Source organism: Pseudoponticoccus marisrubri (genome assembly GCF_001482405.1).
GTDB classification, from domain to species: Bacteria; Pseudomonadota; Alphaproteobacteria; order Rhodobacterales; family Rhodobacteraceae; genus Pseudoponticoccus; species Pseudoponticoccus marisrubri.
Window position 1 is genome coordinate 280,179 of record NZ_LPXO01000003.1, and the last position, 55,772, is coordinate 335,950.

At 68.3% G+C, this 55,772-nt stretch carries 51 protein-coding genes and 2 pseudogenes (2 of these 53 cut by a window edge); 26 read left to right on the top strand and 27 right to left on the bottom strand.

What is annotated here, in order from left to right:
* Positions 1–794 carry the 5' portion of an AEC family transporter gene (locus tag AVJ23_RS07350; RefSeq protein WP_058861513.1) on the bottom strand. It extends 109 nt beyond the left edge of the window, so the window shows 794 of its 903 coding nt (coding positions 1–794); its start codon is at positions 792–794; its stop codon lies off the left edge, out of view.
* 126 nt (positions 795–920) lie between these two features.
* Between AVJ23_RS07350 and AVJ23_RS07355 the strand changes: the two genes are divergently transcribed.
* Entirely contained in the window at positions 921–1,526 is a 606-nt protein-coding gene (locus AVJ23_RS07355; protein ID WP_058861635.1) for a hypothetical protein, read from the top strand.
* Positions 1,527–1,670: 144 nt separating this feature from the next.
* Here AVJ23_RS07355 and AVJ23_RS23305 read toward each other — a convergent pair whose 3' ends face one another.
* From AVJ23_RS23305 to AVJ23_RS07375, 5 genes and pseudogenes are all read right to left on the bottom strand, one after another.
* Complete coding sequence (locus tag AVJ23_RS23305) at positions 1,671–2,180, bottom strand: fasciclin domain-containing protein (protein WP_240484560.1); 510 nt, start codon at positions 2,178–2,180, stop codon at positions 1,671–1,673.
* Between the two features lie 27 nt (positions 2,181–2,207).
* A pseudogene (locus AVJ23_RS23310) lies at positions 2,208–2,747 on the bottom strand (fasciclin domain-containing protein); the annotation flags it as partial.
* Between the two features lie 145 nt (positions 2,748–2,892).
* A complete protein-coding gene (locus tag AVJ23_RS07365) occupies positions 2,893–4,935 on the bottom strand; it encodes an ASKHA domain-containing protein (protein WP_058861515.1) in 2,043 nt (680 codons plus the stop codon).
* Positions 4,936–5,041: 106 nt separating this feature from the next.
* On the bottom strand, positions 5,042–5,683 hold the full coding sequence (locus tag AVJ23_RS07370) for a hypothetical protein (protein WP_157772638.1): 642 nt from the start codon (positions 5,681–5,683) through the stop codon (positions 5,042–5,044).
* A gap of 40 nt (positions 5,684–5,723) precedes the next feature.
* Complete coding sequence (locus tag AVJ23_RS07375; protein ID WP_058861517.1) at positions 5,724–6,872, bottom strand: CaiB/BaiF CoA transferase family protein; 1,149 nt, start codon at positions 6,870–6,872, stop codon at positions 5,724–5,726.
* A 182-nt stretch (positions 6,873–7,054) separates the two neighbouring features.
* Between AVJ23_RS07375 and AVJ23_RS07380 the strand changes: the two genes are divergently transcribed.
* The 6 genes and pseudogenes from AVJ23_RS07380 to AVJ23_RS07405 all read left to right on the top strand — a co-directional run bounded on the left by AVJ23_RS07380 (position 7,055) and on the right by AVJ23_RS07405 (position 14,730).
* A complete protein-coding gene (locus tag AVJ23_RS07380; protein WP_240484548.1) occupies positions 7,055–8,812 on the top strand; it encodes a sensor histidine kinase in 1,758 nt (585 codons plus the stop codon).
* Positions 8,809–10,035, top strand: a complete 1,227-nt coding sequence (locus tag AVJ23_RS07385) for a sigma-54-dependent transcriptional regulator (protein WP_058861518.1) — start codon at positions 8,809–8,811, stop codon at positions 10,033–10,035. The genes AVJ23_RS07380 and AVJ23_RS07385 overlap by 4 nt, the downstream gene beginning before the upstream one ends.
* Before the next feature lie 314 nt (positions 10,036–10,349).
* Complete coding sequence (locus AVJ23_RS07390; RefSeq protein WP_084794358.1) at positions 10,350–11,360, top strand: DctP family TRAP transporter solute-binding subunit; 1,011 nt, start codon at positions 10,350–10,352, stop codon at positions 11,358–11,360.
* A gap of 171 nt (positions 11,361–11,531) precedes the next feature.
* Complete coding sequence (locus AVJ23_RS07395) at positions 11,532–12,218, top strand: TRAP transporter small permease (protein ID WP_058861519.1); 687 nt, start codon at positions 11,532–11,534, stop codon at positions 12,216–12,218.
* 4 nt (positions 12,219–12,222) lie between these two features.
* Positions 12,223–13,752, top strand: a pseudogene (locus AVJ23_RS07400) (TRAP transporter large permease); the annotation flags it as partial.
* Positions 13,753–13,983: 231 nt separating this feature from the next.
* Entirely contained in the window at positions 13,984–14,730 is a 747-nt protein-coding gene (locus tag AVJ23_RS07405) for an RNA methyltransferase (protein WP_058861521.1), read from the top strand.
* 91 nt (positions 14,731–14,821) lie between these two features.
* Here AVJ23_RS07405 and AVJ23_RS07410 read toward each other — a convergent pair whose 3' ends face one another.
* Positions 14,822–15,127: an SH3 domain-containing protein gene (locus AVJ23_RS07410; protein ID WP_058861522.1), complete on the bottom strand. Its 306-nt coding sequence runs from the start codon at positions 15,125–15,127 to the stop codon at positions 14,822–14,824.
* A 227-nt stretch (positions 15,128–15,354) separates the two neighbouring features.
* On the opposite strand from AVJ23_RS07410, the gene ctaA reads away from it, so the two are divergent.
* Positions 15,355–16,503 carry a heme A synthase gene (ctaA, locus tag AVJ23_RS07415; RefSeq protein WP_058861523.1) on the top strand — a complete coding sequence of 383 codons (1,149 nt, stop codon included), beginning with the start codon at positions 15,355–15,357 and terminating at the stop codon, positions 16,501–16,503.
* A complete protein-coding gene (locus AVJ23_RS07420) occupies positions 16,500–17,975 on the top strand; it encodes a carboxypeptidase M32 (RefSeq protein WP_058861524.1) in 1,476 nt (491 codons plus the stop codon). Before ctaA ends, AVJ23_RS07420 begins: the two co-directional genes overlap by 4 nt.
* A 42-nt stretch (positions 17,976–18,017) precedes the next feature.
* On the opposite strand, the gene AVJ23_RS07425 is transcribed toward AVJ23_RS07420, so the two are convergent.
* Positions 18,018–18,428 (bottom strand): DoxX family protein, encoded by a 411-nt coding sequence (locus AVJ23_RS07425; RefSeq protein WP_058861525.1) that lies wholly within the window; start codon positions 18,426–18,428, stop codon positions 18,018–18,020.
* A 114-nt stretch (positions 18,429–18,542) separates the two neighbouring features.
* The gene (gene gyrA / locus AVJ23_RS07430; protein ID WP_058861526.1) at positions 18,543–21,272 is read right to left on the bottom strand and encodes a DNA gyrase subunit A; all 2,730 of its coding nucleotides are present in this window, start codon (positions 21,270–21,272) and stop codon (positions 18,543–18,545) included.
* 194 nt (positions 21,273–21,466) lie between these two features.
* Here gyrA and AVJ23_RS07435 point away from each other — a divergent pair, with 194 nt between their 5' ends.
* A complete protein-coding gene (locus AVJ23_RS07435; RefSeq protein ID WP_058861527.1) occupies positions 21,467–21,736 on the top strand; it encodes an usg protein in 270 nt (89 codons plus the stop codon).
* A gap of 87 nt (positions 21,737–21,823) precedes the next feature.
* On the opposite strand, the gene AVJ23_RS07440 is transcribed toward AVJ23_RS07435, so the two are convergent.
* The 3 genes from AVJ23_RS07440 to thpD form a co-directional block, all read right to left on the bottom strand.
* On the bottom strand, positions 21,824–22,378 hold the full coding sequence (locus AVJ23_RS07440; RefSeq protein ID WP_058861528.1) for a lipid-binding SYLF domain-containing protein: 555 nt from the start codon (positions 22,376–22,378) through the stop codon (positions 21,824–21,826).
* 131 nt (positions 22,379–22,509) lie between these two features.
* Positions 22,510–23,508 (bottom strand): porphobilinogen synthase, encoded by a 999-nt coding sequence (hemB, locus tag AVJ23_RS07445; RefSeq protein ID WP_058861529.1) that lies wholly within the window; start codon positions 23,506–23,508, stop codon positions 22,510–22,512.
* Between the two features lie 69 nt (positions 23,509–23,577).
* Complete coding sequence (thpD, locus tag AVJ23_RS07450; protein WP_058861530.1) at positions 23,578–24,513, bottom strand: ectoine hydroxylase; 936 nt, start codon at positions 24,511–24,513, stop codon at positions 23,578–23,580.
* A gap of 193 nt (positions 24,514–24,706) precedes the next feature.
* Here thpD and AVJ23_RS07455 point away from each other — a divergent pair, with 193 nt between their 5' ends.
* On the top strand, positions 24,707–25,228 hold the full coding sequence (locus AVJ23_RS07455; protein WP_058861531.1) for a hypothetical protein: 522 nt from the start codon (positions 24,707–24,709) through the stop codon (positions 25,226–25,228).
* A gap of 16 nt (positions 25,229–25,244) precedes the next feature.
* On the opposite strand, the gene AVJ23_RS07460 is transcribed toward AVJ23_RS07455, so the two are convergent.
* A complete protein-coding gene (locus AVJ23_RS07460) occupies positions 25,245–25,460 on the bottom strand; it encodes a hypervirulence associated TUDOR domain-containing protein (RefSeq protein WP_058861532.1) in 216 nt (71 codons plus the stop codon).
* Positions 25,461–25,575: 115 nt separating this feature from the next.
* On the opposite strand from AVJ23_RS07460, the gene mfd reads away from it, so the two are divergent.
* Positions 25,576–29,052 carry a transcription-repair coupling factor gene (mfd, locus tag AVJ23_RS07465; RefSeq protein ID WP_058861533.1) on the top strand — a complete coding sequence of 1,159 codons (3,477 nt, stop codon included), beginning with the start codon at positions 25,576–25,578 and terminating at the stop codon, positions 29,050–29,052.
* A gap of 125 nt (positions 29,053–29,177) precedes the next feature.
* On the opposite strand, the gene AVJ23_RS22785 is transcribed toward mfd, so the two are convergent.
* From AVJ23_RS22785 to AVJ23_RS07485, 5 genes are all read right to left on the bottom strand, one after another.
* Positions 29,178–29,333, bottom strand: a complete 156-nt coding sequence (locus tag AVJ23_RS22785) for a YjiS-like domain-containing protein (protein ID WP_157772639.1) — start codon at positions 29,331–29,333, stop codon at positions 29,178–29,180.
* Positions 29,334–29,597: 264 nt separating this feature from the next.
* A complete protein-coding gene (locus AVJ23_RS07470) occupies positions 29,598–30,650 on the bottom strand; it encodes a methyltetrahydrofolate cobalamin methyltransferase (RefSeq protein ID WP_058861534.1) in 1,053 nt (350 codons plus the stop codon).
* On the bottom strand, positions 30,647–31,309 hold the full coding sequence (locus tag AVJ23_RS07475) for an HAD family hydrolase (RefSeq protein WP_058861535.1): 663 nt from the start codon (positions 31,307–31,309) through the stop codon (positions 30,647–30,649). Before AVJ23_RS07475 ends, AVJ23_RS07470 begins: the two co-directional genes overlap by 4 nt.
* Positions 31,310–31,313: 4 nt before the next feature.
* A complete protein-coding gene (locus tag AVJ23_RS07480; protein ID WP_058861638.1) occupies positions 31,314–32,243 on the bottom strand; it encodes a methylenetetrahydrofolate reductase in 930 nt (309 codons plus the stop codon).
* Positions 32,244–32,270: 27 nt separating this feature from the next.
* Entirely contained in the window at positions 32,271–32,567 is a 297-nt protein-coding gene (locus tag AVJ23_RS07485; RefSeq protein ID WP_058861536.1) for a virulence factor, read from the bottom strand.
* 236 nt (positions 32,568–32,803) lie between these two features.
* Here AVJ23_RS07485 and AVJ23_RS07490 point away from each other — a divergent pair, with 236 nt between their 5' ends.
* The 7 genes from AVJ23_RS07490 to AVJ23_RS07520 all read left to right on the top strand — a co-directional run bounded on the left by AVJ23_RS07490 (position 32,804) and on the right by AVJ23_RS07520 (position 38,688).
* On the top strand, positions 32,804–33,511 hold the full coding sequence (locus tag AVJ23_RS07490; RefSeq protein ID WP_058861537.1) for a sulfotransferase family 2 domain-containing protein: 708 nt from the start codon (positions 32,804–32,806) through the stop codon (positions 33,509–33,511).
* A gap of 31 nt (positions 33,512–33,542) precedes the next feature.
* Positions 33,543–34,655, top strand: coding sequence for a Ppx/GppA phosphatase family protein (locus AVJ23_RS07495; RefSeq protein ID WP_058861538.1), 1,113 nt, complete (start codon positions 33,543–33,545; stop codon positions 34,653–34,655).
* Between the two features lie 42 nt (positions 34,656–34,697).
* On the top strand, positions 34,698–35,456 hold the full coding sequence (locus AVJ23_RS07500; RefSeq protein ID WP_058861539.1) for an RlmE family RNA methyltransferase: 759 nt from the start codon (positions 34,698–34,700) through the stop codon (positions 35,454–35,456).
* A 381-nt stretch (positions 35,457–35,837) separates the two neighbouring features.
* Positions 35,838–36,464 (top strand): SGNH/GDSL hydrolase family protein, encoded by a 627-nt coding sequence (locus tag AVJ23_RS07505; RefSeq protein WP_058861540.1) that lies wholly within the window; start codon positions 35,838–35,840, stop codon positions 36,462–36,464.
* On the top strand, positions 36,461–36,919 hold the full coding sequence (locus AVJ23_RS07510) for a lipocalin/fatty acid-binding family protein (RefSeq protein WP_240484550.1): 459 nt from the start codon (positions 36,461–36,463) through the stop codon (positions 36,917–36,919). The genes AVJ23_RS07505 and AVJ23_RS07510 overlap by 4 nt, the downstream gene beginning before the upstream one ends.
* Positions 36,916–37,257, top strand: coding sequence for a hypothetical protein (locus tag AVJ23_RS07515; RefSeq protein ID WP_058861541.1), 342 nt, complete (start codon positions 36,916–36,918; stop codon positions 37,255–37,257). Before AVJ23_RS07510 ends, AVJ23_RS07515 begins: the two co-directional genes overlap by 4 nt.
* A 162-nt stretch (positions 37,258–37,419) precedes the next feature.
* Positions 37,420–38,688: a glycerate kinase type-2 family protein gene (locus tag AVJ23_RS07520; protein WP_058861542.1), complete on the top strand. Its 1,269-nt coding sequence runs from the start codon at positions 37,420–37,422 to the stop codon at positions 38,686–38,688.
* Here AVJ23_RS07520 and AVJ23_RS07525 read toward each other — a convergent pair.
* Positions 38,679–39,428, bottom strand: coding sequence for a hypothetical protein (locus AVJ23_RS07525; RefSeq protein WP_058861543.1), 750 nt, complete (start codon positions 39,426–39,428; stop codon positions 38,679–38,681). The genes AVJ23_RS07520 and AVJ23_RS07525 overlap by 10 nt on opposite strands.
* 108 nt (positions 39,429–39,536) lie before the next feature.
* On the opposite strand from AVJ23_RS07525, the gene AVJ23_RS07530 reads away from it, so the two are divergent.
* Positions 39,537–40,412 carry a glycosyltransferase family protein gene (locus AVJ23_RS07530; protein WP_058861544.1) on the top strand — a complete coding sequence of 292 codons (876 nt, stop codon included), beginning with the start codon at positions 39,537–39,539 and terminating at the stop codon, positions 40,410–40,412.
* A 6-nt stretch (positions 40,413–40,418) separates the two neighbouring features.
* Here the strand turns inward: AVJ23_RS07530 and AVJ23_RS07535 are convergent, their stop codons facing one another.
* Both AVJ23_RS07535 and AVJ23_RS07540 read right to left on the bottom strand, forming a co-directional pair.
* Entirely contained in the window at positions 40,419–40,943 is a 525-nt protein-coding gene (locus tag AVJ23_RS07535) for a hypothetical protein (protein WP_058861545.1), read from the bottom strand.
* A 188-nt stretch (positions 40,944–41,131) separates the two neighbouring features.
* Positions 41,132–42,502 (bottom strand): M20/M25/M40 family metallo-hydrolase, encoded by a 1,371-nt coding sequence (locus tag AVJ23_RS07540; RefSeq protein WP_058861546.1) that lies wholly within the window; start codon positions 42,500–42,502, stop codon positions 41,132–41,134.
* A gap of 421 nt (positions 42,503–42,923) precedes the next feature.
* On the opposite strand from AVJ23_RS07540, the gene hemA reads away from it, so the two are divergent.
* The 3 genes from hemA to ispG all read left to right on the top strand — a co-directional run bounded on the left by hemA (position 42,924) and on the right by ispG (position 47,298).
* The gene (gene hemA, locus AVJ23_RS07545) at positions 42,924–44,153 is read left to right on the top strand and encodes a 5-aminolevulinate synthase (protein WP_058861547.1); all 1,230 of its coding nucleotides are present in this window, start codon (positions 42,924–42,926) and stop codon (positions 44,151–44,153) included.
* Between the two features lie 118 nt (positions 44,154–44,271).
* Entirely contained in the window at positions 44,272–46,074 is a 1,803-nt protein-coding gene (locus AVJ23_RS07550) for a RodZ domain-containing protein (protein ID WP_058861548.1), read from the top strand.
* 93 nt (positions 46,075–46,167) lie between these two features.
* Positions 46,168–47,298, top strand: coding sequence for a flavodoxin-dependent (E)-4-hydroxy-3-methylbut-2-enyl-diphosphate synthase (gene ispG, locus AVJ23_RS07555; RefSeq protein ID WP_058861549.1), 1,131 nt, complete (start codon positions 46,168–46,170; stop codon positions 47,296–47,298).
* A 65-nt stretch (positions 47,299–47,363) separates the two neighbouring features.
* On the opposite strand, the gene AVJ23_RS07560 is transcribed toward ispG, so the two are convergent.
* From AVJ23_RS07560 to AVJ23_RS07570, 3 genes are read right to left on the bottom strand one after another with little or no spacing between them, the layout of a single operon-like run.
* Positions 47,364–47,792, bottom strand: a complete 429-nt coding sequence (locus tag AVJ23_RS07560; RefSeq protein ID WP_058861550.1) for a hypothetical protein — start codon at positions 47,790–47,792, stop codon at positions 47,364–47,366.
* Positions 47,789–48,565 (bottom strand): DsbA family protein, encoded by a 777-nt coding sequence (locus tag AVJ23_RS07565; RefSeq protein ID WP_058861551.1) that lies wholly within the window; start codon positions 48,563–48,565, stop codon positions 47,789–47,791. The genes AVJ23_RS07560 and AVJ23_RS07565 overlap by 4 nt, the downstream gene beginning before the upstream one ends.
* Before the next feature lie 21 nt (positions 48,566–48,586).
* The gene (locus AVJ23_RS07570) at positions 48,587–49,909 is read right to left on the bottom strand and encodes a M48 family metalloprotease (RefSeq protein WP_058861552.1); all 1,323 of its coding nucleotides are present in this window, start codon (positions 49,907–49,909) and stop codon (positions 48,587–48,589) included.
* A gap of 56 nt (positions 49,910–49,965) precedes the next feature.
* Between AVJ23_RS07570 and AVJ23_RS07575 the strand changes: the two genes are divergently transcribed.
* Positions 49,966–51,117, top strand: coding sequence for a pyridoxal phosphate-dependent aminotransferase (locus tag AVJ23_RS07575; RefSeq protein WP_058861553.1), 1,152 nt, complete (start codon positions 49,966–49,968; stop codon positions 51,115–51,117).
* Positions 51,118–51,194: 77 nt separating this feature from the next.
* A complete protein-coding gene (locus AVJ23_RS07580) occupies positions 51,195–52,406 on the top strand; it encodes an N-acetylmuramoyl-L-alanine amidase (RefSeq protein ID WP_058861554.1) in 1,212 nt (403 codons plus the stop codon).
* 180 nt (positions 52,407–52,586) lie between these two features.
* Here the strand turns inward: AVJ23_RS07580 and AVJ23_RS07585 are convergent, their stop codons facing one another.
* The gene (locus AVJ23_RS07585) at positions 52,587–53,090 is read right to left on the bottom strand and encodes a hypothetical protein (RefSeq protein ID WP_058861555.1); all 504 of its coding nucleotides are present in this window, start codon (positions 53,088–53,090) and stop codon (positions 52,587–52,589) included.
* Between the two features lie 122 nt (positions 53,091–53,212).
* Between AVJ23_RS07585 and AVJ23_RS07590 the strand changes: the two genes are divergently transcribed.
* Positions 53,213–53,620, top strand: a complete 408-nt coding sequence (locus AVJ23_RS07590; RefSeq protein WP_058861556.1) for a SufE family protein — start codon at positions 53,213–53,215, stop codon at positions 53,618–53,620.
* A 3-nt stretch (positions 53,621–53,623) separates the two neighbouring features.
* Here the strand turns inward: AVJ23_RS07590 and AVJ23_RS07595 are convergent, their stop codons facing one another.
* Positions 53,624–55,048 carry a UdgX family uracil-DNA binding protein gene (locus AVJ23_RS07595; RefSeq protein ID WP_058861557.1) on the bottom strand — a complete coding sequence of 475 codons (1,425 nt, stop codon included), beginning with the start codon at positions 55,046–55,048 and terminating at the stop codon, positions 53,624–53,626.
* Positions 55,048–55,772, bottom strand: the 3' portion of a protein-coding gene (locus AVJ23_RS07600) for a putative DNA modification/repair radical SAM protein (protein ID WP_058861640.1). The gene runs 508 nt beyond the window's last position; 725 of the gene's 1,233 nt are visible here — the last part of the coding sequence; its start codon lies off the right edge, out of view — the gene reads right to left on this strand; it ends in the stop codon at positions 55,048–55,050. Before AVJ23_RS07600 ends, AVJ23_RS07595 begins: the two co-directional genes overlap by 1 nt.

A 55,772-nucleotide genomic window follows, 5' to 3' on the forward strand; every position in this document is an offset into this window, starting at 1 on the left:
GCGCCAGACGGGCCGGCGGCGGCAAGGATGAACAGCGTCTCCCACCCGGTGGGCGTGTCGGTCAGGTGCAGCCCGGCCCAGACCAGCGCGGGGAAGGCCAGCAGCTTGAGCGCCGAGATCGCGATCACCGGGCCCGAGGGCAGCAGCGCATGGCCCGACAGGATCACGCCCAGTGCGAAGAGCGTCAGAGGGGCGGCGCCGGCGCCGGCGAAATCCATCGCCGTCAGAACCGGGGCGGGCAGGGACAGCCCGGCAAGATTCAGCGCCGCGCCCAAGGCTATGGCGATCAGCACCGGGTTGCGCGCCACGCGGGCCAGTGCCGCGCGGCGGGATGCGCTGCGGCCGGCCATCAGGTCGGTGGTGACGATGAAGAAGCTGAACGTGACCGCCGAATCCCAAGACACCACGGCGGTGATCGGCAGCGCCGCCGCCTCGCCGTAGATCAGGTAGGAGATCGGCCAGATATAGAGCAGCGTGTTCACGAACATCGTCGCCATGGCCAGCAGCCAGGATTCGAGGTGGTCGCGGCCGAACCCCTTGCGCGCCACAAGGTAGGCCAGCGCGAACATCACCACCTGGCTGCCGGCATAGGCGGCGATCGGGGCGGGGCGGAAGCTGCTCCAGTCCTGGCCCGCGATCAGCGGCAGCAGCAGCGCCGGTTGCAGCACCAGGAAGGCCACCCGGTTCAGCGCCCCGGCCTCGTCATGGCGCACCTGCCCGGTCCGGCCCAGCGCAAAGCCCAGCGCGAGCATGGCGAAGACCGGCAGGATGTTATGCGTCAGCACGTGCAGCATGGATCTGGCCCTTGGTGGTTCGGGGCTGCTCAGACCACGCGACCCGCCCGGGTGCAAGCCCGCCGGGGAACGCGGATGCGCCCCGGGGGGTTGGCCTGCGAAGACACCGACACGGGGGATGATGCGATGTGGACATGGATGCAGGAGAACGCGGCCGTTCTGGGCGTGGTGCTGAACGCGGCGATGCTGCTGGTCTGGATGGCCTATCTGCAACTCATCTTCGCCAGCTTCCGCAAGGCGAACCGGGCGGTGATCCACATCGCCTCGGCGGTGGAACAGGAAAGCGACGCCCGCTGCCTCGTCACCAACATGGGTTCGGACACGGTCTATCTGCTGGGGATCAAGGTCGATCTGCGCCGCGACGGCAACACGCTGACCACCGTGGTCAGCGACCGGGTCGATGACGAGGCACCGCTCGGCGGGGACCTGCGCGCGCGCACCAACCAGGGCCCGCTTGAGGGGGGCGAGGTGTTGGATATCGGCAGCTTCCGCAAGATCTGCGAGCGGGCGGCCCGGCAGGCGGATGAGACCTTCGAGCCAAAGGATGGCGACAGTGTCGAGATCACGGTCGTCGTGGCCGCGCAGCAGGCCCACCGGCTGATGGGCGGCTACAAGCGGTTCGAGATCATGCAGGAGGGCGAGCAGCTGCGCTTTCGCTCGAACGACGTGCTGACCCGGCAGATCGGCTCAGCGATGCGGCGCCGCTCGCTGGCGCGCGCCATCGCGGCCTGACAGGCGCCGCTCGCGACAATACTGCGCGACACGACAAAGCCGCCCCGGGGGGGCGGGGCGGCTTTCACTCGTTACACGAAGCCCGGCACATACCAGTTCACGGGTTACCAGAACCGGGCCACTCGTTACCCAACCGGAACGGGCTCAGCGCGGCAGCAGCACGCCGTCGATCACGTGGATCACGCCGTTCGACTGCATCACGTCGGATTGCGTGACCTGCCAGGCATTACCGGTCTCGTCATAGATGAAGACCTCGCCGCCATTCACCACGCGCGCCGAGAGCGCGTCGCCCGAGGCCGTGGTCATGTGGTAGAACCCGTCCGACGAGCTGCGCTCGCGCCGGATGATGTCGGCGGCGGTCAGGCGGCCGGGCACCACATGGGCAGTCAGCACCTTGGTCAGCTGGTCCTTGTTCTCGGGCTGCAGCAGCGTGTCGACCGTGCCGGCGGGCAGGGCGTCAAACGCGGCGTTGACCGGGGCGAAGACGGTGAAGGGCCCCTCGCTCGACAGGGTCTCGACCAGCCCGGCGGCCTTCACGGCGGCGACCAGCGTGGTGTGATCCTCGGAATTCACGGCATTCTCGACGATGGTACGGTCGGGGAACATGGGCGCGCCGCCGACCATGGGCACATCCGCCGCCGCGTCTTCGGGCATGTCCTCCTTCACCGGGGCCGCGCCACGGGGCAGCAGCACGGTGTCGATCACGTGGATCACGCCGTTGGACTGCTCCACATCGGCGATGGTGACGGTGGCGCTGCGGTCGCGCTCATCGGTCAGGGTGATCATGTCGCCGTCCATCTGCGCCTGCAGGGTGCAGCCGCCCACGGTCTCGACCGGGTGGGTGCCGCCATCATCGGCGATCATCCCGGCAATCGCGTCGGACATGGCCTTGGCCGCGACCACGTGGCAGGTCAGCACGCGGGTCAGCTGATCCTTGTTCTCGGGCTGCAGCAGCGTCTCGACCGTGCCGGCGGGCAGGGCGTCGAAGGCGGCGTTGACCGGGGCGAAGACGGTGAAGGGCCCCTCGCTCGACAGGGTCTCGACCAGGCCGGCGGCCTTCACGGCGGCGACCAGCGTGGTATGATCGGCCGAGTTCACGGCGTTCTCGACAATGGTGCGGTCGGCGAACATCTCGGCGCCGCCGACCATCGGGTTGCCGCCGGCATGGCTCTCGGCCAGGGCGGGCAGGGCGAGCGCGCTGCACAGCGCGGTGGCGGTCATCAGTCGAAGCATGGGGTCCTCCCGGTCAGGTCTCAGGGCGGCGCGTCATGCGCCGCGGATACCCCTAGCCACGGAAGGATTGTCGTCGTGGTTTCACGCGACGCGGAAAAATCCCGGCGCGCGCGATCACGTGGACGTGAGCGGCTCAGCCGCGGCGGCGCCGGCGCCGGCCGCCCTCACCACCGCCGCTGCCGGTGTTGAACGAGACCACCGGCAGGCTCACCTGGCTGGCCAGTTCGGGGAACGGGTCGGTGGCGTGCGGGATGGCGTTGGCGGCCACGAAATGCTCCTGGAAGCGCGGCTCGATCGCCGTCTCAACTTTGGTGATGCGATGCACCATGCGCTCGATCTCGCGCCGCGCGGCCAGGCTGCAGAGCGCGATGCGCGCCCCGGTGCCGGCCGCGTTGCCGGCCGAGCTGACCTTGTCCAGCGCCACGTCCGGGATCATGCCCAGCACCATGGCGTGCAGCGCCGAGATATGCGCCCCGAAGGCCCCGGCCAGCACCACGCGGTCGACCCGGTCGACGCCGCGTTCGTCCATCAACAGCCGCGCCCCGGCATAAAGCGCCGACTTGGCCAGCTGGATGGCGCGGATGTCGCCCTGCGTGACGGTGATGCGCGGCCCGCCCTCGGCGCTGCCGTCATGGATCAGGTAGGCATGGGTGCGCCCGTCCGCCTCGCAGCGATCCGTGCCAGTCTGCGCGGCCGAGCCGATCAGCCCCGAAGGGTCCATCAGCCCGGCGATGCGCAGCTCGGCCACCGCCTCGATGATGCCCGAGCCGCAGATGCCAGTGATGCCGGTCTGCGCCACCTCCTGCCAGAAGCCGTCTTGGTCGGACCACAGGTCGCAGCCGATCACGCGGAAGCGCGGCTCTTTCGTGACCGGGTCGATGCGGATCGCCTCGATCGCGCCGGGTGCGGCGCGCTGCCCCGAGCTGATCTGCGCGCCCTCGAAGGCGGGCCCGGTGGGTGAGGAACAGGCCAGCACGCGCGTCGTATCGCCCAGCAGGATCTCGGCATTGGTGCCCACGTCGACCACCAGCACGAGGTCCTCGGACTTGCCCGGTTGTTCTGACAGGGCCACGGCGGCGGCATCGGCGCCCACATGCCCCGCGATGCAGGGCAGCACGTAGATCTGCGCGGCGCCGGGCAGGGCGGTCAGCCCCAGCTCGCGCGCCGACAGCGTTACCGCGTCCGAGGTTGCCAGCGCGAAGGGCGCCTGTCCCAGCTCCACCGGGTCGATGCCCAGCAGCAGGTGATGCATGACCGGGTTGCAGACAAAGACCGTCTCGAGGATCAGGCCCGCGTCGATCCCGGCCTCGGCCGCGATCTCGATCGTCAGCGTGTCCAGCGCCTCGCGCACGGCGCGGGTCATCTCAGTCGCGCCGCCGGGGTTCATCATCGCGTAGGAGACCCGGCTCATCAGGTCCTCGCCAAAGCGGATCTGCGGGTTCATGATGCCGGAGGATGCCATGACCGCGCCGGTGTCGAGATCGGTGAGATGCGCCGCGATCGTGGTGGAGCCCAGGTCGATGGCCAGCCCGTAGATCCCGGCCTCGTGCAGGCCGGGCCAGGCGGCGACAAGGCGCGGGATGGCGGAATTGTCGGATTTGTGCAAGGCCACGGTGATCCTCCAGTCACCTTTGCGCAGGATCGGTTGCAATCCGGCAAGTGTGGAAAACTCTGTGGATATCTCCTCGATGCCCCATTGCGCGCGCAGCGCCCGCGCGACGCGCTCGAGGTCGCCGGTGGGCTCGTGCATGTCGGGCTGATCCACCTCGACATAGTAGAGCCGCGTGGCCGGGTCCATCTGCAGGGTGCGCGCGGCTGCGGCCTTGCGCACCACCTGCCGGTGCACCTGGCTTTCGGGCGGCACGTCGATCACCACGTCGCGCTGCACCGTGGCCTGGCAGCCCAGCCGGCGGCCGGTCTTCAGACCGCGCTTGCTGTCATAGCGTTCCTCGACCGCGTTCCAGCCCGACAGCGCGTCCTCGGCCACCTGAACGCCATGCTTGGGGAAGTCGCCATAGGCTGGAGTGATCTGGCATTTCGAGCAGATGCCGCGGCCGCCGCAGACCGAGTCGAGGTCCACGCCCAGCTGCCGCGCGGCGGTCAGCACGGGGGTGCCCACCGGGAAGCGGCCGCGCTTGCCGGACGGGGTGAAGATCACGAGCGGGTCAGTGGTCATGCGGACTCCATCGTCTTGTCGTCGCGGACCATAGCGATTGTCGCGCCGGGGAAAAGGCGGGCTGCGTCATCATGGCCGCCGAAAGCGTCGCGCGGGGTGCGGCCGGTCAGCGCGTCCAGGGCAGGATGCCGGGCCCGGCCAGCCAGACCAGCAGCGGCACCGGCAGGGTGGCCAGCGCCAGCGTGGTCAGCGCGGCCCAGGTCCGGAACAGCCGGCTGACCCCGGCCAGCAGCGCGATGCCGCCGCCGCCGCCGATCAGCGCGTTGCCCGGCAGGTTGAGCAGCAGCGCCAGCCCGAGATGCCGCCCGCGATCCAGCACGGGGCGCAACGTGGCCGGCGCGTTCTGCGACAGGAAACGCAGGCGCAGGGCCTGCGGTTCATCCTCCAGCCGCAGAACCAGCGCGGCGGCGCGGTCACAGCGCAGGTCCTGCAGGCTGGCGGCGATCCACGCGGCGGGCAGGGCGCGCCCGACAAGGAAGGCCAGCGACAGCCCCGCCGCGGTGGCCGTCCAGACGAAGGGCGCGACCTCGGCCCCGCGCATCATCAGCAATGCCAGACCGATCTCGATGCCGGGCACGAAGGGCAGGGCCAGCAGCAGCGCGTAGCCGATCAGCAGAAGGCCCAGCACCAGCGCCGAGCCGCCGGCCTCGGGCGCCCGGGCCATCAGCGCGTCGCACAGCCGCAGCCCCGCCCAGGCGATCAGGCCGAGCAGGGCAAGTCGGGCAAGGCTGCGCAAGAGGGATCCCATGGGCCAGTCTCCCGCCGAACCGCCGCAAGGGCAAGCGCCATCAGCCCTCGTCGAGCCAGCGCAGGATCTCGCCGCGATTGCCGTCGAGGTCGGGCGCCGGCGCCCGGGTGGTGGGGTCGGGCATGTCGGTCATCTTGATCGGGTTGCCGGCGGCCTTGTAGGCGGCGCGCCCGTTGCGGTCGAGCACGTCCACCAGCATGTTGCGCGCCACGATCTGGGGATCCTTGAACACCTGGTCGACGCTCTGGATCGGGCCGGTGGGAATGCCCGCTGCCTTGAGCTTCTCGATCCAGAAGGCGCGCGTGTTGTCCAGCGTCACCGCCTCGATCAAGCGCTTGAGCAAGCGGGCATTCTCGCACCGGGCGGGGTTGGTGGCAAAGCGGGGATCGCCGGCCAGCGGCAGGTTCAGCGCGATGCAGAGCTTCTCGAACAGCCGGTCATTGCCAGCGGCGATCACGAACAGCCCGTCGCTGGCATGGAAGGTCTCGAACGGGGTGATCGAGGGGTGGCGCGCGCCCGAAGGCCCCGGCGCCTTGCCGGTGACCGAGGTCAGCGCGATGGCATGTTCGAGGATCGCCAGCTGGCTGTCCAGCATCGAGACGTCGATCTTGCGCCCGCGCCCGGTGCGCGTGCGATCCAGAAGCGCGGCGAGGATGCCCTGCGCAAGGAACATGCCCGCCACGATATCGCCGATCGAGGCGCCCACCCGCACCGGGTCGCGGTCCTTCTCGCCGGTGATCGACATGACCCCGCCGCGCGCCTGCACCACCATGTCATAGGCCGGCCGCTTGGCATCGGGCCCGGTATGGCCAAAGCCCGAGACCGCGCCGTAGACGAGATGCGGATAGGCCTCGTGCAGGATCTCCCAGCCATAGCCCAGCCGATCGAGCACGCCGGGGCGGTAGTTCTCGACAATGACATCGGCATTGGCCAGAAGCCGTTCGAAAACAAGGCGATCCTCGTCGTCCTTCAAGTCAAGCGCGATGGATTTCTTGCCGTGGTTGATGGCCGCGAAATATGCCGACTTGCCGTCCTTGAAGGGCGGGAAGGCGCGCGTGTCGTCGCCGCCGCCGGGCTGCTCCACCTTGATGACATCGGCCCCGAGATCGGCCAGCGTCATGGTGCAGAACGGGCCTGCCAGCACATGGGTCAGGTCGAGGATCGTGTAGCCGGTCAGGGGCGCGGTCATGTCTGGGCTCTCCGGTTGTCTTGCTGCTCGCGCCCAGAGAAGCGCGCCCGCGCCGCCACGGCAAGCGTCAAGCCGGCCTGACCCGCACCGCGGGCGGGGGAGCGCCGAAACACGCGCCGGATCGGACACGCCGCGTGCGGCGTCGCAAGCCCGGCAATTGCGCGCGCCGCCGGGGATCGGCTATGGATTTCGTCATGTTGCGCTGGCCGATCCGACGCGGCGTGATCGTCGCGCTCTATCTCTGCGCCGTGGCCGGGCTGGGCTGGGGCGTCTGGGCCTATGGATTCGCGCAGGCGCTGGTGCCGCTGGCAGCGCGCGGGCAGGCGGATCTTGCGCTGGCCTCGGACCGGCTGGTCACCGGCCTGCAGCGCTATCGCTCGGTCGCGGTGCTGCTGGCCGATCACCCGGTGCTGACCGCGCTGCATGGCGCCGCGGGCGATCCCGCCGCCGCCGATGCGCTGCTGCTGGAAAGCGCCGACAAGACCGGCGCGCTGACCGCGCTTTATGCCGACCGCTCGGGCCGCGTCATGGCCGCGGCCACGCCGGCCCGCCCCCGCGACCTGGCCGGCCAGCCCTGGTTCCAGCGAGCGCTGGACGGCGCGCTCGGCGTGGGCCACGCGGTAGAGCCGCTCTTCGGCCGGCGCGCCTTCTATTATGCCACGCCCTCTTTCGACGCCGCGGGGCAGGTGCAGGGCGTGCTGGTGATCTATGTCGACATCTACATGGTCGAGCGCGACTGGCGCGGTTCCCGCCCGGCGGTGTTCTTCACCGATGCGCAGAGCGAGGTCTTCGTCACCAACCGCTCGGAGCTTCTGTTCTGGCGCCGCGTGCCGGGCGGGGTGGCGGGCCCGGGCGGGCAGCTGCGCCCGGTGCGCATCCGCGAGGTGGCGGGGTTCGAGCTGTGGGAGCAGGAGCTGAGCCCCTATGTGCCCGGCACCGCGCTGCGGCTGGAACAGGCGCTGCCGGTGATCGGCATGAACGGCGTGGCGCTGAGCGATGCCGCGCCCGCCCAACGCATCGCCGCGCTGCAGGCCGCGGTGGTCATGGCGCTCTGTATCGTCTTCGGCTCGGTCCTGTTCCTCGTGACCGAGCGGCGCCGCGCGCTGGCCCGGGCCAATGTCCAGCTCGAGGGACGCGTGCGCGACCGCACCCGCGATCTCGAGACCGCCAACGCCGCGCTGCGCCGCGAGGTGGCCGAGCGGCAGGAGGCCGAGACCGCGCTGCGCCGCGCCCAGGAAGAGCTGGTGCAGGCCGGCAAGCTGAGCGCGCTGGGGCAGATGTCGGCCGGGATCAGCCACGAGCTGAACCAGCCGCTGATGGCGATCCGGCAATTCGCCGACAATGGCGCGGCGCTGCTGGACAAGGGCCGCGTGCCGGCGGCCGCTTCGAACCTCGTGCGGATCAGCGAGATGGCGGCGCGCGCGGCGCGGATCATCAAGAACCTGCGCGCCTTCGCCCGCAACGAGAACGAGCCCATGGGCCGCGTCGATCTCTGCGCGGTTCTGCGCACGGCGGTGGAGCTGACGGAATCGCGCCTGCGCAGCGAGCAGGTGGCGCTGGTGCTGGACCTGCCGCCGGGGCCGGTTCTGGTGCGCGGCGGCGAGGTGCGGCTGGGCCAGGTCTTCGTCAACCTGATCAACAACGCCGTCGACGCGATGGCGGGCCGGCCGGACAAGCGGCTGGACATCCGCGTGGCCCCGGCCGGCGCGGCGCGGGTCACCGTGCGCGACACCGGCCCCGGCATCGCCGATCCCGAAAAGGTGTTCGAGCCGTTCTACACCACCAAGCAGGTGGGCGGAGAGGGCATGGGGCTGGGCCTGTCGATCTCCTACGGGCTGGTGCAGAGCTTTGGCGGCCGCATCCACGGCGCGAACGTGCCGGGCGGCGGCGCCGAGTTCACGGTGGAACTGGACCCCTGGCAGGAGGAGGCGGCGGCATGATCCGGCAGGTGCTTCTGGTCGATGACGATGCCGCCGTGCGCGAGGCGCTGGCCCAGACGCTGGAGCTGGCCGAGTACGACCCGCTGCCCGCGGGCTCTTTCGTCGAGGCCAAGGACCATATCGGCCCCGGTTTCGAGGGCGTGATCCTCTCGGATATCCGCATGCCCGGGCGCGACGGGTTCCACCTGCTGGACCATGCCCGCGCGCAGGATCCCGACCTGCCGGTCATCCTGCTGACCGGCGAGGGCGACATTCCCATGGCCGTGCGTGCCATGACGCAGGGCGCCTTCGATTTCCTCGAGAAACCCTGCAGCCCGGCTGACCTGACCGCGGTCATTGCGCGCGCGCTCCGCACCCGGGCGCTTGTGCTGGAAAACCGCCGCCTGAAGGCCCAGCTCGAGGCGGGCGATCCGGCGGCGCGGCTGATCTTCGGCGTCTCGCCGCAGGCCGAAACGCTGCGCGCGCGGGTGCGGGCCGCGGCGCGCAGCGGCACACATGTTCTGGTGACCGGCGCGCCGGGCACGGGGATCTCGAAGGTGGCGGAAGTGGTGCATCTGGGCTCGACCCGCGCCAAGGGCCCGTTCGAGAAACGTGCCGCCGCGGGGCTGGATCGCGCGGCGCTGGACACGGTCTGGCGCGCCTGTACCGGCGGCACACTGTTTCTCGACGAGATCGACGCGCTCTCGGTGGACAGCCAGATGGCACTGGTGGACCGGCTGGACGGGGGCGAGGCGCGGTTGGTCGCGGGGGCGACGCGGGACCTTGCCAAGGGGGTGGAGGCGGGGCGCTTCTCGGCCGAGCTCTTCTACCGGCTCGAGGTCTGCCAGGTGCGCATCCCGGCGCTGGCCGAACGCCCCGAGGACATCCCCGTGCTCTTCCGTCACTACGTGGCGCAGGCGGCCGAACAGGCCGGGCTGACCGCCCCCGAGATCACCGAGGACGTCATCGCCGGGCTGATCGCGCGCGACTGGCCGGGCAATGCGCGCGCCCTGATGAGCGCGGCGATGCGCTTTGCGCTGGGGCTGGGAGAGAGCGCGCCGGCCGAAACCGGGACGGGTCTGGCCGAGCGCATGGCGCAGGTCGAACGCTCGCTGCTGGTCGAGGCGCTGCGCAAGGCCGACGGTCAGGCGCGCCAGGCCGCCGAGGCGCTGCGCCTGCCGCGCAAGACCTTCTATGACAAGCTGGCGAAATACGGGCTGAAACCCGAGAGCTTCCGCCCCTGACGGCGCGCCTTGCGCGGGTCGCGCGGCAATGGCGCGGGGCAAGGATCGGGGATTCGCCCAGTCCTCGGGACCTGTGCGGATTTCCGCACAAGGGGCGCTAACGGCTGTGCGGGATTTCGCACCGCATTTCGGCTCGGGTTCATGTGACGCGTGAGAAAATTATCATAGTATGCTGATTTACTGTGCTAAATTAAACATGCAGGCACGCTCCCGACATGCCGCTTGATAGGACGGCCCGCCTTGCTTCTGATGAGCCCTGTCGGACACCCGGGGAGGTGTGTCCCGCATGTCAAACCGTATCTGGGAGGATACCCATGAAGAAGCTTCTTCTGACCGCCGCCGCGGCCACCGCGCTGAGTGCAGGCGCCACCGGCGCCATGGCCGCCTGTGATGAGGGCGAGATCGTCATCAAGTTCAGCCACGTCACCAATACCGACCGCCATCCCAAGGGGATCGCGGCCTCGCTGCTGCAGGAGCGCGTCAACGAAGAGATGGACGGCACGGCCTGCATGGAAGTGTTCCCCAACTCCACGCTCTACAATGACGACCAGGTGCTCGAGGCGATGCTGAACGGCGACGTGCAGATGGCCGCGCCCTCGCTGTCCAAGTTCGAGCAGTTCACCAAGCAGTTCCGCATCTTTGACCTGCCCTTCATGTTCAAGAACATCGACGCGGTCGACGCGTTCCAGAACTCCGAGACCGGGCAGGAGATGAAGGAATCGATGACCCGCCGCGGCCTGCTGGGCCTGGCCTTCTGGCACAACGGCATGAAGCAGATGTCGGCCAACACGCCGCTGATCGAGCCGTCCGATGCCGAGGGGCTGAAATTCCGCGTGCAGAACTCGGACGTGCTCAAGGCGCAGATGGCCGCGCTTGGCGGCTCGCCCCAGCCGATGGCCTTCTCGGAAGTCTACGGCGCGCTGCAGACCGGCGTGGTCGACGGGCAGGAGAACACCTGGTCGAACATCTACGGCCAGAAATTCTTCGAGGTGCAGGACGGCATCACCGAGACCAATCACGGCGTGATCGACTACATGGTCGTGACCGGCATCGACTGGTGGGAGAGCCTCGACGAGGACGTGCGCAGCCAGCTGGCCACCATCATCGAAGAGGTGACCGAGACGCGCAACGCCGAGAGCTTCAAAGTCAACCAGGAAGCGCGCCAGGCGATCATCGATGCCGGCGGCGAGGTACGCGAGCTGACGCCCGAGCAGCGCCAGGCCTGGGTCGACGCGATGCGTCCGGTCTGGGACGAGTTCAAGGATGACGTGGGCCAGGAGAATATCGACGCGGCCCAGGCGATCAACGACTCCATCGGGTCCTGATCGACCCGTCGGCTGCCCGGGTGCACGCGCCCGGGCAGCCGCACTGCCGGTCCGTCCGGCGCGCGCAAAATTCATGGATGAATTTTGCAAAAGTTTTTCTGAAAACTTTTCGTCCCGCGCGTGGCCGAGCCTGGCGCACGATCCGGCGGACGTAGCTACACGGAGAGGGTCATGTCGACCGAACATTCGCCCTCCATGCTTGGCGGGGTCGTCAACGAGCTGGAGGAAACCGTCATCGCGCTTTTGCTGGGCGCCATGACGATCATCACCTTTGTCAACGTGGTCCTGCGCTACGGCTTCAACACCGGCCTGATCTGGGGGCTCGAGGCGACCTCGTTCCTCTTTGCCTGGCTGGTGCTGTTCGGTGTCAGCTATGCCGTCAAGAAGACCGCCAACCTCGGCGTCGACGCGGTGATCAACATCGTGGCGCCCGGCACGCGGCGGGTGCTGGGGCTGATCGCGGCGGCGGTCTGCCTGGCCTATGCCTTCCTGCTGCTCAAGGGCGCCTGGGATTACTGGGCCAATTTCGCCAACCTGCCCAAGACCACCGGCCACTGGTTCCCCACCGGGTTCGAGGAGATGGGCCGGACCTCCTATCGCAGCTGGTACGAGGTGGTCGACATCCCGATGCCGGAATGGCTGCGCTTCATCGAGCCCTGGATCAACGAGGGCGAGGAATACGAGAAGATCCCGCGCTTCATCCCCTACGCGATCCTGCCCTTCGGCGCGCTCTTGCTGTTCATCCGCTTCTGCCAGGCCGCCTGGAAGATCTGGACCGGCCGTGAGGAGAGCCTGATCGTCAGCCATGAAGCCGAAGACGCGGTCGACGAGGTCGCGCACATGAACAAGGACGACTGAGACCATGGACGTTGTCATCCTCTTTGCCATGGTGATCAGCCTGATGCTGATCGGCGTACCGATCGCGGTGAGCCTCGGCTTTTCCTCGATCGTCTTCCTGCTGGTGCTCAGCGACACCTCGCTGGCCTCGGTGGCGCAGAGCTTCTTTCAGGCGATGGCGGGGCATTACACGCTGCTGGCCATCCCGTTCTTCATCCTGGCCTCCAGCTTCATGTCGACCGGCGGGGTCGCGCGGCGGATCATCCGCTTCTCGATCGCCATCGTGGGGCATTTCCCCGGCGGGCTGGCCATCGCGGGGGTCTTTGCCTGCATGATGTTCGCCGCGCTGTCGGGCTCGTCCCCGGCCACGGTGGTCGCCATCGGCTCCATCGTGATCGCGGGCATGCGGCAGGTGGGCTATTCCAAGGATTTCGCCGCCGGCGTGATCGCCAATGCCGGGACGCTGGGCATCCTGATCCCGCCCTCGATCGTCATGGTGGTCTATGCCTCGGCCACGGACGTGTCGGTCGGGCGGATGTTCCTGGCCGGGGTCATCCCGGGGCTGCTGGCCGGCGGCATGCTGATGTTCACCATCTTCATCATCGCGGTGATGCGCAACCTGCCGCGCGGCGCCTGGCTGGGCTGGGGCGAGGTTCTGGATTCCGGCCTCGAGGCGATCTGGGGCCTGTTGCTGATCGTCATCATCCTGGGCGGCATCTATGGCGGCATCTTCACCCCGACCGAGGCGGCGGCGGTGGCGGCGGTCTATGCCTTCCTGATCGCGAGCTATGTCTATCGCGACATGGGCACCTTCGCGGCGCGGCCGCCCAAGGCCGGCAATTTCACCGCGATCCTGGTGATGGGCGGCTTCGCCCTGAGCATCCTCTTCGCCATCCTGCTGCCCCTGCCGATCCCAGCCTGGGGGTTCCTGGTGCTGGGCTTCGGCGTGGCGCTGGGTCTGGCGGTGCTGGAAGGGCAGATGTCGGGCACGCCGCATTCGCCGGATTACGTGTTGCGCGACCTGTTCCGCATGCCGGTGGCGCTGGTGCACAAGGACACGCGTGACACGCTGTTCGAGGCGGGCAAGCTGACCGTCACGCTGATGTTCATCATCGCCAACGCGCTGATCCTGAAACACGTGCTGACCGACGAGCAGATCCCCCAGCAGATCGCCAGCGCCATGCTGGATGCGGGTTTCGGGCCGATCATGTTCTTGGTCATCGTGAACATCATCCTGCTGATCGGCGGGCAGTTCATGGAGCCTTCGGGGCTCTTGGTGATCGTCGCGCCGCTGGTCTTTCCGATCGCGCTGCAGCTGGGCATCGACCCGATCCACCTGGGCATCATCATGGTGGTGAACATGGAGATCGGGATGATCACGCCGCCGGTGGGGCTGAACCTCTTCGTCACCTCGGGCGTGGCGGGCATGCCGATGATGCGGGTCGTGCGCGCGGCGCTGCCCTTCCTTGCGGTGCTCTTCGTCTTCCTGATCATGGTCACCTACATCCCCGTCATCTCGACCTGGGTGCCGGATTCGGTGATGGGGCCGCAGATCAACTGCGAGACGGCGGCCGCCACGAACCAGCTGGAAGCGGCCTTCTGCGAGGCGCGCGCGGCAGAATGATCGGCGATCACGCGTGAGGACAAGCGGCGCTCCGGGACCGGGGCGCCGCTTTCGTGTTGGCGGGCGGGACGCCTCCGGCGGGAGTATTTCGGGAAAGATGAAAGGGCTTGTCTTGCCGGCGGGCGGGCTTTAGGCGACGGGACGTTTCCTGGAGGGCATGTGATGGGCAGCTTGAACTCGCAACCGGCCTTCGTGCTGGTGCGTCCGCAGATGGGCGAGAATATCGGCGCGGCGGCGCGGGCGATGTGGAATTTCGGGCTGGACCGCATGCGCGTGGTGGGTCCGCGCGATGGCTGGCCCAATACGCGCGCCGTGGCCATGGCCTCGGGGGCGGGGCGGCTGCTGGACGAGGCGCAGCTGAGCGACGACCTGCCCGGCGCGCTGAGCGATTGTCATTATGTCATGGCGACGACGGCAAGGCCGCGCGGCCTGACCAAGACGGTGCTGACCCCCGAGGCGGCCATGGCAGAGGCGCGGGCGCGGATCGGGCGCGGCGAGCGGGTCGCGATGATGTTCGGGCCCGAGCGCGCGGGTCTGGAGAATGCCGATATCGCGCAGGCCAATGCCATCGTCTCGGTCCCGGTCAACCCGGACTTCCCCTCGCTGAACCTGGCGCAATGCGTGCTGCTCTGCGCCTATGAGTGGCAGCGCTCGGCCGGGACGGCGACCGACCGGGTCGAGGAACTGGCCGGCACGTCACCGGCCACGGGCGAGGAGGTCGACCACCTGGCGCGGCATTACGAGGAGCGGCTGGAGCAGGCTGGGTTCTTCTTTCCCGAGACCAAGGCCGAGGGGATGCGGCTGAACCTGCGCAACATGTGGAGCCGCATGCCGCTGACCCGGGCCGATGTGCAGATGCTGCACGGGATCCTGCGGCAGATGGTGCGCTGGAAGACGCGCGGCGAGTAGGCATGGGACGCAAAAAGGCGAACCGATCACCATGGATCGGTCCGCAGTCGGCCTGTCCGGTCAGGGAGGGGAACCGGCAGGGGGGATCGGGTCAGTAGCCCCAGGAATGGTGATGCTTCTTCTTGGGGGCGTGGTAGTGGCAGGCGTGCTTCTGCAGGTACTTGGCCGAGACCCAGTACCAGTAGCCGTTGAACTTCACCTTGGCCCAGCCATGCTTGTGGGCATAGACATGCACCGGGGTGCAGGGGTTGAACGTGCCCAGCACGTGGTAATGGGTGCCCGGGCCAGAGCGGGCGTTCAGCTTGACCCCGTGCTCGACCCAGTACTGGGTGGCGGAGGCTGCGGTGGCGCCCATCGAGGCGGTGGCGAGAATGGCGGCGATGACAAGCTTTTTCATGGTCCAAGTCCTTTGTGAGCAGTGATCCGGGTGGTATCGGTCTTCAAAGTCTTCATTCGTTAACCTGTGACCTCACTCTACGCCGCGTCGCCCCGTCTCATAAGTCCGGAAACCCTGACCATGGTTTTCCCGACCCGCGGCGCGGCCGCGGCGCCTTGCGACAAAGGGCCCGGGCGCTTGCGGCGCCTCGGGCCGCGCACTACTGTCCGCGCAAACTGGAGAGAGCGATGGCCGAAAAACGCAAGCTTTTCGAAGAGGTGGCCGACCCCGGCCCGGCGCGCGCGGCGCCCGCGGGCGGCATGATCGATGCGGGCCGGCGCGGCGCCCGCGGGGCGATCCGGGCCTGGCTGATGGTGCTGTTCGCGCTGGTCGTGGTCATGATCGCGGTGGGCGGGCTGACCCGCCTGACCGATTCCGGCCTGTCGATCACCGAGTGGCGCCCGATCACCGGGGCGCTGCCGCCGATGGATGCCGCCACATGGGAGTCGGAATTCGACAAGTACCGGCAGATCCCCGAGTACCAGATCCAGAACAAGGGCATGAGCCTGGCCGAGTTCAAGGTGATCTACTGGTGGGAATGGGGGCACCGGCAGCTGGGCCGGGTGATCGGGCTGGTCTGGGCCGTGGGGTTCCTCGGCTTTTTACTGGCGCGCCGGATCCCGACGGGCTGGACGCCGCGCCTGCTGGGGCTGGGCGCGCTTGGCGGTCTGCAGGGCGCGGTCGGCTGGTGGATGGTGTCGAGCGGGCTGGGCGGCGAGATGCTGGACGTGGCCTCTTACCGGCTGGCGACGCATCTGGGGCTGGCCTTCATCATCTTGGGCTTCATCGCCTGGTATGTCTATGCGCTGGGGCGCGAGGAGCGGGCGCTGATGCAGGCGCGCCGGTCGGCCGAGCCCAAGCTGTTCTCGATGTCGACGGGCCTGTTGCACTTCTCCTTCCTGCAGATCCTGCTGGGGGCGCTGGTCGCCGGGATCGACGCGGGCCGGACCTATAATGACTGGCCGCTGATGGCGGGGGAATTCCTGCCACCTTTCCCCTTTGAACTGGAGCCGGTCTGGCGCAACTTCTTCGAGAATGCGGGGCTGGTGCAGTTCATGCACCGGATGGCCGGCTACCTGCTGTTCGTCTTCGGTATAGTGGTCTGGCTGCGCGCGCGGCGTTCGCCGAACATGGATACACGGTTTCGATTCAACGCGGTATTTGCCGTATTGCTCCTTCAGGTGGTGGTCGGTATCGTTACGGTTGTGTACGGCGCTCCGTGGCAGATCGCGATCCTGCACCAGCTGGGCGCGGTCCTGCTCTGGGCGCTGATCCTTCGGGGGCGGTTTGCCGCCCGCTACCCCGCCGAGCAGTCGATCAGAGGAAGACCTGTATGAGTGCATACGAAGACTTGATGGCCTTTCAGCGCGATACCGAGGCGCTGGCGCAAGTGGCGGGCCGTCTGGGCTGGGACCAGGAAACCATGATGCCGCGCGGGGCGGCCGACCAGCGCGGCGACGAGCGTGCCGCGATGGAGTCGGTGCTGCACCAGCGACGCACGGATCCGCGCATCGGCGCCTGGCTGGCCGAGATCGCGACCGAGGGGCTGGACCCGGTGGCGCGCGCGCAGCTGCGGCTGATCCGGCGCGACCACCAGCGCGCGGTGAAGGTGCCCGAAAGCCTGGCCTCCGAGATCGCCCGCGCGGTCAGCCGCTCGCACCTGGTCTGGGCCGAGGCGCGCGCCGATGACGATTTCGCGGCTTTCGCCCCCACGCTGAAAGAGATCATCAAGCTGCGGCAGGAAGAGGGTAAGGCGCTGGCCGCGGGCGGCGATGTCTATGATGCGCTTCTGAACGATTACGAGCCGGGCGCCAAGGCGAGTGACCTGGAGGCGATGTTCAGCGCGCTGCGCCCGCGGCTTGTCGCGCTGCGCGAGGCCGTGCTGTCCAAGCCGGTGCCGCCCAGCCTGCAGGGCACGTTCGACGAGGACGGCCAGATGAAGCTGGCCCGGATGCTGGCCGCCACCTTCGGCTATGATTTCGAACGCGGCCGCGTCGACAAGGCCGTGCACCCGTTCAGCTCGGGCAGCGGGCAGGATGTGCGCATCACCACCCGCACGGCCGAGCTGGATCCGTTCAACTGCATCTACTCGACCATCCACGAGGTCGGCCATGCGAGCTATGAACAGAATGTCGATCCGGCCTATCGCCTGACGCCGGTGGGGGCCGGCGTGTCTATGGGCGTGCATGAAAGCCAGAGCCGGATCTACGAGAACCAGCTGGGCCGCTCGCGCGCCTTCACCACCTTTCTCTACGGGCAGATGCGCGACACGTTCGGCGATTTCGGCATCGAGACCGAAGACGCGTTCTACAAGGCGGTGAACCGGGTGCGGAACGGCTATATCCGGACCGAAGCGGACGAGCTGCAATACAACCTGCACGTGCTGCTGCGCTTCGATCTCGAGCGCGCGCTGGTCTCGGGCGACCTGCTGGTGCAGGATCTCGAAGCGGCGTGGAACGACCGCTTCGAGGCCGATTTCGGCTTTGCCGTGGACAAGCCCTCGAACGGGGTGCTGCAGGACGTTCACTGGTCGGCCGGGCTGTTCGGCTATTTCCCGACCTATTCGCTGGGCAATGTCTATGCCGGATGCCTCTACAAGGCGCTGTGCAGTGACGTGCCCGATCTCGACGATCACCTGTCGCGGGGTGATCTGTCCCCCGCGACGGGCTGGCTGCGCGAAAACCTGCAGCGGCATGGCGGACTCTACGAGCCGCGTGACATCATCTCCCGCGCCGCGGGCGAGGCCCCGTCCGAGGCGCCGCTGCTCGACTATCTCGAGGTCAAGTTCGGCGAGCTCTACGGGATCTGAAACAGGGGCCGGGGCAGGGCGCTGCCCCGGCCACCGGGGCGTTCAGGCGGTCTGAGGCGAGGCATTGCCCAGCACGCGGTCCAGTGCCCAGGCGCCCGGCCCGGCCAGCGCCAGCGCAAGGTAACCACCCGTCAGCGCAAGGTTCTTCAGGAACATGGTCATCTGCATCGGGTCGGCGGGCACGTAGTGGTACAGCAAGCCCGAGGCCAGCGAGAAGAGGCCCAGTGCCAGCGCGGCCAGCCGGGTCTGGAACCCCGCGATCAGGGCGAGGCCCACGAGGATCTCGAAGAGCACCACGGGCCAGGCAAGGATCTCGGGCACGCCGCCCGAGGCCATGTAGCCGGCAAAACCCGAAACGTCGCCAAGCTTGTTGATGCCGGCCATCACGAAAAGCAGGCCAAGCAGGACCCGGGCGACCAGCAGCCCGGCATTGGAGGTCAGTGTCTGGGACATGAGAGCGTTTCCTTTTCTGCGTCCGATGCCGGGCAATATCGCCCTGTGCGCGGAAAAGGAAACTCCTCAGTCTGTGACATGTTCTGTGCGCAATTGCGCAGATGAGGGCGGCGCTTACGCCTCGCCCCCCTCGTCCTCCTCGCCCTGATCGGCAATCCAGGCGACCGAGACCACCGTCTCGTCGGCGCCGGTGTTGAACACCTTGACCCCGCCGGCGCTGCGCGAACGGAAGCTGATCCCCTCGACCGGCACGCGGATCGACTGCCCCTTGGAGGTGGCCAGCATGATCTGGTCATCCAGTTCCACCGGGAAACAGGCCACGATATCGCCGCCGCGCATGGATTTCTCCCACGCGGTCACGCCCTGTCCGCCGCGGCCCCGCACCGGGTAGTCATGGCTGGAGCTGAGCTTGCCCAGACCCTTGGCGGTGATGGTCAGGATCAGGTTCTCGGCCGCCGACATCGCGGCGTAGCGCTCGGGCGGCAGGGGGCTGTTCGCGTTGCCTTCCTCGTCTTCCGAGCTCTCGGCATCGTCGGCAATCCCGGCCATCGCACGGCGCATCTTGAGATAGGAGGCGCGCTCATCCGATTCCGCCTCGAAATGCCGGATCACGGACATGGACACCACCTCGTCCCCGTTCAGCAGGCGGATACCCCGCACACCGGTCGAATTGCGCGAGTTGAAGACGCGAACATCGGGCACCGGAAAGCGGATGGCGCGACCGGAATTCGTGACCAGCATCACGTCATCGGATTCCGAGCAGATGCGCGCATTGATCAGCCGCATCCCCTCTTCCTCGAACTTCATCGCGATCTTGCCGTTGCGCATCACGTTGGTGAATTCCGACAGCTTGTTGCGCCGCACGCTGCCCTTGTTGGTGGCGAAGACGATCTGCAGGTCGTCCCATTCCTGTTCGGGCCGGTCGACCGGCATGATCGCCGCGATCGAGACGCCCTGCGGGATGGGCAGGATGTTGACGATGGCCTTGCCCTTGGAGGTGCGCCCGCCGGCCGGCAGCCGCCAGGTCTTGAGCTTGTAGACCATGCCGTCGGTGGTGAAGAACAGCAGCTGCGTATGGGTATTGGCGACGAACAGCGTGGTGACCACGTCGTCATCCTTGGTCGCCATGCCAGACAGGCCCTTGCCGCCCCGCTTCTGCGCGCGGAAATCGGCCAGCGCGGTGCGCTTGATATAGCCCGACTGGGTGACCGTCACGACCATGTCCTCGCGCTCGATCAGGTCCTCGTCCTCGAGATCGCCGGCCCATTCCACGATCTCGGTGCGCCGCGGCACGGCGAACTCGTCGCGGATCGCGGTCATCTCGTCCCGGATGATGCCCATGATGCGCTCGCGCGAGGACAGGATGTCGAGGTAATCCTTGATCTTGCGCGCCAGGTCTTCCAGCTCGTCGGTGACCTCCTTGACGCCCAGCTGGGTCAGGCGCTGCAGCCGCAGTTCCAGGATGGCGCGGGCCTGCGCTTCGGACAGGTTGTAGGTGCCGTCCTCGTTCGCGGTATGGGTCGGGTCGTCGATCAGCGCGATATAGGGCAGGATCTCGTCGGCCGGCCAGCGCCGCGTCATCAGCCGCTCGCGCGCCTCCGCCGCATCGGCCGAGGCGCGGATCGTGGCCACCACCTCGTCGACATTGCTGACCGCCACGGCCAGGCCGCACAGGATGTGGCTGCGCTCGCGCGCCTTGCGCAGCAGGTAGGCGGTGCGCCGCGCCACCACGTCCTCGCGGAAATCGACAAAGGCCGAGAGGAAGCCGCGCAGGGTCAGCTGCTCGGGCTTGCCGCCATTCAGCGCCAGCATGTTGCAACCGAAGGAGGTCTGCATCGGCGTGAAGCGGAAGAGCTGGTTCAGCACCACCTCGGCCGTGGCGTCGCGTTTCAGTTCGACCACCACGCGCACGCCATCCCGGTCGGATTCGTCCTGCACATGGGCGATGCCCTCGATCTTCTTGTCGCGCGCCGCCTCGGCGATGCGCTCGATCATGGTCGCCTTGTTCACCTGGTAGGGGATCTCGTCGATCACGATGGCATAGCGGTCGCGGCGCAGCTCCTCGATCCGGGTCTTGGCCCGGATGATCACGCTGCCGCGCCCCATCAGGTAAGCCTTGCGCGCGCCGGAACGGCCCAGGATCACGCCCCCGGTCGGGAAATCGGGCCCGGGGATGTACTCGATCAGGTCCTCCGAGCTGAGGTCGGGATTGTCGATCAGCGCCAGCGTGGCGTCGATCACCTCGCCCAGGTTGTGCGGCGGGATGCGCGTCGCCATGCCCACCGCGATCCCCTCCGCGCCGTTGACCAGCACGTTGGGATAGCGCGCCGGCAGCACCGTGGGCTCGTCGCGCTCATTGGCATAGTTGGGAACGAAATCGACCGTCTCCTTGTCGATATCCTCCAGCAGGCTCTCGGCCGCCTTCTCCAGCCGGCTCTCGGTATAGCGGTAGGCGGCGGGCGGGTCGCCATCCATCGAGCCGAAATTGCCCTGGCCGTCGATCAGCGGCAGCGACATCGAGAAATCCTGCGCCATGCGCACCAGCGCGTCATAGACGGCCGAGTCGCCATGCGGGTGGTAGCGGCCCATCACGTCGCCCACCGCGGTGGCGCATTTGCGATAGGGCTTGGCGCGGGTCTGGCCGTTCTCCCAGAGCGTATAAAGAATGCGGCGATGCACAGGTTTCAACCCGTCGCGCAGGTCCGGAATCGCCCGGCTGACGATCACGCTCATCGCGTAATCGAGATAGCTCGACTTCATCTCGTCCTCGATCGAGATCGAAGGACCGTGATGCTCGGCCATGTTTTCTTCTTTGTCCTCAGGGGGTTCTGGCGTGTCGCTCACGTCGTGTGCCTGTCCGTCTGTCTGCCATATCTTGTTGGGCAGACTATATCAGACACAGGTTCTGGGGTGCAATGGCACTGCCCCGCAACGCCTTTGGCAGCCACCGGAGATGGCTGCTAACACACTGTTTTTGTTGAAAACTTAAGAATCGCTTGGCAGCATCAGGAAACCAATAATCCTTCGAGGTCAAAAAGATGCAGGAAAGCGAAACGGAACTGATGCTCAAGGGCTACGGGCTGACCACGGCCGAGTTCTATTACCGGATGCCCGATTACCGCAACGTGCTGAACACGTTCATCTGGCAGGACTACGACCTGGCGCCGGATCATCCGAAACTCTTCGAGTTCATCGAGTTCTGGCAGGACGAGATCGAGGGCCCGCTGCACTCGGTCCGCTTCAACCACCGCAAGATGATCTCGCCCGGCGAGTGGCGCAACGTGGTGGGCGAGTTCCGCTACCACTGAGACGCCGCATCTCTTTCATCTTTCCCGAAATACTCCGGGGAGCGCGAGGGGCTGGCCCCTCGCAGATCCGTCCCCCGCCACACGCGCTCAGGGAATGATACGCGTGTACTTGGTGCCTTCCAGCGTCGCGCCCACGCGCAGCCCCGCCTGGCCGAAGATCACCGCGACCACGGGGGCCAGCGATGTCGTCGTCTCGGCGGCCAGCGTCTCGCCCTGCTCGGGGGTGGCGTATTCGATATTGGCGCCCGCGGCATAGCCGGGCGAGCGGCGGAAGGTGGTCAGCGCCTCCTGCGTCATGAAGAACAGCACATGCGCATATTGCTGGGCGCCGATCTGCAGCCCGCCGCTGGCCTTGGCGACCGAGTAGTAATCGACCGTCACGTCGTTGATCTGCAGCGCGCCGCGCCCGTAGGCGCCGCCCAGGCCCAGCCCGGCCTCGGTGATCAGCGGCATCACCAGCATGCCGCTGGCCTTGTTGGCCAGCTGTCGCGTGGCGGGGTACTCGGAATAGAGCTGGCGCAGCGTGCTCTCCACGCGCGCATCGATCGTGGCCGGGCCCCGGCTGCCCACGCCATTGCCGCAGGCGCCCAGCAAAAGCGTGGCGCCGAGGGCGAAGCTCATCTCGCGTCTCGAAAGGGTCATGTCTCTGCTCGTTCTCGCTGGGGGCGGTGGGCCCCGGTGCCTCGTCTCCGGCTGTGCCGCCGGTTGACAGAACATATACGCGAGCGCGCGCCTCTTGTCATCCCGTGCCGCGCCGAATCGGCGCTCTGCCGCTAGCTGGCCAGCAGCCGTGCCGCGGCCGGGGCGAAATAGGTCAGGATGCCGTCGCAGCCGGCGCGCTTGAAGGCCATCAGGCTTTCCAGCATCACCCGGTCGCCGTCCAGCCAGCCGCGCTCGGCGGCCCCCGCCAGCATCGCGTATTCGCCCGACACCTGGTAGGCAAAGGTCGGCGCGCCGAACATCTCCTTGGCGCGGCGGCAGATGTCCAGATAGGCCATGCCCGGCTTGACCATGATCATGTCGGCGCCCTCGCAGAGATCGCGCTCGACCAGGCGCATGGCCTCGTCGGAATTGGCGGGGTTCATCTGGTAGGTCTTCTTGTCGCCCTTCAGCGCGCCCGAGGCGCCCACCGCGTCGCGGAACGGGCCGTAGAAGGCGCTGGCATATTTCGCGGCATAGCTGAGCAGGGTCACGTTCTGGAAGCCTTCCGCCTCCAGCCCCGCACGCAGCGCGCCGATGCGCCCGTCCATCATGTCCGAGGGCCCGATGATGTCGGCCCCGGCCTCGGCCTGGCTCAGCGCCTGGCGGACCAGCGCCTCGACCGTGCGGTCATTGACGACGCGGCCGTCCTCGACAAAGCCGTCATGGCCGTCGATGTTGTAGGGATCGAGCGCCACGTCGGTCATCACGGCGATCCCGGGGACCGCCTGCTTGATGGCGCGCGTGGCGCGGTTCGACAGGTTCTGCGGGTTCCACGCCTCGGCGCAATCGGCCGTCTTCAGCGCGGGATCGGTATAGGGAAACAGGCAGATCGCCGGGATGCCCAGCGCATGCGCCTCGCGCGCCGCCTCGACCACCTTGTCCACCGACAACCGGTTCACCCCGGGCATCGAGGCGATGGGCTCGACCACGCCCTCGCCGTCGCGCACGAAGACCGGCCAGATGAAATCCGACGGGGCCAGCGTGGTTTCCTGCACCAGCGCGCGCAGCGCGGGGCTGGCGCGCAGGCGGCGGAAGCGGGTCGAGGGGAAGGGGGCTTGGCTGGGCAGCATTCCGGTCACCTGTCTGTGGATCCGGCGACAGGGATGCACCCGCCACGCCCCCTTGTCCAGAGGCGCGGCTCAGACCAGCGCGCCGTCATGCAGCGACAACGGCCGCGGCGTGCCGCGCGCGGCCAGGTGGTCGGGGCGCGGCGCCTCGGCGGCAAAGGGCTCGACCAGCGCGTTCGACACGGCGTTGTAGACGAAGAACGCGTTCGAGCGCGGCTGCGGCGTGATGTTGCCGTTCGAGCCGTGGATCGTGTTGCAGTCGAACAGCACCAGCGTGCCGGCCGGTCCTTCGGCATCCTCGATCCCGTGCATCCGCGCGAGGTCGGACAGGCTCTGCTGCGAGGGCGTGCCGATCTCCTGCCGCTTGAGCGAGTTCTCGAAATTGTTCTCGGGCGTCTCGCCCTGGCACGAGACATAGGTTTTATGCGAGCCGGGCATCAGCATCAGCGCGCCATTATGGGCCCGGTTGTCGGTCAGCAGCAGCGAGGCCGAGACCGCGCGCATCCGCGGCATCCCGTCCTCGGCATGCCAGGTCTCGAAATCCGAGTGCCAGTAGAATTCCTTGCCCGAAAAGCCCGGCTTGTAGTTCAGCCGCGACTGGTGGATCGAGACCTCGTCGCCCAGCAGGAAGCGCGCGATCCCGGCCAGCCGGCGGTCGCGCGACAGCCGGTCCATCAGCCGGTGCGTGCGCTCCAGCCGGAAGATCGTGCGCACCGCGGCGCTGTCGGGCTCGGTGACCACGGTGGGGTCGTCGCTGCCCGCAAGGGCGCCGCGCAGCTCCGACGCGGTGTCCACGAGGGCGGCGATCTCTTCCGGCTCGAACAGGCCCTTGAGCACGAGATAGCCGTTACGGTCGAAGAACTCGGTCTCGGCCCGGCTGATCGGGGCGGCATCGCTCCAGTCGCTCCAGACGACCGGATCCTGGCGCTCGATCCAGGTCTCGCGGTCGGGCTGGCGGGTGGGGTAGATGTCGTGATCCGCGCGCAGGTCGAAATATTCCAGCGGCATGGACTGGCTCCTCTCTCAATCGTGACTGTGTGGTGTGTACAGGGCTGCAATGCGGGGGGCGCTGCCGGGGTTCCAAAAACCTGCCTTGCCGTGGCGGCGGGTTGCGCCCTGCGCGGCGGCGTCCTATGGGAGGCAGCGTTCGCGCGCGCCCGGAGCGGTCGCGCCTGCGACGGAAGTGGCGAAAGGACGGGTCTTGGACTGGTACAGCACGGTCTTCGAAGTGATCGACATGCGATCGTTCTCGAACCTGTGGTTCTGGATCGTGCTGGCGGTGGTCTGGTCCTCGGCCAGTCACTGGGTGCTGGGCGTGCCCTTCGACATGGTCGCGCGCGCCCGCCGGCAGGGCGGGCAGGCGGCGCAGGATCTCGAGGATCTGGTGCGGATCAACACCAACCGGATGCTGTTCATCGTCGACGAGGCCGGGCTGTGGCTGGCCGCGCTCGGCTCGGCCTTCCTGACGGGGCTGGCGCTTCTGGGCTTTGTCTACGGGATCGAGCTGGCGCAGGCGGTGTTCCTGCTGGCCTTCCCGATGACCGGCGTGGGGCTGCTCAGCATCGCCTCGGCGCGACGCATCCAGTCCGGCGAGGGGCAGGGCGAGGCGCTGCACCGGCGGCTGCGCCTGCACCGCATGCTGACGCAGTTCATCGGCATGCTGTCCATCTTCGTGACCGCGCTCTGGGGGATGTACCAGAACCTGTCGATCCACGTGCTGTGACGGGCCTGAACGCCGCTCAGGCCGCGCGCAGTTCCGATCCGGATTTCAGCACCTCGTCGCCGTCATCCTGCCGGATGCGAAAGGCCGGCGCCTCGGGCGAGGCATCGCGCGTCACCTCGTTGCCCTTGATCTTGACCGTGATCTTGCGCGTGTAGCGCTGGACGATCTCGCCCTCGGCCGTGCCGTTGCCCCAGTCCCATTCCACCCGGTCGCCTTCGTTGAACGTGCTCATCTCGTCTCCTTCGCGTTGCGATCACTGGCGAACCCGCGGGCGGCATCGGGGGTTCCGTCACTTTGCGCTCCGCTTGCAGTTGACGCCCGTGGCGCGCCGGGCCATGTGAGCGCGCATGGCGGAACAACAGATCATCCTGGGCGGGGCGCCCGAAGGCTTCGACGCGACGCTGGTGCTGCGCGAGATCGCGCGCGCCGAGGGGCCCGTCATCCACGTGGCCCGCGACGACAAGCGGCTGGCGGCGATGCGCGACGCGCTGGCCTTCTTCGCGCCGGAGATGCCGGTGGTAACCTTCCCGGCCTGGGACTGCCTGCCCTATGACCGGGTGTCGCCCAATGCCGACATTTCGGCGGCGCGCATGGCCACGCTGGCGGGCCTCGTGCATGGCATGCCCGGCCGCTTCGTGCTGCTGACCAGCCTGTCGGCCGCGATGCAGCGCATCCCCGCGCGCGACGTGCTGCGCGAGGCGGCCTTCACCGCGCGCGTGGGCGACCGCGTCGACGAAGAGGCGCTGCGCAACTTCCTGGTGCGCATGGGCTTCAGCCAGGCGCCCACGGTGACCGAGCCCGGCGATTACGCGATCCGCGGCGGCATCATCGACATCTACCCGCCGGGCGAAAGCGGGCCGGTGCGGCTGGATTTCTTCGGTGACGTGCTCGACGGGGCGCGCCGCTTCGAGGCCGCCAGCCAGCGCACCACCGAGAAGCTGGACGCGATCGAGCTGGCGCCCGTCTCCGAGGTGATCCTTGACGAGGCCGCGATCACCCGGTTCCGCCAGAACTACCGGATCGAGTTCGGTGCCGCGGGCACGGACGACCCGCTCTACGAGGCGGTGAGCGCGGGGCGCAAGCATCAAGGCATCGAACACTGGCTGCCCTTCTTCCATGCCGAGCTGGAGACCCTGTTCGACTACCTGCCCGGCGCGCCGGTGCTGATGGATGACCAGCTGACCCCGGCGCGCCTGTCGCGCTGGGAGAGCATTGCCGACCAGTATGACACGCGCCGCCACGCCATGGCGCAGAAGAAGACCATGGGCTCCTCGGTCTACAAGCCGATCCCGCCGGACATGCTCTACCTTGACGACGCGGCTTGGAGCGCGGCGCTGGGGGCGCGGCGGGTGATCCAGCTGAACCCGCTGCCGCATGCCTCGGGCCCCGGTGTCGTGGATGCGGGCGGGCGCATCGGGCGCAGCTTCGCCCCCGAGCGCCAGCAGGAAAATATCAGCCTGTTCAGCGCCCTGGCCGATCACATCAAGACGAAGATGCAGGAGGGGCCGGTGCTGGTCGCCTCGTATTCCGAGGGCGCGCGCGAGCGCCTGACCGGTCTGATCGAGGATGAGGGCCTGGCCGAGGCGATCCCGGTCCGCGACGGCACGCGCATCGGCGCGCGCGGCCTGCACCTGGCGGTCTGGTCGCTCGAGGCCGGGTTCGAGGCGCCCTGGGAGGATGGCAAGCGCCGCCTGACCGTGATCTCGGAACAGGACGTGCTGGGCGACCGGCTGATCCGCCAGCCGCGCAAGCGCCGCCGGGCCGAGAACTTCCTGACCGAGGCGCAGAGCCTCAGCCCCGGCGATCTCGTCGTGCATGTGGATCACGGCATCGGGCGCTACCTTGGCCTCGAGGTCATCACCGCGGCGGGGGCCGCGCATGAATGCCTGACCCTTGAATATGCCGAGGGCGCCAAGCTCTACCTGCCGGTCGAGAATATCGAGCTGTTGAGCAAATACGGCCATGACGAGGGCCTGCTCGACAAGCTGGGCGGCGGGGCGTGGCAGGCCAAGAAGGCCAAGCTCAAGGAGCGCATCCGCGAGATGGCCGACCGGCTGATCCGGATCGCCGCCGAGCGCGCGCTGCGCAAGGCGCCGGTCATGGATCCGCCGCCGGGCGCCTCGGAGAGCTTTGCCGCGCGCTTCCCCTATACCGAGACCGACGACCAGCTGCGCGCCATCGAGGACGTGATCGGCGACATGCATGCCGGCCAGCCGATGGATCGGCTGGTCTGCGGCGACGTGGGCTTCGGCAAGACCGAGGTCGCCATGCGCGCGGCCTTCGTCGCGGCCATGTCCGGCGTGCAGGTGGCGGTGATCGCGCCCACGACGCTGCTGGCCCGCCAGCACTACAACAGCTTTGCCGAGCGCTTCCGTGGCTTCCCGCTGCAGGTCTCGCCGCTGTCGCGCTTCGTCTCCTCGAAACAGGCTGCGCTGACCCGCGAGGGCATCTCGAAGGGCACGGTGGACATCGCCGTGGGCACCCATGCGCTGCTGGCCAAGGGCATCCGCTTCAACAATCTCGGCCTGCTGATCATCGACGAGGAACAGCGCTTCGGCGTGCAGCACAAGGAGCGGCTCAAGCAGCTGCGCACGGACATCCACGTGCTGACCCTGACCGCCACGCCGATCCCCCGCACGTTGCAGCTGTCGCTGACCGGGGTGCGCGACCTGTCGATCATCGGCACGCCGCCGGTCGACCGGCTGTCGATCCGCACCTATGTGTCGGAATTCGACCCGGTCACCATCCGCGAGGCACTGCTGCGCGAGCATTACCGGGGCGGGCAGTCCTTCTACGTGGTGCCGCGCATCGCCGATCTGCCCGAGGTCGAGGAATTCCTGCGCGAACAGGTGCCCGAGGTCAGCTATGTCGTAGCGCATGGCCAGATGGCCGCGGGCGAGCTGGACGACCGCATGAACGCCTTCTACGACGGCAAGTATGACGTGCTTCTGGCCACGACCATCGTGGAATCCGGGCTGGACATCCCCACCGCCAACACGATGGTGGTGCACCGCGCCGACATGTTCGGGCTGAGCCAGCTCTACCAGATCCGCGGCCGGGTGGGCCGGTCGAAGACGCGCGCCTATGCCTACCTGACCACGACCCCGCGCGCCAAGCTGACCGCCACCGCCGAGAAACGCCTGCGCGTGCTGGGCTCGATCGACACGCTGGGCGCGGGCTTCACGCTGGCCAGCCAGGATCTCGACATCCGCGGGGCCGGCAACCTCCTGGGCGAAGAGCAGTCGGGCCAGATGCGCGACGTGGGCTATGAGCTCTACCAATCCATGCTGGAAGAGGCGATCGCCAAGATCCGATCGGGCGAGATGGAGGGGATGGCCGAGGAGGACGGTCAATGGGCGCCGCAGATCAATCTGGGCGTGCCGGTGCTGATCCCGGAGGAGTACGTGCCCGATCTCGATGTGCGGCTGGGCCTCTACCGGCGGCTGTCGGCGCTCACCACCAAGGTCGAGCTCGAGGGCTTTGCGGCCGAGCTGATCGACCGCTTCGGCAAACTGCCGCGCGAGGTCAACACGCTGCTGCTGGTGGTGCGCATCAAGGCGATGTGCAAACGCGCTGGCATTGCCAAGCTGGATGGGGGGCCCAAGGGGGCGACGATCCAGTTCCACAATGACAAGTTCGCCTCGCCCGAGGGGCTGGTGAAGTTCATCAAGGCGCAGGACGGGCTGGCCAAGGTCAAGGACAACAAGATCGTGGTGCGCCGCGACTGGTCGACCGAGAAGGCCAAGATCCAGGGCGCCTTTGCCATTGCGCGGGATCTGGCGGAACATGCCGGCGCGCTCAAGCGGCGCAAGGAAAGCGCCTGAGCCGCTGATGATCCGGGGCTGTCCCGGAAACGACAACGGGCGGACATGTCCTGTCCGCCCGTCACCCGTTTTTGATCGTGTCATGCCCGGCGTGGTCTGCCGGTCCGGTGGGTGCCTGCGGCACCTCAGATGCCGTAGACGGCCTTGCGGGCCAGGGCCTCGGCGTTTTCCGGGGTGACGCCAAGGTCACGGGCCACGGCCGGCGGCAGGTCGCGCAGCTCGCGCACAGTGCGGCGATAGTTGGCGCGTTTCGGGTCGGTGAAGCGGGTCAGAAAGCTCATCTTGCGGTTCCTTCAGGTGTCTGGGTCGGCGTTCGTGCCGATGACACGCAGATAGGATCCATGCCGCGCTGCAGCAACGCACGCCGCGCGAACCCCGCCATGCTCTGGCTGCATGGCTCGCGTTGGCAGCGCTTCGGTCGGGCCGGGGGTGGGAAGCCGCTTCGAAGCGGCTTCCGTCAAGCGCCTTGCAAGGCGCTTGGGACGCGGTTTGCAAACCGCGTGAGCCAAGCCCGTTCGAACGGGCTTGCCGCGCAGGCCCCTAGGTCAGGCGCGCCGGCGCCGCCCGCCGCGCCGGCCCGAGGTTGCGCCGCCCTGCTCGTCGGCCGGCTTGTTGAACTGGATCCACGCCCCGCCATGCGGGTCATTGTCGGTCAGCAGGTTGGCGGCGCGGATCGCCTCCATCTCCTTGCCCGGGCGCGGCTTGGTCGAGCCCATGCCGAACAGGGTGACAAAACTCTCGTCATCCATGTCCTCGGGCAGGATCACGCCCTTCGCCGCCACCTCGGCGCGTTTCTCCGCGATCTTCGCCTGCGGCACGGGCAGGGCGACCGGGTTCATGATCGCGCTGGTCATGCCGGCGCCCATTGCCATCGGCAGGAAGGCATTGTTGATGCCGTGCCGGTTGGGCAGCCCGAAGGAGATGTTCGACGCGCCGCAGGTCGTGTTCACGCCCAACTCTTCGCGCAGGCGGCGCACCAGCGCGAAGACCTGCTTGCCGGCCGTCGCCATGGCCCCGATCGGCATGACCAGCGGGTCGACGACGATGTCATTGGCGGGGATGCCGAAATCCGCGGCCCGCTCGACGATCTTCTTCGCGACGGCAAAGCGCACGTCGGGATCCTCGGAGATGCCGGTGTCGTCATTCGAGATCGCCACCACCGGCACGTTGTATTTCTTGACCAGCGGCAGCACCAGGTCCAGCCGCTCTTCCTCGCCGGTGACCGAGTTCAGCAGCGGCCGGCCATGCGCCGCGGCCAGCCCGGCCTCGAGCGCGCCGGGCACCGAGCTGTCGATGCAGAGCGGCACGTCCACCAGCCCCTGCACCAGCTCGATGATCTGGCGCATCAGCGGCGGCTCGGTCTCGTTCGGGTTGGGATTGGAGTTGTAGACCACGCCGGCATTGATATCGAGCACGGTCGCCCCGCAGGCCACCTGCGCCAGCGCGTCCTTCTCGACGGTCGAGAAATCGCCCGCCTCGAGCTCGGCGGCCAGCTTCTTGCGGCCGGTCGGGTTGATCCGTTCGCCGATCACGCAGAAGGGTTCGTCGAAGCCGATCACGGCGGTCTTGGTTTTCGACTCCACGATGGTGCGGGTCATGTCAGGGCCTCTCTGTCAAAGCGCCGCAGGATCTCTGTCAGCGCGGGGTCGTTGAAATCGGCGATGGTGACCTGCGCCCCCTCGGCGCGCAGCCCGGCATCATCGCCCGTCGAGCGCAGCCCGACCGTGTAGGCGCCCGCCGCGCGGGCCGCGCGCAGGCCCGAGCCGCTGTCCTCGAAGGCGATGCAGCGCTCCGGACCCACCTCCAGCGCCGCCATCGCGGCGAGGTAGGGGGCGGGGTCCGGCTTGCCGCGCGCGCATTCGTCGCCGATCACAAGCGTGTCGAACCGCGCGCGCAGGCCGATGGCCGCAAGCATGTGCTCGGCATTGACGCGCGGCGCATTGGTGACGACGGCCACCGCCCAGCCCGCGTCCTCGGCCCGATCGAGCAGCGCCGGCGCGCCGGGCATGGGGGGATGGCCGCCCTCCAGCCGCTCGCGGAACAGCCGCTCCTTGAGCTCGGAGAGCGCCTGTGCATCCTCGCCGGGGAAGAGTTCGGGAAAGCTGTCGAGGTTGTGACGGCCGTGAATATGCGTCTCGTAAAAGGCGAGGTCGATCGCGCGGCCGCGCTCGGCCATCATGTCGCGGAAGACCGCGAAATGCAGCGGGTCGGACTGCAGCAGCGTTCCGTCAAGGTCGAACAGCAGGGCGTGTGTCATGGGCTCAGGTCTGGGCCGCCGCGGGGCGCGTGGCCGCGCCGCCCGCCTCGATCGCCCAGTTGGCATTGGCCTTGATCCCGCCCAGCGGGAAGAAATGCACCTGTTCCACGGCGAAATCGGGATGCGCGGCCTTGTGCTCGGCCAGCCGGGTCAGCACCTCGGTGGGCTCGTAGGGCAGCAGCAGCTTGGAGACATCCATGGCGCGTTTCTGCAGCACCTTGAGCGACGGGCCGACGCCGCAGGCGATGGCGAACTTGATCAGCGTCTGCAGCTTGGCCGGCCCGGCGATGCCGATATGGACGGGCAGGGTGATCCCCTCGGCCCGCAGCCGGTCGCACCACGCGATGATCGGATCGGCATCGAAGGCGAATTGCGTGGCCAGCGCCATCTGCGCATCCGTGCGCTCCGAGAATTCCTGCTTCCAGCGCAGCGCCTCGGCCACGTTCGCGTCCGAGCCGTCGGGATCGATGTCGCGGTTTCCCTCGGGGTGGCCGGCCACGTGCAGCCGGGTGAAGCCCGCCGCGTCGAAGAGCCCGGTCTCGAGCAGCTGCATCGAGCAGTGGAAATCGCCCTGCGGCGCGGCGACGCCACCGGCCAGCAGCAGCGCCTGGTCGACCCCGGCCTCGCCCTGGTAGCGCGCGATCCAGTCCTTCAACGTGGCGGCATCCTTGATGATCCGGGCGGGGAAATGCGGCATGACGGGAAAGCCGTCCTCGGCCAGGCGCCGCGCGGTGGCGACCATGTCCTCGATCGGGGTGCCGTCGATATGGGCGATGTAGACCCGGGTGCCCGGCGCCAGCAGGGCGCGGAAATCCTCGACCTTCTCGGCGGTGCGCGGCATGACCTCGATCGAGTAGCCGGTTAGCAGGGCCTGCAGCGCGGCATTGCCCGGGCGGGCAACCTCGTCACGCTTGCGGAAATTCAACAGAGCCATGATGGCCTCCCTCAGGTTCATGCGGGCTCAGGCCCATCCGTCATTCGCGATCAGCGCCTTGAGACGCTCGGTGTCGTATTCGGCCTCGATCCGGGCGGCCTCGGCCGTAGCGACCTCGTCGGGGCTGCCCTCGACGCTGCCGGCGGGGGCCTTGCGCCATTCGGCCAGGTAGGCATCGGTCTCGGCGGCGCCGGTCTTCATGGCGGCGCGGTCGATGGCCTGTTCGAAGCGCTCGGGCAGCGGCCGCTTGGCCCCGCGCCGTCCCTTGCCGACGATGACCTGCGCGGGGATGTCGCGCCAGTAGACGATTGTCACCTCGGGCATGGGGCTGATTCCTTCCTGCTTCGTTGTGCCTGAATACAGGCCGAGCGCCGCGGCACGGCGTCGAAATTCGACCCGACACGGATGATACGCGACAGGGTATATCGGCCGGCAGCATTGTCCAAGCGTCCGGGATCCGCTAAGTTTTCATGAAAAACATGAGGCAGAGCCGCCCCCGTGACATCATCCTGCCGCAAAACGATGCAGGAGTGCGGGCGCGAGCAGCAAGGAGTACAGGCGTGGTCATCACGGTCGACGCGCACAAGCTGGCCTACATGGCCTTGCCCAAGGCGGGCTGTTCCTCGGTCAAGGAGGCACTGGCCCGGCTGGACCCGTCGGTGACGTTGCCGCCCGAGGACCAGATCGACGTGCGCACCTGGCACGGCATCTACCCGACACGCCGGTTCCGCAAGCATCGCTGGCGCGCGCTTGAAGGCTACTGGGGCTTCTGCGTGGTGCGAGACCCGGTCAAGCGGCTGCTGTCGGTCTATACCAACCGCGTGCTGCAATTCGGCGACACGATGAACAGCCGCAAGCTGCGGCAGGGGCGCGACTGGCTGCCCGATCTGCCGCGCCAGCCCGACCCGGACACGTTCTTCCAGAACCTGCAGGGCTACGTGATGGGCTCGTCCTCGATCAAACATCACGTGATGGGTGCGCGGGTTTTTCTGGGCCCGGATCTGGGCGTCTATGACAAGGTCTACCGGACCGAGGAGCTGGGCCAGCTGGCCTATGATCTTGCGCTGCTGACCCGGCAGAACGTGCACATGCCGCGCGGCAACCGCTCCGAGGCGCAGCTGACGCTGGACGATCTGGCGCCCCGGACGATCGACGCGCTGCGCCCGATGCTCGACGAGGAATATGCTTTCCTCTCGGACTATTACGACAATCCTCTGGGTCCGCGACGTCATGATGCTTGCGTGACTCCGATGCGGCGCGTATCCTGATCCCAAGTTGAAATCGGAAAGGCGCGAAGTCATGGCGCCCAAGCGTCCCGAGGCTGCGGGCGCTTTCCCGAAACCGGTTGAGAGCCCCGCGCCTGAACGGCCGGATCCCAACGCGCTTTATGCTGCGCTGGATCTGGGCACAAATAGTTGTCGCATGCTGATTGCCCAGCCCAAGGGCAGCCAGTTTCATGTGGTCGACAGTTTCTCGAAGTCCGTGCAGCTTGGCTACGGGCTCGAGAAATCGGGTCGGCTCAGCCGGTCGTCCATGCAGCGGACGGTGTCGGCGCTGCGCGTGTGTCACCAGAAGATCGAACGGCACAAGGTCACGCGGATGCGTCTTGTCGCGACCGAGGCCTGCCGCCGTGCGCGCAACGCGCGCGACTTCATCCGCCATGTCCGCCGCGAGACGGGGCTCAAGCTGGAGATCATCCAGCCCGAGGAAGAGGCCCGGCTGGCGGTGATCTCCTGTGCGCCGCTGGTCTCGACCAAGACCGAGCAGCTGCTGGTCGTGGATATCGGCGGCGGCTCGACCGAGCTGGTCTGGATCGACCTCTCGCGGGTCGAGCCGCGCGAGCGGCCCCGCGCCATCATGCGCCTGCATGCAGGCTTCCACCCGCCCGACAGCCCGTTCCCGACCGCCAAGGTGGTGGACTGGATCTCGGTGCCGCTGGGCGTGGCAACGCTGCGCGACCAGTTCTCGGACGTGCAGGACGATGCCGCGCGCTACGCGCTGATGAGCTGGTATTTCGAGGAAAACCTTGCCGAGTTCGCCCCTTACGAGGATGAACAGGCGCGCGAGGGCTTCCAGATCGTGGGCACCTCGGGCACCGTCACCACGGTGGCGGCCTCGCATCTGGGGCTGCGCCGCTATGACCGGACCAAGGTGGACGGGCTGCGCATGAGCTCGGACCAGATCGAGGCCGTCATCCAGCGCTATCTCGACATGGGGCCCACGGGACGGCGCCGCGACCCGCGCATCGGCCCCGACCGGCACGCCCTGATCATGAGCGGCAGCGCGATCCTGCAGGCGCTGCTGCGGCTCTGGCCGACCGACCGGCTGAGCGTGGCCGATCGCGGCCTGCGCGAGGGGCTGCTTTATGCGCAGATGTCTGCGGATGGCGTTCTGGAGGATGGCCCGCTATAGGGGCCGGACCCTGCGGGGCCGACAGATCACGAGAGGCAAGCCATGGCGAAGGGACCCAAGAACTCCTCGGGGCGCGGACAGCGCGACCTGAAGGTCAAGGTCAAGACGGCGCGCGGGCGCAAGACCTCGTCGACGCGCTGGCTGCAGCGTCAGCTGAACGATCCTTACGTCAAGCGCGCCAAGGCCGAGGGCTATCGCGGGCGCGCCGCCTACAAGATCCTCGAGATCGACGACAAGTACCGCTTCCTCGTGCCCGGTGCCCGCGTGGTCGACCTGGGCTGTGCGCCGGGCGGCTGGTGCCAGGTGGCGGTGCAGCGGGTCAACGCGCTTGGCGAAAAGGCAGGCAAGGCGCAAGGCACGGTGCTGGGCATCGACCTGCAGGAGGTCGACCCGATCCCCGGCGCGCAGCTGCACCAGCTGGACTTCCTTGACGAGGGTGCCGATGACCGGGTCAAGGACTGGCTGGGCGGTCGCGCCGACGTGGTGATGTCGGACATGGCGGCGGCCTCGTCGGGGCACAAGCAGACCGATCACCTGCGCATCATCACGCTCTGCGAGGCGGCGGCCGAGCTGGCCTTCGACGTGCTCGAAGAGGGTGGCACCTTCGTGGCCAAGGTGCTGGCGGGCGGGGCCGAGGGCTCGCTCCAGCAGGTGCTCAAGCAGCGCTTTGCCAAGGTCGCCAATTTCAAGCCGCCGGCCAGCCGCTCGGATTCCTCCGAGAAATTCGTCGTCGCCACCGGGTTCCGCGGCCGGCGCTCAGAGCCCGAAGAGGCGGAGGCGCCGGGCGGGCCGCTGGAGTGAGGTGACCGCGGCGCGCTTCAGCGCCGCCTCCATCTCGGCGCTCAACCCGGTCTCGGCCCTTGGGCCTGTCTGCGCTGCACCATCGGAGTCCGGCGCCGCCTCCGCGCTGCGATAAAGCGCGAAGAGCCGCGCATGGCGCGACGGGCGGACGGCACGGGGCCGCGGATCGGGATCGTGATGCATGGGCAGACTCGCAGCAATGCCGGTGCGGTACGGCGCCCAGCCTGCCGGCACAATGCGGCAAATCCGGCGCGCCCCGGCGGTGGCTTTGTGGACACACCTCCGCCTTGGCCGCTTGACGCGGCGGGCCAAGCCGGGCTCGATTGCGCGACAGGGGAAGGCCGCGCGACAGGGGCCACCCCGATGGGAGGAGCACCGCACATGGCCGTCATTCTCTGCTACGGCGACAGCAATACGCATGGCACCGCGCCGCTGCGCCAACTGGGCGACGCCCGTCGCTGGCCGCCCGGGCAGCGCTGGCCCGATGCGCTGGCCGCGGGGCTGGGCCTTGGCCATCATGTCCTCGCCGAGGGGCTGCCGGGCCGGACCACCGTGCATGACGACCCGGTCGAGGGCGGCATGCGCAACGGGCTGACCGTGCTGCCGGCCATCCTGCACAGCCACAAGCCGGTCGACCTGCTGATCCTCATGCTGGGCACCAACGACCTCAAGCATCGCTTCTCGGTGACCGCCTTCGAGATCGCCCGCTCGGTCGAGCGCCTTGCGCTGCTGGCCCGGGCCGAGATCGCGGTGCCGGATATCCTGCTGGTGGCACCCGCGCCGGTGCGCGAGATCGGCGTGCTGCGCGATGTCTTTGCCGGGGCCGAGCCGCGGCAGGTCGGGCTGGCCGGGCACCTGTCCGATGCGGCCAAGCGGCTGGGCTGCGGCTTTGTCGCCGCCGGTGACACGGTTGCCGTCGCGCCCGAGGATGGCGTGCACTGGGATGCCGAGGCGCATCGCGCCTTCGGCGAGGTGATGGCGCGCCACGTGGCGGACCGCCTGCCGTGATCCTGCGCGCGCTGTCGCTGACCCTGCTGGCCGCCTGCGCCAGCGCGCCCGAGGCGCCCTCGACCGTGCCGACCACGATCGGGCTGCGCAATCCCACCGCGCCCGTGGCCTCGCAGGCCGATGCGACGCTGGCGCGGCTGGCCGGTGACTGGATCGTGTTGCAGGGCGGTGCAGTGGCACCGGGCACGCGGCTGCGGATCGGGCCGGAGGGGCTGCGACTGAACGGCGTGACCCTGCCGCTGGTCGACGAGGGGCAGGGCCGCTTCCGCCTGGGCGAGACCCGTCTGTGGGTGCACTGGCTGGATGCCGACAACCGCACCGCGGCTCTGGGGGATCCCGATGGGGGTCGCGTCTGGATCATGGACCGCACGGGCCGGCCGGGTGAGCGTCTGCGCGCTGCGCGCGAGATCCTCGACTGGTATGGCTACGATCTCGACAGGCTCGTCACCGCATGAGCGGCGGGCTGTGGATGGGCTCTTTCCTGGGCACGATGGTGCTCTTGCCCGGTTTGGCCGCGCTCTTTGCCGCCGGGCAGGCGCGCCTGCCGCTGCTGCCGGGCGCCATCCTGCTGGCGGTGCTGGGCTTCGGCGGGCTGATGCTCTACCGGGCCCATGACGTGTCGGCGGGACAGGTGGTCGCCGCGCTCGCCCTGACCTGCCTGCCGGGCTGGCTGGGCGCATCCCTGCGCGAGGTCATGGCCGACACCTACGTGCTGATGGCCGCTGTCTACGCGGTGACGGCCAGCTGCCTCGGCCTGCTCTGGATCTGGATCGCCCTGGGCGGGTCGCTGTAGGAGGCTGCGGATGAGTCAGGTCGCGCACTACTTGAGAAACGCGGCAAAACATACTGAATTGATTGAAATAATGGAAAACGGGTCTTCCAGATGGTGCTGAGCAAACCGCCGGATCGTGAAGCCACGCCCCTGACCCCGAACGCCTGACCGAGGAACCTGACGATGGATGATCGTGCTTTTCTGACCGAACTTTTCGACGCTGCCGTGGCGGCCGCCGACCCGATGCGGGCGCTGGCCGGCGCCTTGCCGGAAAAACCCGCGGGCCGCACCGTGGTTGTGGCGCTTGGCAAGGGGGCCGCGCAGATGGCAGCGGCCTTCGAGACGCTTTGGGACGCGCCGGTCGAGGGGGTGGTCGTCACGCGCTATGGCTATGCCACCGATTGCCGCCACCTGCCTGTGCTGGAGGCGTCGCACCCGGTTCCCGACGCCGCCGGCGAGAAGGCGGCCGCGGCGGTGATGCAGGCGGTCTCGGGCCTCGGGCCGGATGACCTTGTCGTCGCGCTGGTCTGCGGCGGGGGCTCGGCCCTGCTGCCGGCCCCGCCCGAGGGGATGACGCTGAAGGATGAGCAGGCGCTGAACCGCGCGCTGCTGGCCTCAGGCGCGCCGATCGGCGTGATGAACGCGATCCGCAAGCATGTCAGCCGCATCAAGGGCGGGCGTCTTGCTGCGGCCGCCCATCCCGCGCGGGTGGTCAGCCTGGTGGTCTCGGACGTGCCGGGCGATGATCCGGCGCAGGTGGCCTCGGGCCCGACCGTGCCGGACAGTGTCGGTCGCGATCAGGTGCTCGCGATGATCCGGAACCGAAATATCAAGCTGCCAGAAAACATTATGGCACATATCTCGAGTGATGCCTCAACTGCGCCCGACCCAAGGGACGAGGTCTATGTCCGCAACGAGGTGCGCGTCGTCGCCTCGGCGCGCCTGTCGCTCGAGGCGGCGGCGAAGGTGGCCGAGGCCCATGGAATCGCCGCGCCGATCCTCTCGGACGCGATCGAGGGCGAGGCGCATGTGGTGGGCCAGGTTCATGGCGCCATCGCGCGCGAAATCGCGCGTCACGACCGTCCCTTTGCGCGCCCCGTCGTCGTGCTGTCAGGGGGCGAGACCAGCGTGACCCTGACCGACACTCCCGGGCGCGGCGGGCGCAACACCGCCTTCCTGATGGGGCTCGCCGGCGAGATCGAGGGGCTGTCCGGCGTGACCGTGCTGGCCGCCGACACGGACGGGATCGACGGGACCGAGCCCAATGCCGGCGCCTTTGTCGATGGCGGCAGCTTTGCACGGATGCGGGAGGCCGGGCTCGACCCGGCCGATGTCATTCAACGGCAGGACCCCTGGGGTGCCTTCGATGCCGTGGGCGACATCTTCGCACCCGGGCCGACAGGCACAAATGTGAATGATTTCAGGGCGATGCTGATCAAAGCTCAGTCATAGGAATAGCCTAGCGTCGCCTCCTGCTGCAAGTCCAGCTCGGACCGGAGCAGAGGCAGGTCGGCCTCGGGGAAGACCTTTGGCGTGGCGGGTCGCTCGGCGACCGAGGGCAGGAATTTCGACCCAAGCCGTTTGACCACGGGGCGCAGCGGCAAGTTGGAGCGCGGCAGGTCCAGGCCGTCATGAAGCGCCTGCAGGAAGTCCTCGGGCGCGGCCTGCACGGCCTCCAGCCGGCAGAGAACCAGCGTGCAGCCACGCTGCCGGAAAGAGAGCAGCCCCTCCAGCTTGGCGCGGCGCAGCGCGAAGAGGTTCGCGAAGGGCCGCCCGGTGATCGGATGACGGTCATGCTGCAGCGGCATGCCCTGTCCCCCCAGCGCCGCGACCTGCGGGAAATAGCGCTTGCGGTCGGCGATCGTGGCCCATTCGGCGCGGATGAAATCGGCAAAGGGCAGGGCCTGCATGGCCGGCGGGCAATGCCACGGCTTGGCATGCATGGACAGCGCCCAGTCCCGCGCATCGCGCATCACGGCGACGATGGCCACAGGCGCGGGGATCGCGGTCATGTGCGGAAAGCCGTGCTTCCAGCCCAGGTCTTCCATCGGGCGCAGGGGCGCGTTCCGCCCGATCAGGCGCTTGACGAAATTGGTGCCCGAGGACCGCTCGCCGAAGACCTGCACCCGCGTGGGCGTGGCAGGGCCCGGCACGATCTGCCACCCGGTGTCGCGAAAGCCTGCATCGACCATGACTGCCCCTCTTTTTCCTTGGTTTAGCGCGGCCCGGGGCAAAATGCGATTCTCAAGGCGCGGGGCGTCGGTTAGGCTGCGGCGCGAGGCAGGAAACGGGACGGACAGATGCAGACGGTGGCCGCGGCGCTGACCATGGTGCGCGATGACGCGTTCTTTCTGAAGGCCTGGCTGCGCCATTACGGCGAAGCGCTGGGGCGCGAGAATTGCTACGTGGTCAACCATGGCCGCGGGGCCGAGGTGGCGGAGCTGGCCGAGGGCTGCAACATCATCGGCATCCCCGGCGACCCGCATCCCAATTTCGACATGAAGCGCTGGCGCATGCTCAACAACCTCGTGCACGGGCTGCGCTGTTACTACACCCATGTCATCGTCGGCGACGTGGACGAGCTGGTTGTGGTCGATCCGGCCTCGGGCAAGGGGCTGCTGGACTATCTGGCCGAGACGCGGCCGCGCCGGGTGCTGACGCCCTTGGGGCTGGAGGTGATCCACCGCATCGATATCGAGCATGACCCGATCACGGATCACATCCTGGGCCCGCGCCGGCATGTGCGCTTGGCGCCGCATTACTCCAAGCCCTGCGTCATCAGCGCCGGGGTCAAGATCGCGCGCGGCGGGCATTTCACGCAACACGACACGCTGATCGCGCCCGAGGACCTGTACCTGTTCCACCTGAAATTCTGCGATTTCGAGACCTATGTCTCGGTCATGAACGCGCGCAACCAAGTGACCGAAGAGGTCGGCGTCGGCGTCAAGGAGGCCGCCATCGGCCGCCACTGGTTCGCCGAGGCGCGCGGCGCGGATCGCGCGGTTTTCGACGGGTTCGCACGGCTCGAGATGAAGGAGGGGTTCGACCTGGGCTGGGTGCGCAAGCGCATGGCGCGCAGCTGGGGGCCCCGGGGCGATACCGGCTTCTACAACTTCCAGCGGCCCGATTATGGCGGGCAGTACCGGCTGCCCGAGCGCTTTGTCGGCGTGATCTGAGGCGACCTAGCGGCTGAAGGACGAGACCAGCGAGACCTGGCCCAGATCGAGATCGGGCAGGGTGCTGCTGGCGGTCTGCAGCAGGCTGCGCGAATTGCCGTCCAGCATCTGGTAGCCGGCGCTCCAGACGCCCGGCGGCGTGTAGACCAGCACCGCCGCCCCCAGCGCGCCGGCCAGCAGCCCGCCGGAATTGGCCCGCCGCCCGCCCGTGCGCGCCACGAAGCGGAAGAGATGGATCAGCAGCATCACGCCCGAGGCCGCCATCAGCATGGCCAGCCCGCCAAAGATGGCGCCGTGATACTCGGCGGGCAGGCTGCCGGCCTGCAGCGAGCTTTCGATGAAGGCGCGGTTCGCGCCGACCGAGATCACCAGATAGGCCCAGCCGAAGCCCAGCAGGCAGGCGACCAGCGGGCGCTGGCGCTTCTTCTGCGGCGGGCGGCCGGTCTGTCCGAGATAATGGTAGCCGGGGTCGACGCGCCGCACGCGCTGGCGGAAATCGGCCCGGGAGAGTTTGCGATACGCGGTCGTCATGCCGCCATGGCTAGGCCCCGAATGCGGCCCCGTCGGGGCGGAATTGGGCCGTCCTGCCTTATTCTGCCTGCGCGCCCCGGGATCCTTGGGATTTCCGGGCCGGATGTGGCGCCGATCCCACGCCGGGCGCGCAGGTGACGCAAGGGCAGGGGCGGCGGCGCGAATCGGGCCCGCCGCCCCGCACCTGCTCAGCGGATCGCGTCGAGCACGCGGGCCCAGCTGCGGATCCCCTTGTGGAAGCTCTCCACGTCGTATTTTTCGTTCGGGGAGTGGATCTGGTCGTCATCCTTGGCCCAGCCCACCAGCATCGTGTCCATGCCGAGGATCGATTTGAAATAGCCCGCCACGGGAATCGAGCCGCCGCAGCCGCCAAAGGCCGCCTCGACGCCCCATTCCTCGCTCAGCGCGCGGCGCGCGGCCTCGAAGGCGGGGTGATCGGTTGCCATCTCGCTGGCGGGCGAGGCGCCGATCCCCGAGAACTCGGCCGTGACATCGCCGGGCAGCTGGGCGCGCACCCAGTCGCGGAAATGCTCGCGCAGTGCATGCGGGTCCTGGTCGCCGACGAGGCGGAAGCTGACCTTGGCCGAGGCCTTGGAGGGCAGCACCGTCTTGAACCCGTCGCCGGTATAGCCGCCGGTGATGCCGTTCACCTCGGCGGTGGGTCGCGACCAGATCATCTCGAGCGGGCTGTAGCCCTCTTCGCCGGCCGGGATCGACAGGCCGACATCGCCAAGAAAGCCGCGATGGTCGAAACCCAGTGCCTGCCACTGCTCGGCGATATCCTCGGACAGCTCGGGCACGCCGTCATAGAAATGCGGCACCTGCACCCGGCCATCGGGGCCGTGCAGCCCGCCCACGATGCGGGCCAGCACCCGGATCGGGTTGATCGCCGCACCACCATACATGCCCGAATGCAGGTCCTTGTCCGGCCCGGTCAGCACGATCTCTTCCTGCAGCATGCCGCGCAGGCGGGTGATGATCGACGGCGTGGTGCTCTGGAACAGGCCGGTGTCGCAGATCAGTGCCAGGTCGGCCTTCAGCTCCTCGGCATTCTCTTCGAGGAAGGGCACCAGCGAGGGCGAGCCGCTTTCCTCTTCGCCCTCGAAGAAGAAGGTGATGCGGCAGGGCATCTCGCCATGCTCGGCCTTCCAGGCGCGGCAGGCCTCGACGAAGGTCATCAGCTGGCCCTTGTCGTCGCTGGCGCCGCGGCCGCGGATCACGCGGCCCTTGTCCGTCTCCTCGATGGCGGGGTCGAACGGGTCGCGGTCCCACAGGTGCAGCGGATCGACCGGCTGCACGTCGTAATGGCCATAGAACAGCACATGCGGGCCATCGCCCTCGACATGACCCACCACCATCGGGTGGCCCGGCGTGGTCCGCTTCTCGGCGGCGATGCCAAGGCTTTGCAGGTCGGCCACCAGCCAGTCGGCGGCGGCGTCGCATTGCGCGGCAAAGGCCGGGTCGGTCGAGATGGACTGCAGGCGCAGCAGCTCCATCAGGCGGTCCAGCGCGGCGGGAAGGTCGGAGTCGATACGCAAGAGCGTGGCGTCGAGAGACATGGGTCACCTTGATTTGTTTGCATAAACCCTACCAGCGCCACGGGCACTGTCCAGCCGGTCGCCGCGCGGGCGGGCCGGGGTGGGGAATTCCGCTCTGGGCGCGCGCCCGGCCGATCGGCGATACTGCGGGCAGGGCGGCTCGATTCGCCTGACCGACCCACCCGGGCCCGCGCCGGGACAGGGCCGGACCGGCATGGGCGGCGAGGGCTTTAGATGTTTCCGATATGCGCCATTTGGCCGGGTCAGGAGAGCGGGGCGCCCCCGGGGATTGACGCAGATCAAGGCTGCGACCGTTGGTCCGGCCCAAAATAGTGGACACGCGCGCGCTTGGCATTTAGCTATTCACAAAATTGAATGCAGAAGCGTTCTAAACTGGGATCCGCTGACAGACCGGGTCCGAAGACCAAGAAGGAGGCCGTCGGTGGACTACGCCGCGAAACTCGACCAAGCCCTGGACCGCCTGCATGACGAAGGTCGTTACCGCACCTTCATCGATATCGAGCGCAAGATGGGCCAGTTTCCGCACGCCACCTGGCGGCGGCCGGACGGCTCTGAGACCCCGATCACCGTGTGGTGCGGCAATGACTATCTTGGCATGGGCCAGCACCCCGCGGTGCTGGAGGCGATGCACGAGGCGATCGACGCCACCGGTGCCGGGTCGGGCGGCACGCGCAACATCTCGGGCACCACGGTCTATCACAAGCGGCTGGAAGCCGAGCTGGCCGACCTGCACGGCAAGGAATCGGCGCTACTCTTCACCTCGGCCTATATCGCCAATGACGCCACGCTGAGCACGCTGCCCAAGCTGTTCCCGGGCCTCATCATCTACTCGGACGAATTGAACCATGCCTCGATGATCGAGGGCATCCGTCGCAATGGCGGCTCCAAGCGCGTCTTCAAGCATAATGATGTCGAGGATCTGCGCGCCAAGCTGGCGGCCGACGATCCGGCCGCGCCCAAGCTGATCGCCTTTGAATCGATCTACTCGATGGATGGCGATTTCGGCCCGATCGAGGCGATCTGCGATCTGGCCGACGAGTTCGGCGCGCTGACCTATATCGACGAGGTCCACGCCGTGGGCATGTACGGCCCGCGCGGCGCCGGCGTGGCCGAGCGTGACCGGCTGATGCACCGCATCGACATCATCAACGGCACGCTGGCCAAGGCCTATGGCGTGATGGGCGGCTATATCGCCGCCTCCGATAAAATGTGTGACGCCGTAAGGTCTTACGCCCCGGGCTTCATCTTCACCACCTCGCTGCCGCCGGCCGTGGCCGCCGGGGCCGCCGCCTCGGTCGCCTTCCTCAAGACCGCCGAGGGGCAGGCGCTGCGCGAGCGTCACCAGACCCAGGCCGGCATCCTCAAGCTGCGGCTCAAGGGCATGGGCCTGCCGATCATCGACCATGGCAGCCATATCGTGCCGGTGATCGTGGGCGACCCGGTGCACACCAAGCAGCTCTCCGACATGCTGCTGGAAGGCTTCGGCATCTACGTGCAGCCGATCAATTTCCCCACCGTGCCGCGCGGCACCGAGCGTCTGCGCTTCACGCCGTCGCCGGTTCACGGGCCCCGGGAAATGGACCAGCTGGTTCAGGCGATGGATGAACTTTGGAGCCATTGTGCGCTGAATCGCGCCGAAATGGCGGGGTAGCCGTCGGTATTCCTGTCAAAACCCTTGCGATGTGGTAGGCTGCTGACAATAACGGGCCGCGAGTCGACGGCCCGAACCGGGCAGGTACAACGTAGTACGGGAAGATGGGGCAGTCTGCATGATCGGGCGCAAATCCCAGGACAAGCTGGCGGTGGACGAGCAGTCCCCGCAAAGCTTTGATGACTTTGCCCTTCGCCTCGGCGACGTGATGCGGGGCGAACGTGCGACACTGGGCAAGTCACTGCTGGACGTCCAGCGCGAATTGCGGATCAAGGCCAGCTATATCGCGGCGATCGAGAATTGCGATCCCTCGGCCTTCGACACGCCGGGCTTCATCGCGGGCTACGTGCGCTCCTATGCGCGCTACCTCGGCATGGACCCGGACGAGGCCTTTGCCGCCTTCTGCGCCGAAAGCGGCTTTTCCGTCGCGCATGGCATGTCGGACCAGGCCTCGGTCGTGCGCAAGCCGGCGCTCGACCAGGTGCGCCCGCGCAGCCGCGACCCGCTGGCCGAACCGCGCATGCCCTTCGCCCCGGCCAATGACAGCCTGTTTTCGCGGATCGAGCCGGGCGCCATTGCGTCGTCGCTGGTGCTGCTCGCGCTGATCGGCGGCATCGGCTATGGTGGCTACAGCGTGCTGCAGGAGGTGCAGCGCGTGCGTGTCACCCCGGTCGACCAGACCCCCGTGGTGCTGAGCGAGATCGACCCGCTGGACGCCGCGCTTGCCCCGCGGGACGAGGCCGAGACAGCCACCCAGGACGAAACGATCGCCGGTGTCTTCACGCCGCCCTCGGGCGCGGCCTTCGACCGGCTCTACCGCCCGCAGGCGCTGGACGTACCGGTGCTGGTGGCGCGTGACGCGCCGATCTCGACTCTGGATCCCGGCTCAGTGGGGCTCTTCTCCGACAGCGCCACGCCCAGCCTGCCGCGCGTGCAGGACAGCAGCAATGCCGCGATCGCGCTGGCCGAAGGCCTGGCCGAGGGGGACGAGACGCTCCGCCAGGTGCGCGCCGAGGCGCCGAACCTGGGGCAGGGCGTGCTGGTCATGGCCACGGACGAGGCCTGGGTCGAGATCAAGGATGAAAGCGGCAAGGTGCTCTATTCGCGCATCATGCAGCAGGGCGACAGCTATGCCGTGCCGCGCGACGCGCGCGAGCCGCGCATTGCCATCGGGCAGGCCGGCGGGATCTATTTCGCTGTCGACGGCACGCCGTTCGGCCCCTCGGGCCGGCCCGGGCGCTACGCCGAGGTGGCGCTGGACGCCGCCGCGCTCAAGGAGCGGTTCGAGCCCGCTGACCCGGCCGCCGATGACGATCTGTTGGCCGTGATGGTCGAGCTGGACATCAAGTCTCGCCCGGCCCCCACAGCCGTGGCCGCGCTGCAACCGCAGGGCTCTGCCACCGTGGCCCGGGCCGACACGACCCCGGTCAGCCCGCAGCCCGAGGCGCAGAGCACCAGCCTGACGCAGCTGGCCGCGCAATCCACGCCGCGCCCGGCCCAGCCGCAGGCACAGATCTCGACGCCCTCTCCGGTGGCCCCGGCCTCGACCATCCCGCAGGTGACCGAGGCGCCCGCGCCGGGCATCACCGTCGTGGCCTCGGCGGATACCTGGGTGGAAGTCTCGCTGCCCTCGGGCAAGAAGATCTTTGCCCAGACCATGCGCGCCGGCGAGACCTACCAGGTGCCGCAGACCGCGCAGGCGGCCAAGATCTTCTCGGGCAATGCAGGCGGGGTCTATTTCGCGGTGAACGGCCAGACCTACGGGCCCTATGGCGAAAGCGGCCAGTTCGGCCGCAACCTTCAGCTGTCGGCCTCTGCCATCACGCAACGCCTGCAGGTCGCCGATCTCAGCCGCAACCAGACGCTGGCCAAGGTCGTCGCCGAGCTGCGCGCCGGTGCCGCGCCCCAGACGCGCCCCTGACGATGGCGGCCCGGGTCGCGCAGCGGTGACTGGCCCCGCGGGCCCGTTCACGTTACTGTGCCGCCAAATGACTGCAATCAGGACGATCCGCGCATGAGCCTCAACCACGTCCGCCCGTGGCGCAACATCTATCGCCGCAAATCCCGCCAGATCATGGTCGGCTCCGTGCCGGTCGGGGGCGATGCCCCGATCTCGGTGCAGACCATGACCAACACGGTCACCACCGACATCCCCGGCACCATCGCGCAGGTGCAGGCCGCCGCCGAGGCGGGGGCGGATATCGTGCGTGTCTCCGTCCCAGACGAGGCGTCGTCGAAGGCGCTGCGCGAGATCACGCGTGAAAGCCCGGTGCCGATCGTGGCAGATATCCATTTCCACTACCGCCGCGGCATCGAGGCGGCCGAGGCCGGCGCCGCCTGTCTGCGCATCAACCCGGGCAATATCGGCAGCCAGGACCGCGTGCGCGAGGTCATCCAGGCCGCCCGCGATCACGGTTGTTCCATGCGCATCGGCGTGAATGCCGGCAGCCTCGAGAAGCACCTGCTCGAGAAATACGGCGAACCCTGTCCCGAGGCCATGGTCGAAAGCGGGATGGACCACATCCGCATCCTCGAGGACAATGGTTTCCACGAGTTCAAAATCAGCGTGAAAGCCTCGGACGTGTTCCTGGCCGCTGCCGCCTACCAGGGCATCGCCGAGGCGACGGACAAGCCGATCCACCTGGGCATCACCGAGGCCGGGGGGCTCACCTCGGGCACGATCAAGAGCGCGATCGGCCTGGGCAACCTGCTCTGGATGGGGATCGGCGACACGATCCGCGTCTCGCTCTCGGCCGATCCGGTGGAAGAGGTGAAAGTCGGCTACGAGATCCTCAAGTCGCTGGGGCTGCGCCACCGCGGCGTGAACATCATCTCCTGCCCCTCCTGCGCGCGGCAGGGCTTTGACGTGATCAAGACGGTCGAGGAACTGGAACGGCGGCTGGAACATATCAAGACCCCGATGAGCCTGTCGATCATCGGCTGCGTGGTGAACGGGCCGGGCGAGGCGCTGATGACCGATGTCGGCTTCACGGGCGGCGGGGCCGGCTCGGGCATGGTCTACCTGGCGGGCAAGGCCAGCCACAAGATGTCCAACGACCAGATGATCGACCACATCGTCGAAGAGGTGGAGAAGAAGGCCGCCGAGCTCGAGGCGGAAGCCGCCAAGGCACAGGCAGCGGAGTAGCGCGGGCAAATTCCATCAGATGGAATTTGCAAATCTTTTCCTGAAAAGATTTGCGCGCGCTCTGCTCAATTCTCGGTCAGGTAACGTTCCAGCACGACCCGGGGCATGGCGCCGCGGATCAGCTTGTCTGGCATGACATAGGACGGGACCGTGTCCAGCGTCATGCGCTGCATCAGCGCCGAATTGGCGGGGTCCGAGATGTCGAGGATGCGCACTTGCTTGTCCAGCACGGCGGCCAGCGCCTGCAGGCTCTCCTGTGCCGCTGGGCAATCAGCGCAATCCGGGCCGACGAAGAGCGCGATGTCGCCCGCCCCATCCGCTCCGAAAAGCCGGGGCGCATCGGCGGCGATCCGGTTGAGATCGGCCGCCTTTTCTGCGGCATAGGGATCGCTCGGCCCGGCCAGCGCCTTGAGGCGGGCCCGCAGCTCGCTGGCCTCCCCGGCCGTGGCCGGAGAGGTCGCGAGGCAGAGCAGGAGCCCGGCCGCCCGGATCACGAGCGCTGGTCTTCCACGATCTGCATCATGGTCTGCAGCGGCGCATAGCCACGCACCATCCGGTCACCGAAGACGAAGCTGGGCGTACCGTTGATCTGCATGTCCTGCGCCAGCGCCCGGGTTTCCGAGATGCGGCGGGTCACCTCGTCGCTGTCCATCTCGGCCAGGATCGCCTCGGCATCGAGCCCAAGCGTCTGTGCGACGCGGCGCAGCTGGCCCTTGCCCGGGTTGCCCTCGAGCGCGATCAGCGCGTCATGCACCGCCTTGTAGGCCTCGTCGCCTTCGACGATATGGGTCGCCACGGCGAAGCGCGACGAGATCACCGAGGCCTCGCCGAGGATCGGGAATTCCTTGACGATCAGCCGGATATTGCCATCCATCTCGACCAGCTGCTCGACCTCGGGATGCGCGCGCCGGCAATAACCGCAGCGGTAGTCGATGAACTCGACCACGGTCACGTCGCCCTCGGGATTGCCGCCGACCCAGGAAAACCCGTCGTCGAGCAACCGGTCGATATTGTCCTGCACCAGCGAGTCGTCCGCCGCCGCCTGGGCCTGCTGTTCACGCTCCTCGAGCACGGCCACCGCTTCCATGATCACCTGCGGGTTCTCGAGCAGGTAGGCGCGGACCTGTGCCCCGAAGGCGGCCTGCTGCTCGGGCGTCATGGCGTCGAAATCGAACGCCGCCTCCTGGGCGCGGACCGGGCCGGTCGCAAGGGCCAGCGCCGCGGCGCCGGTCAGCGCCAGGGCGCGAAGGGATCTGGATTGAAACATGGGAACTCCCGTCATTTGAGGTCAGCGACGCTGCGCGCGTTGCGCGGCGTTTAACACATCCTGGGCGCGTTGCCACGGGCCCGAGCCGCGCGGCAGCAGCCCCGAGGCGCGCTTGGCATGCAGCTCTGCATCCGCCATCCGCCCCCCCAGCGCGTAGCGTTCGGCCGTCACGACCGAGGCCATGCCGTTCTGCCCGGTCCGCGCATAGGCCACGGCCAGGTCGCGCAGCACGCGTGCATCCGAGACATCGCGTGACCGGGCACGCTCCAGCGGGGTCAGCGCGGCGCGGGGATTGCCCGCCGCCAGCAGGGCCCGGCCCAGCCCGCCCTGGATCAGCGGCTCGCGCGGGGCGATGGCGGCGGCTTTCTGGTAGACTTGAACTGCGGCCCCGAACTGCCTGGATTCCAACAGGATCTGGCCCTTGAGCTCGATCAGGAACGGATCGCGCGGGCGCAGGGCCAGCGCGCCGTCGATCGCCTTGAGCGCGCGCGCCCGGTCGGACTGGCGATGATGCGCCACGGCCTGTCGCATCAAGGCGATGTCCTGGCTGGGGCTGTCCTTGAGGCGCCGCAATGTCCATGACGGTGCGCGCTTGAAGGCGGTCAGCTTGCCCTTGGCCCGGGAAAACCAGTATTGCGCGGTCGCGTCGCGCGTGCCGCCGGGATTGCCGGCGACCATGCCCTTGAGCGCGCGCAGCCGGTCGCGGGTCAGCGGGTGGGTGCGCATGTAGGGATCCTGCCGCCCGACCGACAGCGCCTCCTGCCCGCGGAACAACTCCATCACCTCCACCGCGGCCGAGGTGTCGATCCCGGCGCGCTTGAGATAGCGGATCGTGGCGATGTCGGCTGCCGCTTCCTCGGCCCGCGTATGGGCAAAGAAGCGCCGCAGCGCCGAGCCCTGCGTGCCCGCGGCGATGCCCGCCGCGACCTGGCCGTCGCGCGTCGCCGCGGCGGTCGCGGCGGCCAGCAGCAGGCCCAGCCCGGCAGCGGTGCGCGCGCTGCGCATGTTGCCCATGCGGCGCGCCAGATGGCCATTGGCGATATGCGCGGCCTCATGCGCCAGCACCGCCTGCAACGCCGCGGCGCTGTCCAGCTTCATGATCAGGCCCGAATGCAGGAAGATATGCTGGTTGTCCGCAACGAAAGCGTTGAGCGAGCTGTCATCGATCACGAGGATGCGCACCTGCGACGGGCTGAGCCCTGCCGCGCCCAGAACCGGGGCGGCCAGCTGGCGCAGCGCGTGTTCCACGTCGGCATCGCGCAGCAGCGTCACGCCGGCGCGGGCGGGGGCCGCGACACAGAGGGCCAGCGCGACGACAAGGGCCAGGAGCCGGGGCAGGATCATTGACGTCTCACCTCTGTCGACCGTAAGCGGGTTGCGGGCACAGTAGAGAGGCAGGCATGCGGAATTCAAGCCGGGGGGACGTCGATCCCTTTATCGTGATGGACGTGATGGAGGCCGCGCGCCAGGCCGAGGCGGCCGGGCGCTCGATCATCCATATGGAGGTGGGCCAGCCCGGTACGCCGGCGCCCCAAGCGGCCCGCGACGCGCTGGCGCGCAGCATGGAGACGGACCCGCTGGGCTATACCGTGGCGCTGGGGCTGCCCGCGCTGCGCGCGCGCATCGCCCGGCTTTATGGCGAATGGTACGGCGTCGATCTGGACCCCGCGCGCGTCGTGGTCACGCCGGGCTCCTCGGGCGGCTTCATCCTGGCCTTCACGGCGCTGTTCGATGCGGGCGATCGCATCGCGCTGGGTCGGCCGGGCTACCCCTCCTACCGCCAGATCCTGCGCGCGCTCGACCTGCAGCCGGTCGAGATCGCCGCCTCCGCGCAGAACCGCCTGCAACTGGTGCCGGAGGACCTTGCTGGGGTCGATTACCAGGGGCTCATGGTGGCCAGCCCCGCCAACCCCACCGGCACCATGCTGGACAAGCCGGCCCTCGCGGCGCTGATCGAGGCGGCGCAGGCGCGGGGGGCCAGCTTTCTCTCGGACGAGATCTATCACGGCATCGAGTACGAGCGCCGGGCCGTCAGCGCGCTCGAGATCAGCGACGATGTCTGCGTGATCAACTCGTTCTCCAAGTATTTCTCGATGACCGGCTGGCGCGTCGGCTGGCTGGTCGTGCCCGAGGCGCAGATCCGCCAGGTGGAACGCCTGGCCCAGAACCTGTTCATCTGCCCGCCCCATGCCAGCCAGGTCGCGGCGCTGGCCGCGATGGATGCGGGCGAGGAGCTGGAGGCGAATCTCGCCGTCTACGCGCGCAACCGGGCGCTGATGCTGGAGGGGCTGCCCGCCGCCGGGTTCGACCGGATCGCGCCGCCCGACGGGGCCTTCTACGTCTATGCCGACGTGTCGCACCTGACCGATGACAGCCGGGCCTTCGCGCGCGAGATCCTCGACGAGGCCGGGGTGGCGGTGACACCGGGCCTCGATTTCGACCCCGAGCGCGGGGCCGGCACGCTGCGCTTCTCCTATGCCCGTGCGCCGGAGGACATCGCCGAGGGGCTCGACCGCCTGGCGCGCTTCATGAAAGCGCGCCGCGGCGCCTGAGCGGCGCAGCTGCCACGTGCAAAGCCCGCGGCAGCCTGCTAGGATCCGCGCAAAGCAACCACCGGGAACCGGGGACCATGAGCAGGATCATCGGGCTTTGCCTTGCCGCGTGCCTCTGGGCGGCGCCGGGCAGCGCGCAACAGGAAAGCGGGCTGGCACGCTATTCCGGCGGCGGGTTCAGCGACGCCCGGCGCGGCGTCACCGAGCTGGCGCTGGAGCTGAGCCAGGGCGTGCCGTGGCGCGTCTACACGCTGGCCGACCCCATGCGCCTCGTGCTCGATTTCCGCGAGGTGGCCTGGCAGGGGGCCGATCCCGAGGGGATGGATGACAGCGATCGCGTGGCCTCGCTGCGTATGGGTGCCTTCCGCCCCGGCTGGTCCCGCCTCGTGGCCGAGCTGTCCGAGCCGCTGGCCGTTGCCCGCGCCGGCATGCAGATCGACCCCGAGACCGGCCGCGCGACGCTGAGCCTGCGGCTGGAGCGGACCGATCCGGACAGTTTCGCGCAGGCCGCCGGCACGCCCGCCGGTCCCGGCTGGGACCGCCCCGAGCCCAGGGCCCTGCGCCCGGTGGCGCGCGACAGCGACGCGCCGCTGACCATCGTGCTGGACCCCGGCCATGGCGGTATCGATCCGGGCGCCCAGCGGGGCGGGCTGAAGGAGGCCGATCTCGTCCTGCTCTTCGCACGCGAGCTGCGCGAGGTGCTGCGCCGCACCGGCGCTTACACCGTGGTGCTGACGCGGGACAGCGATACCTTTGTCTCGCTCGAAGGTCGCGTCGCGCTGGCCCATGACGCCGGGGCCGATCTCTTCATCTCGTTGCACGCCGATGCGCTGGAGGAAGGGCAGGCGCATGGCGCCTCGGTCTACACCCTGTCCGCAGATGCCTCGGACGCGGCCTCCGCCGCGCTGGCTGAGCGCCATGACCGCGACGACCTGCTGGCCGGGATCGACCTGTCGGGTGCGGATGACCGCGTGGCGCAGGTGCTGATGGATTTGGCCCGGCTGGACAACACCCCGCGCAGCGAAGCGCTGGCGCGCCACCTGATCGACGGGATCGAGAACGCGCTTGGCCATGTGCATAAGCGCCCGTTGCGACAGGCGGGGTTTTCCGTGCTCAAGGCCGCCGACATCCCCTCGGTATTGGTCGAGCTGGGCTTCCTGTCCACCGAACGCGACCTCGAGAACCTGCAGGACCCGGCCTGGCGCGCGGGCATGGCCGCCGGTATCCGCGACGGGATCGCGGCTTGGCTGATCGAGGACGAAGCGCTGGGACGTCTGCGACGCCAATAGGGATTTCGTCGCGTGTGCCGCGCGCCGATCCGCCGGGGGCTCTGCCCCCGGACCCCCGGAGTACTTATGGAAAGATGAAAGAATGGCGCGTCAGGCTCTTTCATCTTTCTGAAAATACTCAAAAAAGACGACGGCATGCCTTTTCTTGGGACGCTTCGAATACCGGGTGCGCGCGTGGTTTCAGCGCCGGCTGGTGCGCACGGTGCGGGCGGATTTGACACGGATCGTGCGGATGGCCCCCAGTTCGTTGTCGGTCAGCCAGACCGCGGCCGTCACGGTCCGGGATGCCGGCCGGCCCTGCGGGCCGCGCAGTTGCAGCGCGCGGAAATCGAGCGTCAGGGTGCCGGCATCGGATTCCTCGTCCACCTTGACGAGGCGCACATCGTAGACGCCCTGGTAGTCGGCCACGCCGGTGGCGCGGATCACGGCGCCGCCGGGGCGGCGTTCGACGAGCAGTTCGGTCACGTCGCCGATCAGCTGGCCGCGATAGGTGTCATCCTGCTGCGGGCGCAGGATCGAGGCGCGGCGGCGCGGGATCAGCGGGTTGACCTCGCCCTCGGTGGCGACCGGCTGGGCGGTGCTGCGGCCGAACCAGTTCATCGGGTTCAGGCGCGAGTCGCGCACGGTGCCGCAGCTGGTCAGCACCAGCGCGGAGAGAAGCAGGACGGAGAGGGATCTGGTCATCAGCACAGCGGCCCGTTGGATGGCTTTCGACCGGGGTAGCGCATTCCGCCCGGCTTGAAAAGCACCAAGGGCTGGACCTTTGCCCGGCCGCGACATAGGTCCCGGACAAAAGGAGACAGGACATGGCGCAGGCGGCGTTCGAAGAGGTGGTGGAGGATTTCGAGTTCCTCGAGGACTGGGAAGACCGCTACCGCATGGTGATCGAGATGGGCAAGGCGATGGAGCCCCTGCCGGAGGCCTTGAAAGTGCCGGCCACCAAGGTGGAGGGCTGTGCCAGCCAGGTCTGGCTGCATGTCACGCCCGAGGCGGACCGGTTCCATTTCCAGGGCGACAGCGACGCGCTGATCGTCAAGGGGCTGATCGCGCTTCTGCATCGTCTCTATGACGGGTTGCCGCTGACCGAGGTGCCCGCGGTCGATGCGCGGGCCGAGATGGGGCGGCTGGGGCTGCATGACCATCTCTCGGCGCAGCGTTCGAACGGGTTGCGCGCCATGATCGACCGGATCCGGAGCGAGGCCGCGGCGCCCTGAGGCTCAGGCCACGCGGCGCGCGGCGTCGCGCAGGTCGGCCTCGAACAGCGCTTCGGCCTCTGCGCGCTCGGGCGGTGGCAGGCGCAGCAGGTAGGACGGGTGCACGGTGACCAGCATCGGCGTGCCGTCGGCCAGATTCTCGATCCGGCCGCGCCGGGCCAAGAGGTTGCGGCGATCGCCGGTCAGGCTTTCCAGCGCCGTGGCGCCCATGGCAAGGATCAGGTCGGGCCGGACTAGCGCGCGTTCCTGCTCGAGCCACCAGCGGCAGTGTTGCACCTCGGCGCGGCCCGGCGACTGGTGGATGCGCCGCTTGCCGCGCGGGGCGAACTTGAAATGCTTGACCGCATTGGTGAGGAAAGCCGCCCGTCGGTCGAGACCCGCCCGGGCCGCCACCTGGTCGAAGAGCTGGCCGGCCGGGCCGACGAAAGGGCGGCCTTCCAGATCCTCGCGGTCGCCCGGTTGTTCGCCCACGATCATCAGGCGCGCATCGAGCGGGCCTTCGCCCGGCACGACCTGTGTGGCCTGTTCCCAGAGCGGGCAGCGCCGGCAGCCTGCCAGACCCGCTTCAAGCGTTTCGCGGTCATCCACAGGCGGCGGTGTCGCCATTTCGGCGCGCAGCCGTTCGGTCACCCGGGCTGCGCGGGCGGGTGCGAGCGTGGGCGCCTGTTCGGCCATGTGCCGCGCGCGGCTCTGGGCCTCGGCGACCAGTTCGGGGATCAGCTCGGCCTCGGGCAGGTTGTGCCAGTACTTGCGCGGCATCTCGGCCTGCATCGCCTTCACCTTGAGCCTTGCGGGGTTGAAGATGTTGCGGAAATAGGTGCGCCAGAGATCCTCGGTCGCGTCGTGCGGCAGTTCGGGGCGCGGCGCGCCCTCGTCCAGCCGGATTCGGCCATCCTCGAAATGCGCCGAGAGGTCGGGGGTGAAGATCGACCAGTCCATGTCGCCGAAACGCTTGGCGAAGAAGGCGGTGGAGGGTTCGAGGATGAAATGCGACGGCTCGAACCAGGCGGCGAAGCGGCGGCGGGGGGCCTCGCGGTCGCCGATCTCGCGGAAGCGGACAAAGGCGGTCATCTTGTGCTTGTCGCGGCCGACCTCTTTGGCCATGCGGTTCAGCCGGTCGATGCGGGGATCGCCGCGATCCTCCAGCAGGCGCCGGTTCTCGCGCAGCGCCCAGAGCACGGCGTAGAGCCGGGCGAAGCGTTCGGGATCGCGGTGCCAGATGACCTGTTGGGCCAGCGAGACGAAGCTCTTGGGAACCGTGACCTGTCCCGGCGGCAGCGCGGGCAGGGGATCGGCGAAGAGGTCACGCTCGGGTGTGCCGCGGCTCCACAGCACGTTTTCCGGCGGGATCCCGGCGGCCAGCAGGCCGCGCGCCGCATCGCGCCAGGCCTCGAAGGTGCCGATCTTCGGCAGCGTGACCGCGCGCATCAGATCAGTTGCAGCTGTTCCGGCGGCGGCGCGAACCGGGCTCGGAGATCGGCCGCATCCAGCCCGCGCGGGCTCCAGTCCAGCGCGGTCAGGAAGGGGCGCGCCTGTTTCAGGTTCGCCCCCATGCGCCGCAGGTCGTCATAGCGGATCGTGCGGTGGCGGCGGGTGGCCAGCAGCCGGCCCACGGTCTTGGCGCCGATCCCGGGCACGCGCAGCAGCAATTCACGGTCGGCGCGGTTCACATCGACCGGAAAGACATGCCGATTGGCCAGCGCCCAGGCCAGCTTGGGGTCGATCTCGAGGTCGAGATTGCCGTCGGGTGTGCCTTGCGCGATCTCGTCGACATCGAAGCCGTAGAAGCGCAGCAGCCAGTCGGCCTGGTAGAGGCGATGCTCCCGCATCAGCGGCGGCTTGATCAGCGGCAGTGCGGCCGAGCTGTCGGGGATGGGCGAGAAAGCCGAGTAATAGACCCGTTTCAGCCGGTAGCTGGAATAGAGCCGGGTCGAGGTCTTGAGGATCGTCATGTCCCGCGCCCCGTCGGCGCCGACGATCATCTGGGTGGACTGCCCGGCGGGGGCGAAGCGGCGCGGGCGCTTGCCGGTATAGCTTTGCTCCTTGCGGGCCTCCTTCATCACGCGCACATCGGCCATGGCGCGGCGGATCTGGTCGGGGTTCTTCTCGGGGGCGTAATCCTTGACCGCGCGGTCAGTGGGCAACTCGACAT

What these genes read in the sequence shown, in the direction of transcription:
- AVJ23_RS07355 (WP_058861635.1), top strand. Translation starts at nt 921, where the DNA reads ATGTGGACATGGATGCAGGAGAACGCGGCCGTTCTGGGCGTGGTGCTG.
- AVJ23_RS23305 (WP_240484560.1), bottom strand. Translation starts at nt 2,180, where the DNA reads ATGCCCGAAGACGCGGCGGCGGATGTGCCCATGGTCGGCGGCGCGCCC.
- AVJ23_RS07365 (WP_058861515.1), bottom strand. Translation starts at nt 4,935, where the DNA reads ATGACCACTGACCCGCTCGTGATCTTCACCCCGTCCGGCAAGCGCGGC.
- AVJ23_RS07370 (WP_157772638.1), bottom strand. Translation starts at nt 5,683, where the DNA reads ATGGGATCCCTCTTGCGCAGCCTTGCCCGACTTGCCCTGCTCGGCCTG.
- AVJ23_RS07375 (WP_058861517.1), bottom strand. Translation starts at nt 6,872, where the DNA reads ATGACCGCGCCCCTGACCGGCTACACGATCCTCGACCTGACCCATGTG.
- AVJ23_RS07380 (WP_240484548.1), top strand. Translation starts at nt 7,055, where the DNA reads ATGGATTTCGTCATGTTGCGCTGGCCGATCCGACGCGGCGTGATCGTC.
- AVJ23_RS07385 (WP_058861518.1), top strand. Translation starts at nt 8,809, where the DNA reads ATGATCCGGCAGGTGCTTCTGGTCGATGACGATGCCGCCGTGCGCGAG.
- AVJ23_RS07390 (WP_084794358.1), top strand. Translation starts at nt 10,350, where the DNA reads ATGAAGAAGCTTCTTCTGACCGCCGCCGCGGCCACCGCGCTGAGTGCA.
- AVJ23_RS07395 (WP_058861519.1), top strand. Translation starts at nt 11,532, where the DNA reads ATGTCGACCGAACATTCGCCCTCCATGCTTGGCGGGGTCGTCAACGAG.
- AVJ23_RS07405 (WP_058861521.1), top strand. Translation starts at nt 13,984, where the DNA reads ATGGGCAGCTTGAACTCGCAACCGGCCTTCGTGCTGGTGCGTCCGCAG.
- AVJ23_RS07410 (WP_058861522.1), bottom strand. Translation starts at nt 15,127, where the DNA reads ATGAAAAAGCTTGTCATCGCCGCCATTCTCGCCACCGCCTCGATGGGC.
- ctaA (WP_058861523.1), top strand. Translation starts at nt 15,355, where the DNA reads ATGGCCGAAAAACGCAAGCTTTTCGAAGAGGTGGCCGACCCCGGCCCG.
- AVJ23_RS07420 (WP_058861524.1), top strand. Translation starts at nt 16,500, where the DNA reads ATGAGTGCATACGAAGACTTGATGGCCTTTCAGCGCGATACCGAGGCG.
- AVJ23_RS07425 (WP_058861525.1), bottom strand. Translation starts at nt 18,428, where the DNA reads ATGTCCCAGACACTGACCTCCAATGCCGGGCTGCTGGTCGCCCGGGTC.
- AVJ23_RS07435 (WP_058861527.1), top strand. Translation starts at nt 21,467, where the DNA reads ATGCAGGAAAGCGAAACGGAACTGATGCTCAAGGGCTACGGGCTGACC.
- AVJ23_RS07440 (WP_058861528.1), bottom strand. Translation starts at nt 22,378, where the DNA reads ATGACCCTTTCGAGACGCGAGATGAGCTTCGCCCTCGGCGCCACGCTT.
- hemB (WP_058861529.1), bottom strand. Translation starts at nt 23,508, where the DNA reads ATGCTGCCCAGCCAAGCCCCCTTCCCCTCGACCCGCTTCCGCCGCCTG.
- thpD (WP_058861530.1), bottom strand. Translation starts at nt 24,513, where the DNA reads ATGCCGCTGGAATATTTCGACCTGCGCGCGGATCACGACATCTACCCC.
- AVJ23_RS07460 (WP_058861532.1), bottom strand. Translation starts at nt 25,460, where the DNA reads ATGAGCACGTTCAACGAAGGCGACCGGGTGGAATGGGACTGGGGCAAC.
- mfd (WP_058861533.1), top strand. Translation starts at nt 25,576, where the DNA reads ATGGCGGAACAACAGATCATCCTGGGCGGGGCGCCCGAAGGCTTCGAC.
- AVJ23_RS22785 (WP_157772639.1), bottom strand. Translation starts at nt 29,333, where the DNA reads ATGAGCTTTCTGACCCGCTTCACCGACCCGAAACGCGCCAACTATCGC.
- AVJ23_RS07470 (WP_058861534.1), bottom strand. Translation starts at nt 30,650, where the DNA reads ATGACCCGCACCATCGTGGAGTCGAAAACCAAGACCGCCGTGATCGGC.
- AVJ23_RS07475 (WP_058861535.1), bottom strand. Translation starts at nt 31,309, where the DNA reads ATGACACACGCCCTGCTGTTCGACCTTGACGGAACGCTGCTGCAGTCC.
- AVJ23_RS07480 (WP_058861638.1), bottom strand. Translation starts at nt 32,243, where the DNA reads ATGGCTCTGTTGAATTTCCGCAAGCGTGACGAGGTTGCCCGCCCGGGC.
- AVJ23_RS07485 (WP_058861536.1), bottom strand. Translation starts at nt 32,567, where the DNA reads ATGCCCGAGGTGACAATCGTCTACTGGCGCGACATCCCCGCGCAGGTC.
- AVJ23_RS07495 (WP_058861538.1), top strand. Translation starts at nt 33,543, where the DNA reads ATGGCGCCCAAGCGTCCCGAGGCTGCGGGCGCTTTCCCGAAACCGGTT.
- AVJ23_RS07500 (WP_058861539.1), top strand. Translation starts at nt 34,698, where the DNA reads ATGGCGAAGGGACCCAAGAACTCCTCGGGGCGCGGACAGCGCGACCTG.
- AVJ23_RS07505 (WP_058861540.1), top strand. Translation starts at nt 35,838, where the DNA reads ATGGCCGTCATTCTCTGCTACGGCGACAGCAATACGCATGGCACCGCG.
- AVJ23_RS07515 (WP_058861541.1), top strand. Translation starts at nt 36,916, where the DNA reads ATGAGCGGCGGGCTGTGGATGGGCTCTTTCCTGGGCACGATGGTGCTC.
- AVJ23_RS07520 (WP_058861542.1), top strand. Translation starts at nt 37,420, where the DNA reads ATGGATGATCGTGCTTTTCTGACCGAACTTTTCGACGCTGCCGTGGCG.
- AVJ23_RS07525 (WP_058861543.1), bottom strand. Translation starts at nt 39,428, where the DNA reads ATGGTCGATGCAGGCTTTCGCGACACCGGGTGGCAGATCGTGCCGGGC.
- AVJ23_RS07530 (WP_058861544.1), top strand. Translation starts at nt 39,537, where the DNA reads ATGCAGACGGTGGCCGCGGCGCTGACCATGGTGCGCGATGACGCGTTC.
- AVJ23_RS07535 (WP_058861545.1), bottom strand. Translation starts at nt 40,943, where the DNA reads ATGACGACCGCGTATCGCAAACTCTCCCGGGCCGATTTCCGCCAGCGC.
- AVJ23_RS07540 (WP_058861546.1), bottom strand. Translation starts at nt 42,502, where the DNA reads ATGTCTCTCGACGCCACGCTCTTGCGTATCGACTCCGACCTTCCCGCC.
- AVJ23_RS07550 (WP_058861548.1), top strand. Translation starts at nt 44,272, where the DNA reads ATGATCGGGCGCAAATCCCAGGACAAGCTGGCGGTGGACGAGCAGTCC.
- ispG (WP_058861549.1), top strand. Translation starts at nt 46,168, where the DNA reads ATGAGCCTCAACCACGTCCGCCCGTGGCGCAACATCTATCGCCGCAAA.
- AVJ23_RS07565 (WP_058861551.1), bottom strand. Translation starts at nt 48,565, where the DNA reads ATGTTTCAATCCAGATCCCTTCGCGCCCTGGCGCTGACCGGCGCCGCG.
- AVJ23_RS07570 (WP_058861552.1), bottom strand. Translation starts at nt 49,909, where the DNA reads ATGATCCTGCCCCGGCTCCTGGCCCTTGTCGTCGCGCTGGCCCTCTGT.
- AVJ23_RS07575 (WP_058861553.1), top strand. Translation starts at nt 49,966, where the DNA reads ATGCGGAATTCAAGCCGGGGGGACGTCGATCCCTTTATCGTGATGGAC.
- AVJ23_RS07580 (WP_058861554.1), top strand. Translation starts at nt 51,195, where the DNA reads ATGAGCAGGATCATCGGGCTTTGCCTTGCCGCGTGCCTCTGGGCGGCG.
- AVJ23_RS07585 (WP_058861555.1), bottom strand. Translation starts at nt 53,090, where the DNA reads ATGACCAGATCCCTCTCCGTCCTGCTTCTCTCCGCGCTGGTGCTGACC.
- AVJ23_RS07590 (WP_058861556.1), top strand. Translation starts at nt 53,213, where the DNA reads ATGGCGCAGGCGGCGTTCGAAGAGGTGGTGGAGGATTTCGAGTTCCTC.
- AVJ23_RS07595 (WP_058861557.1), bottom strand. Translation starts at nt 55,048, where the DNA reads ATGCGCGCGGTCACGCTGCCGAAGATCGGCACCTTCGAGGCCTGGCGC.